Annotated in this window: 45 protein-coding genes and 1 riboswitch (2 of these 46 only partly in view); of the genes, 22 read left to right on the top strand and 23 right to left on the bottom strand. The window is 67.7% G+C overall.

Translation table 11 applies throughout. The features are described 5' to 3' along the window. Together C2U58_RS06775 and C2U58_RS06770 are read left to right on the top strand one after the other, a co-directional pair. Nucleotides 1–692 carry the 3' portion of a 6-phosphofructokinase gene (locus C2U58_RS06775; protein WP_102945142.1) on the top strand. 565 nt of this gene lie to the left of the window's left edge, so the window shows 692 of its 1,257 coding nt (coding positions 566–1,257); the start codon falls outside the window, past its left edge; the stop codon is at nucleotides 690–692. A gap of 274 nt (nucleotides 693–966) precedes the next feature. Further along, nucleotides 967–1,767 carry a hypothetical protein gene (locus C2U58_RS06770; RefSeq protein ID WP_102945141.1) on the top strand — a complete coding sequence of 267 codons (801 nt, stop codon included), beginning with the start codon at nucleotides 967–969 and terminating at the stop codon, nucleotides 1,765–1,767. A 68-nt stretch (nucleotides 1,768–1,835) separates the two neighbouring features. Here the strand turns inward: C2U58_RS06770 and C2U58_RS06765 are convergent, their stop codons facing one another. Next, the gene (locus C2U58_RS06765) at nucleotides 1,836–2,339 is read right to left on the bottom strand and encodes a hypothetical protein (RefSeq protein WP_102945140.1); all 504 of its coding nucleotides are present in this window, start codon (nucleotides 2,337–2,339) and stop codon (nucleotides 1,836–1,838) included. A 308-nt stretch (nucleotides 2,340–2,647) separates the two neighbouring features. Here C2U58_RS06765 and C2U58_RS06760 point away from each other — a divergent pair, with 308 nt between their 5' ends. Further along, nucleotides 2,648–4,675: a sodium-translocating pyrophosphatase gene (locus C2U58_RS06760; RefSeq protein ID WP_102945139.1), complete on the top strand. Its 2,028-nt coding sequence runs from the start codon at nucleotides 2,648–2,650 to the stop codon at nucleotides 4,673–4,675. Between the two features lie 45 nt (nucleotides 4,676–4,720). Here the strand turns inward: C2U58_RS06760 and C2U58_RS06755 are convergent, their stop codons facing one another. Further along, a complete protein-coding gene (locus tag C2U58_RS06755; protein WP_070207309.1) occupies nucleotides 4,721–5,083 on the bottom strand; it encodes a YbaN family protein in 363 nt (120 codons plus the stop codon). 28 nt (nucleotides 5,084–5,111) lie between these two features. Next, nucleotides 5,112–5,699 carry a biliverdin-producing heme oxygenase gene (locus C2U58_RS06750; RefSeq protein ID WP_102945138.1) on the bottom strand — a complete coding sequence of 196 codons (588 nt, stop codon included), beginning with the start codon at nucleotides 5,697–5,699 and terminating at the stop codon, nucleotides 5,112–5,114. A gap of 182 nt (nucleotides 5,700–5,881) precedes the next feature. Between C2U58_RS06750 and C2U58_RS06745 the strand changes: the two genes are divergently transcribed. Then, the gene (locus tag C2U58_RS06745) at nucleotides 5,882–6,127 is read left to right on the top strand and encodes a DUF2789 domain-containing protein (RefSeq protein WP_102945448.1); all 246 of its coding nucleotides are present in this window, start codon (nucleotides 5,882–5,884) and stop codon (nucleotides 6,125–6,127) included. A gap of 36 nt (nucleotides 6,128–6,163) precedes the next feature. Here C2U58_RS06745 and C2U58_RS06740 read toward each other — a convergent pair whose 3' ends face one another. The 7 genes from C2U58_RS06740 to C2U58_RS06710 all read right to left on the bottom strand — a co-directional run bounded on the left by C2U58_RS06740 (nucleotide 6,164) and on the right by C2U58_RS06710 (nucleotide 13,769). Beyond that, nucleotides 6,164–9,091 carry a TonB-dependent receptor gene (locus C2U58_RS06740; protein ID WP_102945137.1) on the bottom strand — a complete coding sequence of 976 codons (2,928 nt, stop codon included), beginning with the start codon at nucleotides 9,089–9,091 and terminating at the stop codon, nucleotides 6,164–6,166. Nucleotides 9,092–9,225: 134 nt separating this feature from the next. Next, entirely contained in the window at nucleotides 9,226–10,182 is a 957-nt protein-coding gene (locus C2U58_RS06735; protein ID WP_102945136.1) for a FecR domain-containing protein, read from the bottom strand. Nucleotides 10,183–10,259: 77 nt separating this feature from the next. Further along, nucleotides 10,260–10,760, bottom strand: coding sequence for an RNA polymerase sigma factor (locus tag C2U58_RS06730; RefSeq protein WP_102945135.1), 501 nt, complete (start codon nucleotides 10,758–10,760; stop codon nucleotides 10,260–10,262). A 39-nt stretch (nucleotides 10,761–10,799) separates the two neighbouring features. Continuing rightward, complete coding sequence (locus C2U58_RS06725) at nucleotides 10,800–11,435, bottom strand: glutamine cyclotransferase (protein ID WP_102945134.1); 636 nt, start codon at nucleotides 11,433–11,435, stop codon at nucleotides 10,800–10,802. A 44-nt stretch (nucleotides 11,436–11,479) separates the two neighbouring features. Next, nucleotides 11,480–12,700 carry a helix-turn-helix domain-containing protein gene (locus tag C2U58_RS06720; RefSeq protein ID WP_102945133.1) on the bottom strand — a complete coding sequence of 407 codons (1,221 nt, stop codon included), beginning with the start codon at nucleotides 12,698–12,700 and terminating at the stop codon, nucleotides 11,480–11,482. Nucleotides 12,701–12,709: 9 nt separating this feature from the next. Further along, on the bottom strand, nucleotides 12,710–13,219 hold the full coding sequence (locus tag C2U58_RS06715) for a hypothetical protein (RefSeq protein ID WP_102945132.1): 510 nt from the start codon (nucleotides 13,217–13,219) through the stop codon (nucleotides 12,710–12,712). Nucleotides 13,220–13,241: 22 nt separating this feature from the next. After that, complete coding sequence (locus tag C2U58_RS06710; protein ID WP_102945131.1) at nucleotides 13,242–13,769, bottom strand: hypothetical protein; 528 nt, start codon at nucleotides 13,767–13,769, stop codon at nucleotides 13,242–13,244. A gap of 185 nt (nucleotides 13,770–13,954) precedes the next feature. Between C2U58_RS06710 and ppa the strand changes: the two genes are divergently transcribed. Together ppa and C2U58_RS06700 are read left to right on the top strand one after the other, a co-directional pair. Further along, on the top strand, nucleotides 13,955–14,491 hold the full coding sequence (gene ppa, locus C2U58_RS06705; protein WP_070207300.1) for an inorganic diphosphatase: 537 nt from the start codon (nucleotides 13,955–13,957) through the stop codon (nucleotides 14,489–14,491). A gap of 153 nt (nucleotides 14,492–14,644) precedes the next feature. Then, the gene (locus C2U58_RS06700) at nucleotides 14,645–15,766 is read left to right on the top strand and encodes an HDOD domain-containing protein (protein WP_070207299.1); all 1,122 of its coding nucleotides are present in this window, start codon (nucleotides 14,645–14,647) and stop codon (nucleotides 15,764–15,766) included. Between the two features lie 149 nt (nucleotides 15,767–15,915). Here C2U58_RS06700 and C2U58_RS06695 read toward each other — a convergent pair whose 3' ends face one another. The 5 genes from C2U58_RS06695 to thiC form a co-directional block, all read right to left on the bottom strand. Then, complete coding sequence (locus C2U58_RS06695) at nucleotides 15,916–18,771, bottom strand: TonB-dependent receptor (RefSeq protein ID WP_102945130.1); 2,856 nt, start codon at nucleotides 18,769–18,771, stop codon at nucleotides 15,916–15,918. Between the two features lie 68 nt (nucleotides 18,772–18,839). Next, nucleotides 18,840–19,721, bottom strand: a complete 882-nt coding sequence (locus C2U58_RS06690; RefSeq protein ID WP_102945447.1) for a helix-turn-helix transcriptional regulator — start codon at nucleotides 19,719–19,721, stop codon at nucleotides 18,840–18,842. A gap of 123 nt (nucleotides 19,722–19,844) precedes the next feature. Continuing rightward, nucleotides 19,845–22,157, bottom strand: coding sequence for a winged helix-turn-helix domain-containing protein (locus tag C2U58_RS06685; protein ID WP_102945129.1), 2,313 nt, complete (start codon nucleotides 22,155–22,157; stop codon nucleotides 19,845–19,847). A gap of 249 nt (nucleotides 22,158–22,406) precedes the next feature. Next, nucleotides 22,407–23,084 (bottom strand): ion channel, encoded by a 678-nt coding sequence (locus C2U58_RS06680; RefSeq protein WP_102945128.1) that lies wholly within the window; start codon nucleotides 23,082–23,084, stop codon nucleotides 22,407–22,409. Nucleotides 23,085–23,124: 40 nt separating this feature from the next. Next, complete coding sequence (gene thiC, locus C2U58_RS06675) at nucleotides 23,125–25,002, bottom strand: phosphomethylpyrimidine synthase ThiC (protein WP_102945446.1); 1,878 nt, start codon at nucleotides 25,000–25,002, stop codon at nucleotides 23,125–23,127. Nucleotides 25,003–25,100: 98 nt separating this feature from the next. After that, nucleotides 25,101–25,202: riboswitch (TPP riboswitch) on the bottom strand. A 67-nt stretch (nucleotides 25,203–25,269) separates the two neighbouring features. Here thiC and C2U58_RS06670 point away from each other — a divergent pair. After that, entirely contained in the window at nucleotides 25,270–26,841 is a 1,572-nt protein-coding gene (locus C2U58_RS06670; RefSeq protein ID WP_102945127.1) for a BCCT family transporter, read from the top strand. 461 nt (nucleotides 26,842–27,302) lie between these two features. On the opposite strand, the gene ggt is transcribed toward C2U58_RS06670, so the two are convergent. Further along, on the bottom strand, nucleotides 27,303–29,021 hold the full coding sequence (gene ggt, locus C2U58_RS06665; RefSeq protein WP_102945126.1) for a gamma-glutamyltransferase: 1,719 nt from the start codon (nucleotides 29,019–29,021) through the stop codon (nucleotides 27,303–27,305). A 509-nt stretch (nucleotides 29,022–29,530) separates the two neighbouring features. Between ggt and ilvC the strand changes: the two genes are divergently transcribed. The 9 genes from ilvC (at nucleotide 29,531) to leuB (ending at nucleotide 39,152) form a co-directional block, all read left to right on the top strand. Beyond that, a complete protein-coding gene (gene ilvC / locus C2U58_RS06660; protein ID WP_102945125.1) occupies nucleotides 29,531–30,505 on the top strand; it encodes a ketol-acid reductoisomerase in 975 nt (324 codons plus the stop codon). 38 nt (nucleotides 30,506–30,543) lie between these two features. After that, the gene (gene ilvG / locus C2U58_RS06655; RefSeq protein ID WP_102945124.1) at nucleotides 30,544–32,280 is read left to right on the top strand and encodes an acetolactate synthase 2 catalytic subunit; all 1,737 of its coding nucleotides are present in this window, start codon (nucleotides 30,544–30,546) and stop codon (nucleotides 32,278–32,280) included. Beyond that, nucleotides 32,264–32,524, top strand: a complete 261-nt coding sequence (locus C2U58_RS06650; protein ID WP_070208854.1) for an ACT domain-containing protein — start codon at nucleotides 32,264–32,266, stop codon at nucleotides 32,522–32,524. The genes ilvG and C2U58_RS06650 overlap by 17 nt, the downstream gene beginning before the upstream one ends. A 93-nt stretch (nucleotides 32,525–32,617) precedes the next feature. After that, nucleotides 32,618–33,715, top strand: a complete 1,098-nt coding sequence (locus C2U58_RS06645) for a threonine dehydratase (RefSeq protein ID WP_102945445.1) — start codon at nucleotides 32,618–32,620, stop codon at nucleotides 33,713–33,715. Beyond that, complete coding sequence (locus tag C2U58_RS06640; protein WP_102945444.1) at nucleotides 33,709–35,265, top strand: 2-isopropylmalate synthase; 1,557 nt, start codon at nucleotides 33,709–33,711, stop codon at nucleotides 35,263–35,265. The genes C2U58_RS06645 and C2U58_RS06640 overlap by 7 nt, the downstream gene beginning before the upstream one ends. A 10-nt stretch (nucleotides 35,266–35,275) precedes the next feature. Then, nucleotides 35,276–36,058: a class I SAM-dependent methyltransferase gene (locus C2U58_RS06635; protein ID WP_102945123.1), complete on the top strand. Its 783-nt coding sequence runs from the start codon at nucleotides 35,276–35,278 to the stop codon at nucleotides 36,056–36,058. A 46-nt stretch (nucleotides 36,059–36,104) separates the two neighbouring features. Further along, on the top strand, nucleotides 36,105–37,526 hold the full coding sequence (leuC, locus tag C2U58_RS06630; protein WP_102945122.1) for a 3-isopropylmalate dehydratase large subunit: 1,422 nt from the start codon (nucleotides 36,105–36,107) through the stop codon (nucleotides 37,524–37,526). Beyond that, nucleotides 37,526–38,104, top strand: a complete 579-nt coding sequence (gene leuD, locus C2U58_RS06625) for a 3-isopropylmalate dehydratase small subunit (RefSeq protein WP_102945121.1) — start codon at nucleotides 37,526–37,528, stop codon at nucleotides 38,102–38,104. Before leuC ends, leuD begins: the two co-directional genes overlap by 1 nt. Then, complete coding sequence (gene leuB, locus C2U58_RS06620) at nucleotides 38,094–39,152, top strand: 3-isopropylmalate dehydrogenase (RefSeq protein ID WP_102945120.1); 1,059 nt, start codon at nucleotides 38,094–38,096, stop codon at nucleotides 39,150–39,152. Before leuD ends, leuB begins: the two co-directional genes overlap by 11 nt. Nucleotides 39,153–39,338: 186 nt before the next feature. Here the strand turns inward: leuB and C2U58_RS06615 are convergent, their stop codons facing one another. Together C2U58_RS06615 and C2U58_RS06610 are read right to left on the bottom strand one after the other, a co-directional pair. Further along, nucleotides 39,339–42,506, bottom strand: coding sequence for an efflux RND transporter permease subunit (locus tag C2U58_RS06615; RefSeq protein WP_102945119.1), 3,168 nt, complete (start codon nucleotides 42,504–42,506; stop codon nucleotides 39,339–39,341). A 3-nt stretch (nucleotides 42,507–42,509) separates the two neighbouring features. Further along, nucleotides 42,510–43,640, bottom strand: coding sequence for an efflux RND transporter periplasmic adaptor subunit (locus C2U58_RS06610; RefSeq protein ID WP_102945118.1), 1,131 nt, complete (start codon nucleotides 43,638–43,640; stop codon nucleotides 42,510–42,512). 125 nt (nucleotides 43,641–43,765) lie between these two features. Here C2U58_RS06610 and C2U58_RS06605 point away from each other — a divergent pair, with 125 nt between their 5' ends. The 3 genes from C2U58_RS06605 (at nucleotide 43,766) to C2U58_RS06595 (ending at nucleotide 46,601) form a co-directional block, all read left to right on the top strand. Next, nucleotides 43,766–44,437, top strand: a complete 672-nt coding sequence (locus C2U58_RS06605; RefSeq protein ID WP_102945117.1) for a TetR/AcrR family transcriptional regulator — start codon at nucleotides 43,766–43,768, stop codon at nucleotides 44,435–44,437. Between the two features lie 135 nt (nucleotides 44,438–44,572). Further along, a complete protein-coding gene (locus tag C2U58_RS06600; RefSeq protein WP_102945116.1) occupies nucleotides 44,573–45,220 on the top strand; it encodes a protein-L-isoaspartate O-methyltransferase in 648 nt (215 codons plus the stop codon). Nucleotides 45,221–45,236: 16 nt separating this feature from the next. Further along, the gene (locus C2U58_RS06595) at nucleotides 45,237–46,601 is read left to right on the top strand and encodes a TolC family outer membrane protein (protein WP_102945115.1); all 1,365 of its coding nucleotides are present in this window, start codon (nucleotides 45,237–45,239) and stop codon (nucleotides 46,599–46,601) included. Between the two features lie 126 nt (nucleotides 46,602–46,727). Here the strand turns inward: C2U58_RS06595 and waaA are convergent, their stop codons facing one another. After that, nucleotides 46,728–48,026 carry a lipid IV(A) 3-deoxy-D-manno-octulosonic acid transferase gene (gene waaA / locus C2U58_RS06590; RefSeq protein WP_102945114.1) on the bottom strand — a complete coding sequence of 433 codons (1,299 nt, stop codon included), beginning with the start codon at nucleotides 48,024–48,026 and terminating at the stop codon, nucleotides 46,728–46,730. Nucleotides 48,027–48,093: 67 nt separating this feature from the next. Here waaA and C2U58_RS06585 point away from each other — a divergent pair, with 67 nt between their 5' ends. Next, a complete protein-coding gene (locus C2U58_RS06585) occupies nucleotides 48,094–49,014 on the top strand; it encodes an LpxL/LpxP family Kdo(2)-lipid IV(A) lauroyl/palmitoleoyl acyltransferase (protein ID WP_102945113.1) in 921 nt (306 codons plus the stop codon). A gap of 204 nt (nucleotides 49,015–49,218) precedes the next feature. After that, nucleotides 49,219–49,650, top strand: coding sequence for a transposase (locus C2U58_RS06580; RefSeq protein ID WP_102945112.1), 432 nt, complete (start codon nucleotides 49,219–49,221; stop codon nucleotides 49,648–49,650). Between the two features lie 66 nt (nucleotides 49,651–49,716). On the opposite strand, the gene C2U58_RS06575 is transcribed toward C2U58_RS06580, so the two are convergent. The 3 genes from C2U58_RS06575 to C2U58_RS06565 all read right to left on the bottom strand — a co-directional run bounded on the left by C2U58_RS06575 (nucleotide 49,717) and on the right by C2U58_RS06565 (nucleotide 52,388). Beyond that, nucleotides 49,717–50,985 (bottom strand): O-antigen ligase family protein, encoded by a 1,269-nt coding sequence (locus tag C2U58_RS06575; RefSeq protein WP_102945443.1) that lies wholly within the window; start codon nucleotides 50,983–50,985, stop codon nucleotides 49,717–49,719. 76 nt (nucleotides 50,986–51,061) lie between these two features. Beyond that, nucleotides 51,062–52,174, bottom strand: a complete 1,113-nt coding sequence (locus C2U58_RS06570) for a glycosyltransferase (RefSeq protein ID WP_102945111.1) — start codon at nucleotides 52,172–52,174, stop codon at nucleotides 51,062–51,064. 16 nt (nucleotides 52,175–52,190) lie between these two features. Beyond that, a complete protein-coding gene (locus C2U58_RS06565) occupies nucleotides 52,191–52,388 on the bottom strand; it encodes a zinc-finger domain-containing protein (RefSeq protein WP_070209583.1) in 198 nt (65 codons plus the stop codon). Nucleotides 52,389–52,713: 325 nt separating this feature from the next. On the opposite strand from C2U58_RS06565, the gene C2U58_RS06560 reads away from it, so the two are divergent. Further along, the gene (locus C2U58_RS06560) at nucleotides 52,714–56,043 is read left to right on the top strand and encodes a GH92 family glycosyl hydrolase (RefSeq protein ID WP_102945110.1); all 3,330 of its coding nucleotides are present in this window, start codon (nucleotides 52,714–52,716) and stop codon (nucleotides 56,041–56,043) included. Between the two features lie 491 nt (nucleotides 56,044–56,534). On the opposite strand, the gene C2U58_RS06555 is transcribed toward C2U58_RS06560, so the two are convergent. Further along, nucleotides 56,535–57,671, bottom strand: partial view of an NADP-dependent malic enzyme gene (locus tag C2U58_RS06555; protein ID WP_102945109.1) — the 3' portion only. It continues 1,152 nt past the right edge of the window; the window shows 1,137 of its 2,289 coding nt (coding positions 1,153–2,289); its start codon lies beyond the right edge, outside the window; the stop codon is at nucleotides 56,535–56,537.

Genomic DNA, 57,671 nt, shown 5'->3' with positions numbered 1-57,671 from the left:
GGCACGCCGGCTGGCTGGCTGCGGCGGCCGGTCTGGCCGGCAACGGGCCCGATGAGGCGCCGCACATCATCCTGCTGCCCGAGCGCGCCTACGACGAGGCTGCGTTCCTGGCCAAGGTCAAGCAGGTGGTCGAGCGCGTGGGCCACTGCGTGGTGGTGGCGTCGGAAGGCATCCAGACCGCCGATGGCCGCTTCGTGGCCGACGCCGGTGGCGGCAAGGATTCGTTCGGGCACACCCAGCTGGGCGGCGTGGCCTCGCAGCTGGCCGCACGGGTCAAGGACGCGCTGGGCTACAAGGTGCACTGGACCCTCCCCGACTACCTGCAGCGCTCGGCGCGGCACATTGCCTCGAAGACCGACTGGGAGCAGGCGCAGGCGGTGGGCAAGGCCGCGGTGCAGTACGCGCTGAAGGGCCAGAATGCGGTGATGCCGGTGATCGTGCGCAGCAGCGACGCGCCCTACCGCTGGAAGATCGAGCCGGCACCGCTGCACAAGGTGGCCAACCACGAGAAGAAGATGCCGGCCGGCTTCATCCGCCGCGACGGCTTCGGGATCACCGACAAGGCCAGGGCCTACCTGTCGCCGCTGATCAAAGGTGAAGCCCCGTTGCCGTACGGCGCCGATGGTTTGCCGAAGTACGTAACGCTGAAGAACGTGGCAGTCAAAAAGAAATTGCCACCCTTCGAGGCGTGAAGAATCCTGCTGACGTGTCCGGATCTACGGCCGTTCGGGAGAATTCGTAGGTCCGGCCGTTGGCCGGACACCGCGCAGAGCGCGGCTCAAGCGTCCGGAGCCGTGTCTGTCATCGGTTGCGGCCATGCTTCCGCGTGTACACCCAACCGAAGCCGCCGTTTGCGACACCCTCCACCGCCCCCTACAATCCCCCAACGCCGGCAGGACACGTCGGCGTTCGCAACCGCGACCCACCCTCCGCGCCCTGCGGACGATGACAAGGACAGTACCCGACATGAAGTGCACACCCCTGTTTGCCGTGCTGCTGCTCGCTGCGGCCGCCCCGGCGTTTGCCGACTCCTGCGAAAGCTCCTTCCTCAAGAAGGGCAACCCGCTGAAAGGCACCAACTTCACCGCCTCGGTCAGCCACCCCGGCCTGACCGTGCCGAACGCCATTGGCCAGATGCGCGTGATCGCCAAGAACGCCAACATGGACGTGATCAGCGAAGACGCCGAGAACGGCGCAATGCTGATCGAAGAACCGCAGACCGGCATGCACAAGAACCTGCCGCTGATCGTCAGTGCGACCAGCGAGGGCGGCACCGGCACCGTGGGCCTGTTGTTGAAGGTCAACCCCGGCGCCTTCGCCAGCGCCGACGGCATCAAGAAAGCCATGTGCGACCTGCTGACCCAGGTCAAGCCGGGCAAGGCCGGCGAGCAGCTGGCTGCGGCTACCCCGAAGGCGTCGGTGGTGAACACCACCGCCCGTGAATTCGGTTCGCGCCTGCGCTCGCAGCACAAGGACAACCCCGGCGCGATGGAAGCACGTTACCAGGGCAAGGAATACGCGATCACCGGTCGCGTGATCACCGTGTTCAAGGACGGCAACGGCTACAACACCGGGTTCGATGTCGGCGGCAATCCCAGCGGCGGCATCGATTTCGACAGCGTCGCCATCTCCTGCCGCTTCGCGCCGAGCCAGACCGCATATGCCATGGCGCTGCGCCCGAAGGAAAACGTCACGCTCAAGGGTGTGATCGATCACTACGATCAGAACAACCGCGTGATGTGGTTGCGGGATTGCAAGGGCAACTGAGCCTGCGGTTCGCGCGATCGTGATACCAGAACCCGGACGGCCCCGCCGCCCGGGTTTTTTCATGCCGGTTACCGGCAGGCGTTTCCTTCCATCGTCATCTGCGCGGCGAACATCGGGATCTGCGCGATCTTGCCGGCCGCAGCCTGCTTCTTTGCTTCTTCCAGGTAGATCCGCGACTGGCCTTGGCCGTCAAGTTCGGTCTTCTGGTCTACCGGCAGACGCCAGACGCGCACCACCGCCTGCTGCGCCGGGCAGGCCGCGCTCGGTACGCGGATCACGTCATTGAGCTTCCAGCCCTTGGCTTCGCTGGGCTGTGCCTTGGCGTAGTCGACGAAGCGGGCGCGGGCCTGGCACTGCTCGCTGGTGCGGACCACGGCGAATTTGTACGGATTCGCCGCGTCGCCAGTGAAGGCGCCCTCCAGGCGGGCGCAGGCTTCGGGGATCTGGCGCAGGGTGTGGACGGCGTTCACCGCTTGCGCGGCGCCGGTGGGACGTTGGAGCTCGGGGGTTTCTGCGGCGGTGGCGGCGACGGTGGGCAGCAGGGCTAGCAGGAGGAGGTGGCGTGGGGACATGGGGCGGCGCCTGTGGGGAATGCCAGTCAAGATGGCGCGCAGCGGATGAATGTTGCGCCAAGGGCCGGGCCGGGCAGAGCCCGGCTCTACCGGTGACGTTTGGGGCGTGGCGCGTCGGTTGGCGCGTCGGCGTGGTCGCTTTGGGCGTTTTCCCTGCATAATCGGGGGGCACCAGGATTGCTGAACAAAGCCACACGCTTGATGACCGGGGACGGTCTGAACGGGTTGGTCCATCGTTGCAGCCCGTTGTGCCCCGCGTGGTGAGGTTCGTCCGTCGACTGGATGCCATCCATCACCCGGGAGGGGACATGCTGGAACGTTATGGGCTTTCACTTGCGCTGTTCTGCGCCATCCTTGCGATTCTCTACGGCATCGTGTCGGCACGCTGGATCCTCCGGCAACCGGCCGGCAATGCCCGCATGCAGGAAATCGCCGCCGCCATCCAGGAAGGCGCGCGCGCCTACCTCAACCGCCAATACCTGACCATCGGCATCGCCGGCATCGTGTTGTTCGTGCTGGTCGGGATCTTCCTCAGCTGGTACACCGCGATCGGTTTCGCGATCGGTGCGGTGCTGTCCGGCGCGGCCGGCTACATCGGCATGAACGTGTCCGTACGCGCCAACGTGCGCACCGCCGAAGCCGCGCGCAATGGACTGAGCGCGGCCATGGACGTGGCGTTCCGTGGCGGCGCGATCACCGGCATGCTGGTGGTCGGGCTGGGCCTGCTGGGCGTGGCCGGTTACTACGCACTGCTGCTGCGGCTGGGGCTGGACACCGGCGCGGCGCTGCATGCGCTGGTCGGGTTGGCGTTCGGTTCGTCGCTGATCTCGATCTTCGCGCGGCTCGGCGGCGGCATCTTCACCAAGGGCGCCGACGTCGGCGCGGACCTGGTCGGCAAGGTCGAAGCCGGCATTCCCGAAGACGACCCGCGCAACCCGGCGGTGATCGCCGACAACGTGGGCGACAACGTCGGCGACTGCGCCGGCATGGCCGCCGACCTGTTCGAGACCTATGCGGTCACGGTGATCGCCACCATGCTGCTGGGCAGCCTGATGATCGCCGAGGCCGGTCGCAACGCGATCCTGTATCCGCTGGTACTGGGCGGGGTGTCGATCATCGCTTCGATCATCGGCGCGCTGTTCGTCAAGGTGAAACCCGGCGGCTCGATCATGGGCGCGCTGTACAAGGGCGTGATCGTGTCCGGCGTGCTGGCGGCGATCGCGTTCTACCCGATCACCCGGCAGCTGATGCCCGACAACGCGCACGGGGCGATGAACCTGTATATCTGCGCGCTGATCGGCCTGATCCTCACCGGGTTGATCGTGTGGATCACCGAGTACTACACCGGCACCCAGTACAAGCCGGTGCAGCACGTGGCGCAGGCGTCGACCACCGGGCATGGCACCAACATCATCGCCGGGCTGGGCGTGTCGATGAAGTCTACCGCGCTGCCGGTGATCGCGGTGTGCCTGGCGATCTGGCTGGCGCACCTGCATGGTGGGCTGTACGGGATCGCGATCGCCGCCACTTCGATGCTGTCGATGGCGGGCATGATCGTGGCGCTGGATGCGTACGGGCCGATCACCGACAACGCCGGTGGCATCGCCGAAATGGCCGAGCTGCCGCCGGAGATCCGCGACATCACCGACCCGCTGGATGCGGTGGGCAACACCACCAAGGCGGTGACCAAGGGGTATGCGATCGGGTCGGCGGCGCTGGCCGCACTGGTGCTGTTTGCCGATTACACCCACAACCTGCAGGCCGCGCATCCGGGTGAAGTGTTTGCGTTCGACCTGTCCGACCACACGGTGATCATCGGGTTGCTGATCGGTGGGTTGATTCCCTACCTGTTCGGCGCGATGGCGATGGAAGCAGTCGGCCGCGCGGCCGGCGCGGTGGTGGAGGAAGTGCGCCGCCAGTTCCGCGAGATCGCAGGGATCATGGAAGGTACCGGCAAGCCGCAGTACGACCGCGCGGTGGACATGCTGACCCGCTCGGCGATCCGCGAAATGATCGTGCCCTCGCTGCTGCCGGTGGCGGTGCCGGTGGTGGTCGGCCTGCTGCTGGGGCCGCGTGCGCTGGGCGGGTTGCTGATCGGCACCATCGTGACCGGCCTGTTCGTGGCGATTTCGATGACCACCGGCGGCGGGGCCTGGGACAACGCGAAGAAGTACATCGAAGACGGGCACTTCGGCGGCAAGGGCAGTGAAGCGCACAAAGCCGCGGTGACCGGCGACACGGTGGGCGATCCGTACAAGGACACGGCGGGGCCGGCGATCAACCCGTTGATCAAGATCATCAACATCGTGGCGTTGTTGCTGGTGCCGTTGTTGTAATGGATTTGGGGCCGCGACGTCCCTAGGGGCGTCGCGGCAGTTCGTTCAGGGCACTGGTGACGGTCGAGAAAGCACGTAAACCGCGCTGGCCAGGAAAAACACCGCGACCCCCAGCAACAACGGCCACGATGGCCGCGCGCCCCACAGAAACATCACGAACCCGAAGGCCATGCCGCCGGCGGCGAACGCCTTGCCCTTGCGGCTGATCGCGCCCTGCTCGCGCCATGCGCGCAGCGATGGTCCATAGCGCGGGTGCTCCAGCAGCTTTCGTTCGAACTTCGGCGAGCTGCGCGCGAAACAACCCACTGCCAGGATCAGGAAGATCGTGGTCGGCATGACCGGCAGCAGCGCGCCGATCACGCCCAGCGCGACCATCACCCAGCCGAGGCAGAACCAGAGCCAACGCATCAGGGTGCCCGGGGCCTGCGGTCAGCACTCATGCGAATTCCAGCTCGACATGGTCATGCACGCTGCGGAACGCCGCATCGGCGGCGTCGATGACCTGCTGTTCCTGCTCGGCGGTGAGCACCACGGTGTCGAGCGCGGCGGTGAACGCGCGCCAATGACGTGCGGCGCCATCGGGATGGGCGGCCAGGTGGCGGGCGCCGAAGTCGGCGTCCAGGCCGAGCTGGCCGGCCATCTTGTACAGGATGGTGCCGCCCAGGTTGGAGCCTTCGGCCACGTACAACCAGCCCAGCGCGGCCGGCAACGGCAGGTCCGGGCCCAGCCGCATCGGCACCGGGCCAGGCAGGACCTGTTCCAGGTCATGCAGGTCGCGGGTGACCTGGGGCAACCGCCGGCGTTCGGCCAGGTCCGGCAGCAGCGCGTCCAGCGCGGCATTGGCGTACAGCGCGTCGATGTCGCGGTGGAAGCGGTACTGCACGCGCAGGAACCGGGCGAAGCGGTCGCGGTCGGCGAAGATCTCGCCGGCCATGATGCGCTTGTCCAGCGCGCCGTGGCTGTCGCGGGTAGCGGCCTTCAGGCGTTGGCTGCGGGTGGCTTCAAGGGTCTCGGTGGCGTTCATGGCGTTCTGGCAGGAAAAGGTGGCAGTGCCGCGCAGCGCGCGTCACACGGGTAAGACGCCTGCCACGCAGACTACCCCAAGCCGGATTGCCGCGGCAGGCCCGCTCCCCCATTCCGGCGATGCCATCCTCACCCCGGGGTGTTGATAATGGCGCATTCTTCCGCCCCACAAGGATTGCCATGATGGACACCACCGAATCGCGCATGACCAACCTGTTCGAGCAGTTGGGACTGGACTCCAGCAAGGAGGCCATTGCCCGATTCATCCTTGACCATCAGCTGGCAGCCGATGTGACCCTGGCCGAGGCGCCTTTCTGGAGTGACGCGCAGCGGCAGTTCCTGGGCGAAGAGCTGAAGGAAGATGCCGATTGGGCGATCGTGGTCGATGAGTTGAACGAAGCGTTGCACGCGGACGCGACCAAGGCCTGAACGAAAATGGGCGCGGCGAGTGCCGCGCCCATTCGATCAATACCGCCAGGTCACCGCCAGCCGCATGATCCGGCCCGGCGCCGGCATCACGCCCAGCGCCAGCGGATCCAGGTAATAGCGGTCGGTCAGGTTGTCCACGTTGAAGTCGAAGGCCAGCTGCCCGCTGGCCTGCCAGCTGGCGAACACGTCCACCACCGTAGCCGGCTGGTACAACTGCTGGATCGCCGACAAGCCCACGTTCCATTCCTTGTCGAGCTTGCTGATCGGGCCGCTGTTGTGGATCACGCGGGTGCCGAAGCTCAGCCGCTGGTCGAACAGGCGCGAACCCAGGGTCAGGTTGACCGTGTAACGCGGCGGGTTCTGGGTGTTGCTGTAGGAGCCCTCGAAGCCACCGTCCACGCAGTCCGGCGTCGCGGCCAGTTCCGGAATCTTCCGCTGCACGCCATAGGCGCGGCGTTCGGCGGCGATGTCCGGCGCGCAGGTCTTGGCCTCGAAGTAATAGTGCGCCGACAGATCGGCGAATACCTTGCCGGCGTCGTAGCTGGACTGGAACTCCAGGCCCGAGACCTTGAAGCGGTCGATGTTGCGGATGTAGCCGGCCGACAGCGTGCGGTAGTCGCGGGTGATCAGGTCGTCGATGCGGGTGTTGAAGTAGGCCAGCTTGAACGCGGCCTGGTCGCCGTCGGCGAACAGGTCGTGCTTCACCGTGCTGGCCCCCACTTCCCAGGTTGCGGCGCGTTCGGGCTTGAGCTCACCGTCGATCGGCTTGGCCGCCGTGAACAGGCCCAGCGTACTCTCGAACAGGCTCGGCAGCTTCACCCCTTCGGCGTACTTGATGTACAGCAGGGTGTCTTCGTCGGCATGCCAGGTGACGCTGCCGGTGGGCATGAACGCGTGGTCGGTACGGCGGATCGGCTGCGACCAGGTCCAACTGGTGGGTACCCCCAGGTCTTCGGTGGCAGTGACGTCGTGGAAATTCCAGCCGGTGATGTCGGCCACCGTGCCCTTCTTGTACGGCGAGGCCAGCAGCGAGGCTTCGGTGAACTGGCCGTTCGCGTCCGGGTACCAGTTGAGCATCGCGATGCGCTGCGCGCGCCACGCCGGCAGCGCCGGGTTGCCGTTGAGCAGCTGGGTGTAGCGGTACTGGCCGATCACCTCCTCGCCGTCCGGCGTGGCCAGGCGGTTGCGGTCATGGATGCTGACCCGGCTGAAGCGCCCACCGAGCAGCACGTCCCAGCGCTCGCCCGGCTGCCACTTCATCGACGCGACTGCGCTGTATTCCTTCCGCGCCGCGTTGCGCAGGAAGCGGTTGTTGATCAGGTCGTCATGCTTGATCGGCGCGTTCTCGCCCGGGCCCACGTCTTCGTCGCTGAAGGCCAGGCCGTAGTCGAAGGTGAACAGCCCCGCGCTGTCGGTCACCAGCACCGTGGTGTTGGACACGTCCAGGCCGAACCGCTTCTGGGTCATGTCGTTGCGGTAGGCGTCCTTGTAACCCGGATCGGTGTTGAAGGTCGGGCCGTCGTACCACTCGGTGCGGCGGTCGAAGTACCACGGGGTGATGCCGGTCAGGCCGTTGTACATCAGGCTGTCGGCCTCGGTGTACCAGAGGTTGGCCTTGAGGTCGACGATGTCGTTGCCGGGGTTGAAGCGGTAGCGCAGGTTGTAGGCATCCAGGTCGACGCTGCCCGGCTCCCACTGCGGCACGCGGTCGCGGTCCACGCGGATGATCTGCGAGGCCATGATCTCGCCCTGGCGACCGCTGTAATGGCGGTAACCGGCCTCCAGGGTCTGCACATCGTCGATCCGCCAGGTGCCCTTGAGCAGCACCGAGTTGGACTTGGACGAGGTGTTGAACACTTCGGTATTGGGCGGGTTCAACGGCGCCAGGGTGCGCCGGGTCTGCGGGAAGTCGTCGTAGCCGTGCTTGCCCGAGTAGTAGTTGCCGGTGTCGCGCCAGGCGTAGGCGGCGACCAGGTCGAACCGGTCCCAGTGCTTGCCGCCGGCGATGTTGAAGAACTGGCCGCCGAGGCTGTTGCGGTCGGTGCGCGGCACGGCGTTGTAGGCCGGCAGGCCGCGGGCGCTGCCGTTGGACACGCCGCTGCGCACGCGCAGGCCGGCGTCCTGGCCGTCGCGCAGCACGTCGCCGATGTTCAGCGTTTCCATCTCCACCACGCCCCCGATGCCGCCGGACGCGTTGGCGCCAAGGCTGGGGCCCTTGGTCACGGTCAGGCTGGAAATGAGATCCGGGTCCAGATAGGTGCGCTGCGACTGGCCGGCGTAGCCACGGTAGGTGTCCATGGTCGACTGGCCGCCGTCGATGATGACCGGAATGCGGCTCTGGCCCTGGATGCCGCGGATGTTGAGGTCCAGCGCATTGGCGGTGCGCGGATCGCCGGCGGTGACGCCAACCACGCCCTTGACGATGTCGGCGGTGGAGGTGCCGCGAAAGCGTTCGATGGTCGCACGCGGGACATACACGCTGGAGCCGCTGCTGCGGTACACCTCCAGTGCGCGTTCGTTGTCGCCGCCCTCTGCGCTGGACTGGTCGCCGGCCACGCGCAGGGTGTCGGTGACGATCACGCCATCGGCGCGTTGGCCGCGCGTGGCACGTTCAAGGCTGACCGCACCCGGGCCGAGCACGCGCGGGGCCAGCCCGCTGCCGTCCAGCAGCTGCGCCAGCGCGCGCTGCGCATCCAGCGTGCCGCGCACCGCCGTGGAGGTGGCACCTTCAGCCAGCGCCGCCGGATACGCCACTTGGACACCGGACTGGCGCATGTAGCTGCGCAGTGCATCGGCCAGCGGCTGCGCCGGAATGTCGAACGACTGCACGGCGGAGAGTGCGGCGCTGTCGGCGGACTGGGCCAGCGCCGGCGCTGCGGGTGCAGCGGCCAGGCCGCACGCCAGCAAGGCGATGCACAGGCGGGACGGGCGCGGCAACGCGCGCGGTCGGGAGTTGGAAAGCATGTTGAAACCTGTAGGTAGGGCGATGCCGTGCAGACGGCGTCCCCGCAGGGACTGCGGGCGCTGCGAAGTACGTGGCGGCGGCGGGTACGTTCGGGGGTAAGACGCGTGCGGGGCGTACATCCCCAAGATCGATTTCAGTGCGCCGCTTCGCGGCTCACTATCGCCACGCCCAGCGGCAGGCGGGTGACGCGCAGGCCGGCCGACATCGCGAGCGCGTCCAGCGCCTGCTCGGGCTGGTCGACGCGCAGCGCGGCGTTGACCGGCGACAACGCCGACAGGTCCCCGCGCACGAAGGTCGGCCCGGCGCGATACCGCGCGATCTGGTCGACCGCCGCGCCCACCGGCACCGCATCCAGCAGCAGCTCGCCCTCGCGCCATGCTGCGATCCGGTCCGGCGCGAGGTCGGCATGGCGCAGCACCTGCCCGCCACGCGCGAAGCCGGCGCGTTGCCCGGCCAGCAGATAGGTCCAGCCGCTTTCCGGCGTCGCCGCCACGCGGATCTGTCCCTGCGACACTTCGGCGTCCACGCCGTGTCCGGTATCGGCCACCGCGAAGGCCGTGGCGATGTCTTCCACTACCCCACCCTGCGCGCGGACCCGGAAAGGCTGCGCGTGCCCGGGCGCGACTTCGAACCAGGCGCGGCCGCGCAGCAGGCGGATGCCGCGCTCGCTGTCGTCGTAGTCCACGGCGATCGCCGAGTCGGCATCGAGCACCGCGCGGCTGCCGTCGGGCAATGCCAGTGTCACCACTTCGCTGCCGCTGCGGTGGTCGGCGCGCAGGCGCAGCCACGCGTCCGGCGACACCCACAGCAGGGCGAGCACCGCTGCTGCCGCCAGCGCGATGCGCGGCGCGCGCCTGCGGGGTGCACGGTGGGCGCGCACCGGGGGCTGCGCCACCGCCTGCCACAGCTGCCGTTCGTATTCGAACGCGCGGCGGTGGCCGGGTTGCTTCAACCACTTCTCGAAGGCCTGCATGCGCTCGGGTTCGACCGCGCCGGACGCCAGCCACGCGATCCACGCCTGCGCCTGTTCGGCAAGCAGGTCGGGCGAGTCGGGTTGGGTCCGGTGGTCGGGCAGGTTCTGCGGGCTCATTGGCTGGCAAGGGGTGCGGTGGCAGCGCCGTTACCATCAAGACGTGTGGGAACGGCACTTCCCCAAGCCCGTGCGCCTTACCGCCCGCTGCGCGCCCAGGCGAGCCGCTGCAACGCGGCCCGCACATGGTTTTCCACGGTGGTGACCGACACGCCACGGCGCCGGGCAATCTCCGCCTGGGTCAGCCCCTGCAACCGGTTGAGGCGGAAGATCGTGCGGGTCGGTTCGGGAAGATGGTCGGCGGCGGCCAGCACGCGCTGCAGCTCGTCCTGGGCCATGGCCTGTTCTTCCGTGGACAGCACTTCATCCGGCCCCCACAGGTAGTGGTCGGCCAACAGCCGCGCCTGGCGGCTGCGTTTCCGGCCCTGGTCGGTGGCCAGGTTGGTGGTCAGACGGTACAGATAGGCCCGCGGGTTGTCGATGGCCACGCTGCCATCGACGCCGCGGGCCTTGAACCAGATGGCCTGGATCACATCTTCAGCGCTGCTGTCGCTGCCCAGTATCCGGCGCACCAGGCGCAGCAGCGCCGGGCGTTCGCGGATCAGCAGCTCGGTGAGGGTCGAGGCATTGGACGACATGGGCGCGGCATCTTACCCTCCAAATGAGAATGAGTCACGTTAAGCCCGTGGACGCCGCACCACGCGAAGTTTGCCGCTGCGCCCGCCGCCGGCATAGAACAGGCCGGCACCGTCGGCTTCCAGGCCACTCACGTGCTGGCCTTCGGGCATCTCCAGCCGCTCCAGCACCTCGCCGCTGGCGGGGTCCACGCGGCGGATGTCGCTGCGCTCGCCGTCGTCGGTGCCATGCCAGAGCTCACCGTCGACCCAGGTCACGCCGGTGACGAAGCGATCCGATTCGATCGTGCGGATCACGCGCCCGTTGTCGGGGTCGATCTGATGGATGCGACGGTCGCGGTACTGCCCAACCCAGAGACTGCCGTCGGCCCAGGCCATGCCCGAGTCGTTGCCGCCGCCGGGAGCAGGAATGGAGCCCAGTACCTTGCCGGTCTGCGGGTCGATCCGGTCGATCCGGGCTTCGGCGATCTGGTACAGATGCGTGCCGTCGAAGGCAGTACCGGCGTCGCAGGGCACCGGCAGCGAACGCACGGTCTGGCCGGTGTCCGGATCGATCGCGAGCAGGGCCGCGCCGGTGGCGGCCCAGACGTGGCGGCCGTCGAAACTGACCCCATGCACGGCGTCGGCGCCGGCAAACGGGCCGAATTCGCGGGTGACTTCAGCAGTTGCAGTGTTCATTTCAGCATCTCCTGGCACGTCGGAAGGGGTGCCTGGCCATGACACTAGTCGCCTGGCAGCGAGGCAGGGAGTAACAAGATCGTCGTGAATCCGGCCAGCGGCGTGCCCAGCCAGCGCTGCGCGCGCCCGCGCCCATGGCTGCGCACCGCGCCTTCGGCTTCCAGCGCTGCCAGTTCGCGCTGCACGGTGCGCTGGCTTGCGCCCACCGCCAGCGCCAGTGCCGAGGTGGACCAGGCCGCGCCGTCGGCCAGCAGCGCTTCCAGTGCCGCCGGCTCGCCATCGCGCGGGGGCACCAGCACGGCCACGTCGATACCGGCCGGTGCGCGCAACCGGTATCCGGTGTCGGTTGCCTCGATCTCCAGCAGACCCTGCACCGCTGCGCGAACCCGCCCGATGTCCACGCGCAGGCGCGCGCGATGGGTGTGGTCACCGGCATGGGTCCGGAACACCTCTGCAATCAACAGATCGCGATCCACGTCGCCCGGCCAGGCCTGGCCGAGCGCACGCAGCAACCCGAACAGCAGCGGGCGGCGCGCCAGCGAGCGCCACTGCCCCGACTGCCAGACGCCCCGACGACAACCGTCGATCACGCACGCAGGCGACGCGAGCAGGCGTTGCACGGCGGCCAGGTCCAGCGGCGTTGCGGCGCCTTCTCCCAGCCTGCGTGCTGCGGGCTGCACCAGTTGTCCGCTCGCGTGCGCCACTTCGGCCTGCAGCGCCGCGATGCCGGATGCCTGGGCCGCATCGGCGGCCAGCAGCAACGCGGCCTCTGCCTGCGGCACCTGCAGCGCACAGGCCGCCAACGCGGCCTCGGTCAATGCGGCCATTGCCGCGAGCGCCGGTGCCTGCGCGCGTGCGCGCACCTGCGCCAGGGCAGTGACCGCTTCCTGCGGGCGTCCCAGCAGCAGTGCGCGGCGTGCCAGGATCAACCACGCCTGCTGTGCGTTGTGCGGGTCACCGCGCGTCTGCAGGGCAAGTGCGGCAGCCAGCAATGGCGTGCTGGACCCGGCGAGGTCGCGCAGCGCCAGCGCCACTTCGGCCTCGGCCACGACACAGCGGGCCCGTGCCAGCACTTCATCGCGACCAAAGCCACGCTGCGCCTGGCGCAGCAGTTCGCGGGCCCGCTCCAGTTCGCCCAGCTGCGCCATGGCCACGCCACGCAGGGCAAGCGCGGGTGGGTCGCCGCGCAGGGACACGTGCCCCAGCGCGGTGAGCACATCACCGGCGGCAAGGGCACGGGCGGCAGCGGTAAGCAGTGAATCCATGCGTGCAGGCTAGCGCAGGCACTCGGCCAGTGCGTCGAACAGCGTCTTTCCGGTGCCCGGCAGCGACTGGAACAGCGGCTGTGGCCCGTCGAGCGACGCCAGCAGCGCCCCCACCGAGGTCCGTGCACCGAGCGGGAAGCGGCACAGCCAGGTCGGCTGTCGGTGCAGCAGTGCGCCGCTGACGGGATCGACCTCCACCTCACTGGCGGCAAACGCCCAGCCACACGCATTCACCCTGCCGCTGGCCCGCTCGACCGAGCAGCGCAGCTTCATCGGCGCGTAGTCGGTGAACTCGCCTTCGCAGAACGTATCCGGGCAGACGTCGTCGAAGGCATCTTCCAGCCGGTGGCGCAGGTCACGGAACGCCGCCCAGTTCGCCTGCGGCGTGGGGTAGTCGACCAGGTCGACGTGCAACGGCGCGGCAAAGGGCGCGGGCGGCGCCGGCGCCTGCGCGGCCGGCAGCATGGCCAGCGCAGCGGCCAGCACGGGAATGTGGACCAACGGCAGAAAGGCGGTCATGGCAGTTCTCCTTGGCGGCGGATCAGGACAGGCAGCGGCGCAGCACGTCGAACAGCGACACCTGGCCGCCGGGCAGGCGGTTGAACAGGTAGCCGGAGCTGTTCGGTTGCAGCGTGGTCATGTGGGCAAGGAAGTCTTCGGCCGACAGCGCGTACGGAAGCGGCAGCGGGCAGTACCACTGGCTCAGCTCGGTACGCACCGCGCCGGTGCCCGGGTGCACCCAGGTCTGGCTGGCCACCACCGCATAGCGGCAGGTGTGGATGCGGTCCTGGCGGGTGTCGACCACGCAGTCCAGGCGCAGCGGACGGTAGTTGCCGATACGCCCGGCACAGAACGCGTCCGGGCAGGCGTCGGTGAACTCGTCGGCCAGCCAGCGGTCGAGCTCCCGGTAGGCGGTGTCGTCGGGCGTCTCGCCGGGCGCGAGACGCTCGGCCAGGTCGATGTAACGCGGCGGGCCGGCCAGCCCCTGGGCCGACACGGCCGACGACAGGGCCAGCAGGGCGAGGGACAGCGGCAGCAGATGGCGGAAACACGCGGTGCGCAGGGTCATGGTGGGGCTCCGTGGAAGGAGCTCCACGGTGCGCCGGCGCGGGCGCCGGGAGGATCAGGCGGGTTCGTGGGCGAGGGTCGGCCCATGCCGCAACGAAGGGTCGGCCACACCCCCACCTGCACGGCGGCCGGCAAAGGCATAAAATGGGAGGTCTTATCGCGCCATCCCCCCTCTCGGAGCACACCATGGGTCTGGAACTCGTCTCGCCCGGCAAGAACCCGCCGGAAGAAATCAACGTCATCATCGAGATCCCGAAGGACTCGGAACCGGTCAAGTACGAAGTGGACAAGGAAACCGGCGCGATCTTCGTCGACCGCATCCTCTCCACCCCGATGCGCTACCCGTGCAACTACGGCTACGTGCCGAGCACCCTGTGCGGCGACGGCGACCCGGCCGACGTGCTGGTGGTGCTGCCGCTGCCGCTGATCCCCGGTTCGGTGGTGCGCTGCCGTCCGGTCGGCGTGCTGAAGATGAGCGACGAAGCCGGCAGCGATGAAAAGATCCTGGCCGTGCCGGTGTCCAAGGTATTCAGCGGCTACGCGCACGTGGAAGACATCGAGCAGGTGTCCAGCCACTGGCTGGAGCGCATCGGCCACTTCTTCGAACACTACAAGGACCTGGAGAAGGGCAAGTGGGTCAAGCTGGATGGCTGGGGCGGCGCCGCCGAAGCCAAGCAGATCCTGGTCGAAGCGCACCAGCGCTATCTGTCCAGCGCCAGCTGAGACTGAATGAGCACCGCTCCGGCGCCTGCCGCCGGAGCGACGCCCATCACGTTTTTACGCTGTGGCACATCACAGTTTGTGCCGGATTGGGTACATTGCGACTTCTACACCGTCCACGGTGAGGTTCACCGTGGTCACCCAGGGGATTGTGTCGTGCGTATTCTGTTAGTTGGGGACGAAGCCAGCCTGTCGGCTGAGCTGTTGGATTTCATTGCCGATCTTGGGGAAGAATGGCAGCCGTTGACCGCCGCCGATGGCCAGACGGCCATGAGCATCGTGTCGGCCTCGCCGGTCGATGCGGTCATTGCCTGCCCCACCCTGCCCGATCTCACCGCGACCACGCTGCTGGGCCAGATCCGGACGCTGCGTCCGGAAACGATCCGCATCGCGCTGGTTGAAGCGCCGCAGGGCAACCGGCCGCCGCCGGCGCGCCTGATCGGCGTGGCCCATCGGTTCCTGCCGCTGCCGCTGGCGCCGGAAGTGCTGCTTGAAGCACTGACCAGCCTGGAAGAGCTGCGCGAGCTGCTCGACAGCGAACGCCTGCGCAGCGCCATCGGGCGCATCGAAAAACTGCCGTCGCCGCCGCACCTGTACCTGAGCCTGACCCAGGCGCTGGAGCACGACGACGACACCGATACCGCCGACGTGGCCAAGCTGGTTTCGGCCGACCCGGCGATTGCGGCCAAGGTGCTGCAGTTGTCCAACTCGGCGTTCTTCAACAGCGGGCGGACCATTTCCGACCTGCGCAGCGCGGTGACCCGACTGGGCCTGGCCACGCTGCGTGACCTGGTGCTGGCCAGTGAAGTGTTCTCGGCTTCGGCGCTGTCCGGTGCCGAGCGCAATGCGCTGCAGCAGCGCGCGCTGCTGGCCTCGCGGCTGGCGGCCAAGCTGCTGCCGGAATCCAGTGCCGAACTGGGCGCCACTGCAGCGCTGCTGGCCGACATCGGCCTGCTGCTGCCGGGCGTGCGCAACGAACGCACCGAGCCGGCCAGCGATGCCGACCCGCGCCCGGGCCACAGCGAAGCCGGTGCGTACCTGCTGGGCCTGTGGGGCCTGCCGATGCCGATCATCGAAGCGGTGGCGTTCCATCTGCAGCCGCAGCGGTCGAACACGCGCAGCTTCTGGGTGACCGGTGCGGTGCACGTGGCGCTGGCGCTGGTCAACGGCGAGCCGGTGGACGAGGAGTACCTGCAGCGTGCGGGCGTGCTGGGCAAGTTGCCGCAGTGGCGCGACCATGCCAACGGATTGATGGGGTTGGCGACCGCCGACGCTTGATGATGGAATGCGTGGAGCCGGGCAGAGCCCGGCTCTACCGGGAGGAACCGACCATTTGAGGTCGGTTTTTTTTTGCCCGGCGTTCGGGCAAAGAAAGAGGGCGGGCCTTGCGGCCCGCCCTCCTCTTATTGCACCAGTGGTTCGATGGATCAGAACTTCTGGGTGTACTTCATGTACAGGAAGCGACCGATGTCGAAGCCGCCGTAGTAGGCGAAGCTCGAGTTCGGCGCCGAGTACATCAGCGGACCCTTGTGGTCGAACACGTTGTTCGCGCCCAGGGCGATGGTGGCATCCCACGGCGCCTTCCAGCTGACCTGCAGGTCGTGGAAGGTGTTGGAGCCGGTCTTGCGCAGCGGATCCGCTTCGCCGTTGGCCATATGGTCCGGGGCATTGCACCAGAACTCGCCGGTGTCGATGCAGCCTTCCTTCATGCCCGAGTAGTAGCGCGCGGTGTAGTTCACACCGAAATCGCCGTACTGCCAGTTCACGCCCAGGTTCGAACGCACGCGGAACAGGCCGGCTTCACCGACGCGACCGATCATGATGTTGTCGCCGGCAGCGTTCTGGCCCTGCTCGTCGTACTTGGAGGTGTAGCTGGTCTGCCAGTCGATGTTGAACTGACCGATGGCCAGCTCCGGCAGGCGGTACTTGATGCCCAGGTCGTAACCTTCGGTTTCCATCATGCCGAGGTTGGCAGTGCCATAGGTGATGGCGCTGACGTGGCCGTCGTCGGCACGGACGATGCTGTCGCAACGGCCGCTGTTGCCGAGCACGTAGCAGTCACGCAGGATGCGGTCGACGCTGTCAGCAATGATCATGTTGCTGATTTCGTAGCGGTACCAGTCCAGCGAGACGTCCAGGCCCTGCACCCAACGCGGGCTCCAGACCAGACCCATGGTCTTGCTCTTGGAGGTTTCCGGCGACAGGTTCGGGTTGGCACCCGAGATGAACTGGTCACCCGACTGGCACGGCAGGGTCGAGCACGGACGGTTGCCCTGGCCCAGCTGCACGTAGTCGGCCGGCACGCCAGCGGCAGAGCAGGCGGCATTGCCGGCAACGCTGCCCGGCGCGGTGGTGCCGCACGGGTCGATGTACGACTCGAAGCTCGAGCTCAGGCCACCGTACAGGTCGCTGATGGTCGGAGCACGGAAGCCCTCGGCGTAGGTGCCGCGGACCAGCAGCTCGTCCATCGGACGCCAGGTCAGGCCGAACTTGCTGTTGGTGGTGCCACCGAAGTTGCTGTAGTCCGAGTAACGGCTGGCAACGTTCAGGGTCAGTTCCTTGGCGAACGCCATGTCGGCCAGGATCGGCACGTTCAGTTCGAGGTAGACCTCGTTCAGATCGTACTCACCCTGGGTCGGCTTCTGGCCCAGGCCGGTGGACATGCCCGACTGTGCGAAGGCGTCCGGCACGTAGCTGCCTTCTTCCTTGCGGTGCTCCACGCCCACGGCGAAGCCGAGGTCGCCGGCCGGCAGGGTCACGATGGAACCGGCCAGGTTGGCGGTGAAGCTGGTGGTCTTGGTTTCGCCACGGGTGGTGTAGGTCGGGAACAGGAAGCTCTGCAGTTCCGGATCAGCCAGCGAACCCTGGCCTGCAACGCCGTACGGCAGCAGCGGGTTCCACGGGCGGCAGTCACCCAGCGCGACCGGGTTGGCAGCGGTACCGCACTGCGCGATGCCCTGGCCGTTGATGAACGACGGGCCCAGCGCCTGCTCGGCGGCGATCAGGCTCATGTCGCCGTAGTTCGACTTGACCGACTCGTTGCGGTTCCACAGCGCGCCGACGTCCCAATCGAAGGTCTTGCCGGCCAGCTCGAAGTAGCCGCTGACGGTCGGGGCGAAGCGCAGGGTCTTCAGCTGGCTGTCGGTGGTGCGCGGCACTTCCCACAGGCGGCGACGGAAGTCGACGTTCTGGCCAACCGGGTTGAACGCGCTGGCGGCGGTCAGCGGGGTGCCGAACGAGGACGACTGGTACGGGTAACCGGCGATCTGCTGGAACGTCTTGCGCTCGTTGTAGAGCACGTCGGTGTTCAGGCTGATGGTGTCGGTGAAGTCGTAGGTGCCGTTGACGTACAGCGACTTGCGCTCAACGCCGGTCAGCAGGGTCATCTGCTGGTTGGAGTTGGCGTACTCGGCCGGGGTCAGCTCGTGGTAGTCGGCCGGGTTGTTCGGGTTGCCACCCTGGTTCAGGGTCTGCCACACGGCGGTCTTGGAGGTGCGCGAGCAGTCGTACACCAGCGGGTTGCACCAGCTGCCGTTCTGGCTGATCGGGCTCCAGTCTTCCGGGGTCGACAGCGGGCCCAGGCCGCCATCGCGGCTGTACCAGCGGTCCTTCGCCCAGACCGGATCCTGCTTGTTGTACTCAGCCGACAGGGTCAGGCTGCCGCGCTCGCCGGTAGCACCGAGGGTCATCGAGTACTGCTGGGTGTCGCCGTCGCCGTTGTCGTACTGGCCGACATAGACCTGGGCTTCGCCGCCGTCGAAGTTCTTGCGGGTGATCACGTTGACCACGCCGGCAATGGCGTCGGAACCGTAGATGGACGACGCGCCGTCCTTCAGGATTTCGATGCGCTCAACGGCCGACATCGGGATCTGGCTCAGATCCTGCAGGCCAGCGGTGGTGGCGCCGAGGCGCTTGCCGTTCATCAGCACCAGGGTGCGCTCGGCGCCCAGGTTGCGGATGTCGACGTAGTAACCGCCCACGTTCTCGCCGGAAGCCAGCGATTCCGAACGCGAGATGGCCGGCGAACCGGCCGAGGTCAGGTTGTTCAGCACGTCAGCGACGCTCGAGAAGCCCTGCTTTTCCAGGGATTCGCGGGTCATCGTCAGGATCGGCTGCTGGGTCTCCATGTTGGCGCCGCGAATGCGCGAGCCGGTGACCGAGATGCGATCGAGGTCAGTGGTGCCGGAGGCTGCTTCCTGTGCCGAAGCGAAGCTCGGCACGAGCGCCAGCGCAATGCCGGCCGGCAGAAGACCCAGCCGCACTGCGGGAGTACGAAAATTCATCAATCTCTCCAAGGTACGTTAGTAGCGTGTTAAACCGCCTCGGAAAGTTACGATTGCGTTACCGTTAATTATTTGCGCGATGCCACCGGACTGTTTGCCGACTTTGGCGGAAGCGATCCACCGGTCTGGCGGAAGCCCGACGCAGACTGGCCATAACGGGCGCGGAACGCACGCGCGAAGCTGCAGCAGTTGTCGAAACCACTGGCCGCTGCGACTTCACCGATCATCATGTCGGTGTCGCGCAGCAGGTCCGCCGCGCGTTCCAGGCGAAGACGCGCCGACAGCGACTGCGGGCTTTCTTCATACAGGCTCTGGAAGGTCTTGGACAGGTACCAGCTGGAGAAGTTGGTCAGTTCGGCCAGTTCGCCGATGCGCACCACGCGGTGGCTGTTGCCTTCCAGGTACAGGCGCGCGCGCTGCATGCGCCCGAACACCTGGCGCTTGCGGATGCGCGAACGACCGGGGCAACGCTGTACGCCGGTGGCCATGCCACGCTGCATCGCCGCCAGGTGCAGCAGTACCGGACGCAGGGCCTGCGCCGGTTGGCCAGTGGCCAGTACGTCGCGCCACAGGCGCAGGGCCACCCGCACTTCGCTGCGCGACATGCTGCCGCGCCCGGCGTACAGGCTGCAATCGGCCAGTTCGCCCAGTGCGCGCAGCGCGTCCGGGGTCAGGCTCAGGCCGATGCACAGGCCATCACGGCCTGCCTGGATCATCGGCTTGGACTCTTTCTCGAATGCAATCCATTCGCGCTGGCGCAGGCGGAAGCGGCCTTCCTTGGATTCGACCCAGGCGCTGCCCCGCAGCTGCATCCACACGGTGAACGTGGTGCCGGCCGTCTGCAGGCTGCCCAGCCGGGCAACACCGAGACAGGTCGGCAGCGGACCGTCGTCGACGATCTTGTCCAGGGAAAGCGATTGGCCGCGATCGGCCAGGGAAAGCTGACGCATGACGTACACCGGGGTTTGCCGTAACAGGGCTCCCGTTTTGCCAAATCAGGTCAACGCGGTCAGGAAGATTCGACGAGATTGATCCGAATTCGTCACGATGCCATCACGAAGAAAATACGACGACTACTTTCCTTTCCAGAACAACAGGTTGGGCGCAGCCGAGAACACCGGGCGCGGTGGTTCGGGCAGCGTCATCACGCCTATATCGGCGCCATCGGCAACCGCCAGGGCCAGGTACAGGGCACTGCCGTCGGGCTGCGCGCTGAAGCCGTTGCCGGCGCTGAGGCGATCTGCATCCAGGCACACTTCTTCGCCATTGGAAGGCGCATTGATGCGCGCGAACACGGTGGAGCAGTCGGCACGGCTGGACAGGTAATCCAGGCTGCCGTCGCGTGCGACCGCCCAGGTGCGGTAGCGCCAGCGCGACGGGCGGTCTTCGCTCACCTGCTGCACGCTGGCCGGATCCAGCTGCAGGTTGGCCGACCACAGGCCACCGGCGGACAAGCGGGTGAACAGCACGCGCTGATGGGCCGGATCCAGCCGCGCCTGGGACACGCCGTCCACGCTGCCGAGCAGCTTCCACGGTGTTGCGCGGCGGTCGAACAGCGACAACCGCATGCGTTCGTCGTGATCGCGTTCGACCACCAGGATGTGGTCGTTGTCGCCGGCGTACAGCGCCTGCAACGGTTGCGCCACCGGTACCGGCAACGCCACGATCTGCTCGTCGCGCGGTGAGACTTCGTAGATCACCGGCTGTGCCTGCGCGTCGCGGCCGGAGACCAGCAGGTGCCGGCTGTCGGGCGACCAGTCCGCCGACTGGCGGGTTTCCGGGCGCAGCCCTTCCACCGGACGCAGCGACTCCGGCCGGCCCAGGTCGGCCCACCACAGGCCGTAATTGCCGGAGCGATCGGAGGTGAACACCAACTGCTGGCCATCGGGCGCCAGCATCGGCTGGCCATCGCGGCCGTTGGACGGGAACAGGCGCTCGGGGGTGCCGGGGCGCCCGTCCCTGACCGGCACGCGGAACAGGCCGAACTGCGCCTTGCGGTGCACGAAGGCCAACATGTTGTTGTGTCGCGACAATGCCGGCGACTGCGCATCGTCCAGGCCGACATCGCGCAGCGTGCGCGTTTCGGTGTCCAGTTCGTACAGGCGCGCTTCGCTGTCGACACGGCGGCCGAACACGATGTGGCGGCTGTCGCCGCGCCAGGCCCAGCCGCGGATCTCGGCCGAATCGCTGGTGAGCTGTTCGGGTTCGCCGCCGGTGGCGGGCAGGCGCCACAGGTCGCCGATCTGCGGGTTGCGCACGAACACGATCCAGCGCCCATCGGGCGAGAACCGCGGCGCATAGTCGAAACTGTCCTCGGCAGCCGGGTAGTCGACCGGGGTCCAGGCGCCGCTGGCGATGTCCAGCACGCGGATGCCCCGGTGCGCATGGCGACCGGACAACGAACCGAACACCAGACCGCGCCCATCCGGGGTCCAGTCGAAGCTGAGCAGCTCGGTACCGTCGCAGCGCGTGACATGGCGGATCGCACCACCGGTCGCGCTGGCGATCAGCACTTCGCAGCTGGCCTCCGGCCCGAAGCGCGCAAAGGCAATGTCGCGGCCGTTCGGCGACCAGTTCGGGAACCGGTCGGAATGCCCGGCCGGGGTGTCGGTGAGCAGGCGTGCCGGTGCATTGCCCGAGGTCTGCACCTTGATCGCGCTGCCGCCGCCGCTGGCATCGTCGGCTTCGTAGGCGACCTGCGACCCATCCGGCGACACCGTGGGATAGGTTTCAAAGCCCGCCGTGGCGGTGATCAGCCGGTACGGGCGCTGCGGGCTGCCGACCACGCGGCTGCCGTCTTCCAGCACGCCGTTGGGCGTGGGTGCACCGGCCGGGCGTTGCAGCAGCAGCGCGGTCAGCACCAGCAGCGCCACCGCCATGGCCAGGCCGATCGCCAGGAACACGTAGCGGCGGGTACGCCGCCAGCGGCTGCGAGGGCGCGGCGCGGGCGCGGGCGTAGGGGCGGCAAACACCGCGGCCAGCGCGTCGCGCTCGTCTTCACCGGGCGCGCTGTCGACGTCGGGCAGCGGTTCGGCCAGCACCGACACCGGCTGCAGCAGCCTGTATCCGGTCTTGGCGATGGTTTCGATATAGGCGGTGCCGGCCTCGTCGTCGCGCGAGAAGGCTTTTCGCAACTGGGTGATGGCTTGGGTCAGCACATCGTTGGTGGGCAGCGTGTCCGGCCAGACCTCGGCGAACAGGTCGTCGCGGGTGACCACCGCCCCGGGCACGCGCATCAGCACCTTGAGCACACCCAGCGCTTTGGGCGTCAAGCGCCGCGGACGGCGCGCGCCGTCCACCACCACTTCACGCGACGACAGCGTGATGGTGCATTCGCCGATCCGGATGCGGTCGGCAGCGGGTGTCTCACTCTCTATGACGTTCATTCCGGTACTGCTGCGACAACTGAACAACTGGAACGCAGCGACCGAACCGCCAGATTCCGCACATGGCATCAGCGCAAAGCGCAAAAACACTGAGGCGCGCGAATACTAGCCTAAGCAGGTTAAACGGCGCCTGTGCGTCGGGAAGACATCAGGCCCTCTCTCGCCGACGAATCCATACAATTTGCTGCACTATTCGCGCCTTCGGGCGCGTTTTTTTTATCTGCGATTCAGCAAATTTTTATTGTTGATTCAGCTTCGTGCATTCCGAATCATGGTCAGGCCCACCAGACGCGATACCACCAGCGCGACGTACATCACGCCGGCGAACTGTTCGAGCATCACCAGCGCACGCGCCTGCGGGTGGATGGGCACCACATCGCTGAGGCCAACGCCGGACAGCAAGCTGAAGCTCAGATAAAGCAGTTCCATCCAGGTGCGAAGCTCGTTCTCGCTGGTCGCTACGAAGCTGCCCGGGTACCACTGCTGGCAGACCGCGAAGGCGAAGGCGAACGCCCACGCCAGCAGGGTGAAGGTGGCCCCCGCGGCGAACAGCTCGTCGCGGGTGACCTTGTGGTCCTGCAGCATGTAGGCAATCAGGCTGCCAGCCGTATAGAAGTACAGCAGGCATTCGAGCAGCTGCGCGGTGGTGACCAGCGCCGGGCGCCCGAGCAACGCGCCGGCGATGGAAAACACCACCGAGGGAATGGCCAGCACCAGTGCCAGCCACATCCCCAGCGGGCTGCGCCGCACCACCCAGATCGCCAAGCCCAGCACGGCGATGCCGAACGCACCGAACAGTGCGCGACCGGCCCCGGACTCGTCCATGGCGGGGTACATCAGCACGCCCAGCAACTGCACGCCCAGCAGCCAGGCCGACGGATGCCGGCGGGCAATGGCCAGCCACTTGGTGGTGCGTGCAATCGCCATCGTCCGTCCCCGGTCCCCAGTGTGGTGCCCGGAGCTTAGCTCACTCCTGCCGATAGACCTGTGCACCCTGTGCACGGAACTGGCTGGACTTCTCGGCCATGCCGGCGGCCAGCGCGTCCTGTTCGTCCAGCCCCTGCCCGGCTGCATAGTCGCGCACGTCCTGGGTGATCTTCATCGAACAGAAGTGCGGCCCGCACATCGAACAGAAATGGGCCAGCTTGTGCGCGTCCTTGGGCAGGGTCTCGTCATGGAATTCACGGGCCTTCTCCGGGTCCAGGCCGAGGTGGAACTGGTCTTCCCAGCGGAACTCGAAGCGCGCCTTGCTCAGCGCGTTGTCGCGCACCTGCGCGCCGGGGTGGCCCTTGGCCAGGTCGGCGGCATGCGCGGCAATGCGGTAGGCCATGATGCCGTCGCGTACGTCCTGGCGGTTGGGCAGCCCGAGGTGCTCCTTGGGGGTGACGTAGCAGAGCATCGCGGTGCCATACCAGCCGATCATCGCCGCACCGATCGCGCTGGTGATGTGGTCGTAACCCGGCGCGATGTCGGTGGTGAGTGGCCCCAGTGTGTAGAACGGTGCCTCCCCACACTCGTGCAGCTGCTTGTCCATGTTCTCCTTGATGAGCTGCATGGGCACGTGGCCGGGCCCTTCGATCATGGTCTGCACGTCGTGCTTCCAGGCGATCTTCGTGAGTTCGCCCAGCGCTTCGAGTTCACCGAACTGCGCCGCGTCGTTGGCGTCGGCAATGCAGCCCGGGCGCAGGCCATCGCCAAGCGAGAAGGTCACGTCGTAGGCCTTCATGATTTCGCAGATCTCTTCGAAATGCGTGTACAGGAAGTTCTCGCGGTGGTGCGCCAGGCACCACTTGGCCATGATCGAGCCCCCGCGCGAGACGATGCCGGTAACCCGCTTCGCGGTGAGCGGCACATGGCGCAGCAGCACGCCGGCGTGGATGGTGAAGTAGTCCACGCCCTGTTCGGCTTGTTCGACCAAGGTGTCGCGGAAGATCTCCCAGGTCAGTTCCTCGGCACGGCCGTCGACTTTCTCCAGCGCCTGGTAGATCGGCACGGTACCGATCGCCACCGGCGAGTTGCGCAGGATCCATTCGCGGGTTTCATGGATGTGCCTGCCGGTGGACAGGTCCATCACGGTGTCGCCGCCCCAGCGGATCGCCCAGACCAGCTTTTCCACTTCCTCGGCGATGCCCGAGGACACCGCGCTGTTGCCGATGTTGGCGTTGATCTTGGTGAGGAAGTTGCGGCCGATGATCATCGGTTCGCTTTCAGGGTGGTTGATGTTGTTGGGCAGCACCGCACGCCCGCGCGCGATTTCCGAGCGGACGAATTCGGGGGTAATCACGGCGGGAATGGCCGCGCCGAACGACTGCCCGGGGTGCTGGGCCAACAGCGCCTTGTCGCGCACCTGCTCCAGCCGCTGGCTCTCGCGGAGAGCGACGAATTCCATTTCCGGGGTAATGATGCCGCGCCGCGCGTAGTGCATCTGGGTGACGTTGGCGCCGGCCAGCGCGCGGCGTGGCTGCAGGCGCGAGGGGAAGCGCACGGCGTCCAGGCGGGCGTCGGTTTCGCGTGAGCGTCCGAAGGCAGAGCTCAGGTGCGGCAGCAGTTCGGTGTCGCCGCGTTCGGCCACCCAGCCGGCACGCAGGGCCGGCAGGCCGATGGAGAGATCGATGCGCGCCTCCGGGTCGGTGTACGGGCCGGAGGTGTCATAGACGGTCAGCGGGGCGTTTTCCTCGCCCCCGAACAGCGTGGGGGTACGGGTCAGCGCGATTTCGCGCATCGGCACCTGCAGGTCGCTGCGCGAGCCGGGTACGTGGATCTTGCGCGAGCCGGGGATCGGCCGGGTAACCGAAGCGGAGAGTTGCTGGGCCTGCTGCTGCAGGCTGGAAGTTTGTGCGTTCACGACATCGTCCTGGGTACTCGCCCGCACGGGGTGTGCGGAACGGGGACGAAGCGGCGGCGCACGGCAGTCGCAGGGCGCACGGGTCCCGCGCGGCATGCAGCTGCTGTAGCGAAGCTTCCCTACGCCGGTATCAACCGGATCAGGTTCGATGGGACTGTCTCAACCGTGGCCCCAGGGCCGCGGTACCCCCGCTTCGGGGCGGATTAGAGCACAGCCCGGCCCGAACGTGAACACGGGTGTCATCCGGGCTTGGCTAGACTCTCCGGCATGGTCTTCAGAATCTCCATCGCGCTGGTCCTGCTGCTGGTGCTGGCCGCCGGCGTTGCCCCGGACGCATTCAATGACATCGTCCGCGGCGGACTGGTCCACATCGTCCGCGGTGCGGGGTGGCTGTACCTGCTGGTGGTGTTCATCACCCTCTCCTTCCTGCTCTACCTCGCCTTTGGCCGGCTGGGCAGCCTGCGCATCGGCGGCGAAGACGCCGAGCCGGAGTTCTCCAACGCCAGCTGGATGGCGATGCTGTTCGCGGCGGGCATGGGCATCGGCCTGGTGTTCTGGGGCGCGGCCGAGCCGGTCTCGCACTTCATCACGCCGCCCGAAGGCCTGCCGCCGCAGAGCATGGAAGCGGCGCGCGCGGCGATGCGATACGTATTCTTCCACTGGGGCCTGCACCCGTGGGCCATCTACGCCCTGATCGGCCTGGCGATGGCGTGGTTCCAGTTCAACCGCAACGGGCGGGGCCAGATCAGCGACCTGCTGCAACCGCTGATCGGTGCACACCATCGCGGCTGGATGGGCACGGTGGTGGACGTGGCGGCGGTAGTGGCCACTGCGATCGGTGTCGCGACCACGCTGGGCTTCGGCACGATCCAGATTGCCGCCGGCCTGGAGCGGGTGTTCGGCATCCACTCGGACGTGCCCACGCAGTTGACCATCATCGCCGTCGCCTTCGTGTTGTACATGGCGTCCACCACCAGCGGCGTGCAGCGCGGGATCAAGTGGCTGTCCAACATCAACCTGGGACTGGCCGCACTGCTGCTGGCACTGGTGCTGGTGCTCGGGCCCACCGGTTTCATCTTCGACACCTTCACCACGACGCTGGGCGGTTACCTCAACCAGCTGGTCACGATGAGCCTGCGCATGTCGCCGTTCTCGGGCAGCACCTGGGTGGCGGACTGGACGATCTTCTACTGGGCGTGGTGGATCGCGTGGGCACCGTTCGTGGGCTCGTTCATTGCCCGTGTTTCGCGCGGCCGTACCATCCGCGAATTCGTGCTCGGCGTGGTGATCGCGCCCACCGTGCTCGGCTTCCTGTGGTTCTCGGTGTTTGGCGGCACCGCGTTGTGGTCGCAGATCTTTGGTCATGTCGACCTCGCCCAGGCGCTGGGCAACGGCTACGAGACCGTGCTGTTCACCATGTTCGACAGCCTGCCGATGCCGGGTGTGCTGTCGGTGATCGCGCTGTTGCTGCTGATGATCTTCTTCGTCACCTCGGCCGACTCGGCGGTGCTGGTGCTGGCGAGCATGTCCACCGACCAGGCCGGCGACCCGCCGCTGGCGCGGCGCATCACCTGGGGCGTGGCGATCGCGCTGATTGCCGCCGTACTGTTGCTGGCCGGCGGGCTGGATGCGTTGCAGGGCATGATCACCATTGCGGCCCTGCCCTTCGCGCTGTTGATGCTGGCGGTGATCGTATCGCTGTATCGCGTGCTGGATACCGAATACCAGTTGCAGCGCCGGCGCGCCCAGCGCGCGCGGCGCATGATGGATGCCTGGATAGAACGCGAAATTGCCGCGCAGGAAGAGACGCGCGATGAGGCGTCTCGCGCGGATACCTAATAACGCAGGAGCAGCGTTTCAGTTGCTACGTGCAGGGGCGGCCGCCGGGCAGCCCCGCTCCGGGATAACACGTGCCTGCGGCCCGCGTTATCCGCGCATTCCACCTTAACCCTGCGCCTTCGGCGCGCCCCCTTCAACAAGAAGGGGGCTTTTCTCCAGAGAGATCTGCCCCGCCTGCGAGAGAAGACACGCATGGCGTGTCCCTACGCGGGGGTCTGACGGCGCAGTGGGGTTTCCCTTGGCCACCTGCCAACTATCGGAGGGTCGGCGGGGGTGGGTTTGAGGGGGCACGAGCCGCATGGATGCGGCGATGAGCCTACATGGATGTATTTACGGCGTCCCCCACAAATCCGCACCCGACGGCCCTGACCAGGGAAACCTTGCGGACGTCGGCTGTTCGCCTGAATCCAACAGCGGCCGGGCAGAGCCCGGCTCTACGGATCTTCTGTGAGCCGACGTTCTCAGTACCCTGCAGCCTGCCCATCCTTGCGGCTTTCCGAAGCGCCGTAGTACACACCGGTTTCCGGGTCGCGCATGATCGCCTGGTAGCCGCCGTAGGGGCCGTCAGCGAAGGTGACGCGGTGCCCCTTGCGCATCAGCGCGCGCACGGTTTCATACGGGTAACCCGTTTCCAGGTTGACTTCGCCACCATCGCTCATCGCCGTCGCCTGACCGGTCGGTTCGGTCGAGCCCTCGTGCTGGATGCGCGGCGCATCGCCCGCCTCCTGCAGGTTCATTCCGAAGTCCACCATGTTCATCACGATCTGCGCATGGCCCTGCGGCTGCATCGCACCGCCCATCACCCCGAAACTCATGTACGGCTTCCCGTCCTTGGTCACGAAGCCCGGAATGATCGTCTGGAACGGACGCTTGCCCGGCGCATAGCCGTTCGGATGATCCTTGCGCAGCACGAACATCTCACCGCGATCCTGCAGGATGAAGCCCAGCCCCGGCGGCGCCATGCCGCTGCCCATGCCCCGGTAGTTGGACTGGATCAACGACACCATCATCCCGTCCGCGTCCGCCACCGTCATGTAGATCGTGTCGCCCTCCTCCAGCTGCTTCGGCGTGCCCGGCTGCACCTCGCGCAGCGCCTTGTCCATCGAAATCAGCTTTCGCCGCTCCGCCGCATACTCCTTCGACACCAGCTTCTGCACCGGCGCCGGCTGGAACGCCGGGTCCGTGTAGAAGCGCGCCCGGTCCGCAAACGCCAGCTTCTTCGCCTCCACGAACAGGTGCACATGCTCCGGCGACCCGAATGGAATCTTCGAGAAATCGTAGCCCTCCAGCACGTTCAGGATCTGCAGCGCCGCGATGCCCTGGCTGTTCGGCGGCAGCTCCCACACGTCATAACCCCGGTAATTGCTGCTCACCGGCTCCACCCACTCACCGTGGTGGCTCGCCATGTCCTCATAGCTCAGGTAGCCACCGTTCGCCTTGAAGTACGTACCGATCGTGCGCGCGATGTCGCCCTTGTAGAACGCATCGCGCCCGCCCGTTGCAATCTGCTCCAGCGTGTTTGCCAGGTTCGGGTTCTTCCACAGCTCGCCCTTGCGCGGCGCATGCCCGTTGATCGTGAACTGCTCCTTGAAGCCCGGGTACTGCGACAGCTTCGGCACCGAACGGTCCCAGTAGTACGCGATCACCTCCGCCACCGGATGGCCCTCGCGCGCATAGCGGATCGCCGGCGCCAGGTTGTCCGCCATCGGCTTGCGGCCGAACTTGTCATGCAGCGCGAACCAGCCATCCACCGCACCCGGCACCGATACCGGCAGCGGCCCCGTCGCCGGAATGTCCTTCAACCCGCGGCGCTGGAACTCCGCCAGCGTCAGCGACTTCGGCGACCGGCCCGAGCCGTTGTAGCCGTACAGCTTCTGCGTCTTCGGATCCCACACGATTGCGAACAGGTCTCCGCCCACCCCATTGCCGGTCGGCTCCATCAAGCCCAGCGCCGCATTGGCCGCGATCGCCGCGTCCACCGCCGAACCGCCGCCCTTCATCACCTCCAGCGCGATCTGCGTGGCCAGCGGCTGCGACGTGGCCGCCATCGCGTGCGGCGCGATCACCTCCGAACGGGTCGCGAAGTCCCGCCCGGTCACCCGGTCGGCAGCGGAAGAGAACAGCGGCAGCGCGCACAGCAGCGCAGTGGCCAGTACGGCACGGGCAAGGGGTCGGGACACGGCTGGGGATTCCAGGAAGTGAGATAACCCACCGATGGTCGCCGCAGCGGCCGCATTCGCACATCCGACAATGGTCATGCACGACACACGCTCAAGCCGATATTCCGCGCGGAAACCCCGCTTCAATACTTGAACCCGGGTTCACCGGAACGCTTTCACCCGCAACCATCCTTGTGCGACAGGGCTTTGCGCTGGATACAGGCGAAACTGTTGGAAATCGCCTTTCCACGGTTGACAGCGGCAAAACCTCTGTGGTTTTCTCGATCACATGTTGCAGCGCCACACGCCCATTGACGAATCCATCGAGCACGCCGGACCCGGCGCGGCCTCGATCCGTTCGCTTCTTGTCCTCGTACTTATTACCCAACCAACAGGTGCGGGACGGACCGGCGTGTAAGCAGAACTGCCAGGTATCCATCGAAACCCGCACCCACCCAGGTGCGGGTTTTTTCGTTTCAGAACCCTTCGATTCTTCTTCCTTCCGCTACATCTTCCAGAGGACCTCCCCCATGAGCACCAACGACCTGCCCCAGATCAAGATCGCTGTTGTCGGCTATGGCAGCCAGGGCCGCGCCCACGCCCTGAACCTGCGTGAATCCGGATTCGATGTCGTCATCGGCCTGCGTCCGGGCGGCCCGACCGAGGTCAAGGCGCAGGCGGACGGCTTCACCGTGAAGGCCCCGGCCGAGGCCGTCAAGGACGCCGACCTGGTCGCCGTACTGACCCCGGACATGGTGCAGAAGAAGCTCTACGAAGACGTACTGGCACCGAACATGAAACAGGGCGCGGTGCTGCTGTTCGCGCACGGCCTGAACGTGCACTTCAACATGATCGCCCCGCGCGACGACCTGGACGTGGTGCTGGTCGCGCCCAAGGGCCCGGGCGCGCTGGTCCGCCGCGAATACGAAATCGGCCGTGGCGTGCCGTGCATCTGGGCGGTCTACCAGGACCGCAGCGGCAAGGCCGCCGAGTACGCGCTGGCCTATGCCGCTGGCCTGGGCGGCGCGCGCGCCAACCTGATCCAGACCACCTTCAAGGAAGAAACCGAAACCGACCTTTTCGGTGAGCAGGCGGTGCTGTGCGGCGGCGCCTCGGCGCTGGTCCAGGCCGGTTTCGAAACGCTGGTGGAAGCCGGTTACCAGCCGGAAATCGCCTACTACGAAGTGCTGCACGAACTGAAGCTGATCGTGGACCTGTTCTACGAAGGCGGCATCACCCGCATGCTGGAGTTCATCTCCGAAACCGCGCAGTACGGCGACTACGTGAGCGGCCCGCGGGTGATCGACGCCGGCACCAAGGAGCGCATGAAGGCCGTGCTGACCGACATCCAGGACGGCACCTTCACCAAGAACTGGGTGGCCGAATACGAAGCGGGCCTGCCGAACTACAACAAGTTCAAGCAGGCCGACCTGGAACATCCGATCGAGAAGGTAGGCAAGGAACTGCGCGCCAAGATGGTCTGGTTGCAAAGTCAAGCCGCGTAACCGCGCGGCTCCCCCACCGCTTTCGCAAAGGTCACCGCATGAACACCTCCGCACACAGCACCGCGCACCGCAACGGCGCACGCTGGTTGACGCAGGCCCTGGAAGCCGAGGGCGTCGACACGCTGTTCGGCTATCCGGGCGGCACCATCATGCCCTTCTACGACGCCCTGGTGGACTCGGGGCTCAAGCACATCCTGGTCCGCCACGAACAGGGCGCGGCCCTGGCCGCCAACGGCTATGCCCGCGCCAGCGGCCGGGTCGGGGTGTGCGTGGCCACCTCCGGCCCGGGCGCCTCCAACCTGGTCACCGGCATCGCCGATGCGATGCTGGATTCGGTGCCGATGGTCTGCATCACCGGCCAGGTCGCCACCCCGCTGCTGGGCACCGACGCGTTCCAGGAACTGGACGTGTTCGGCCTGACCCTGCCGATCGTCAAGCACAGCTGGCTGGTGCGTTCGGTCGACGAGCTGCCGCGCATCGTCCGCGAAGCCTTCCGCATTGCCCGCGAAGGCCGCCCCGGCCCGGTGCTGATCGACCTGCCCAAGGACGTGCAGATCGCCGACGCCAGCCACCTGCCGGCGCATGTCCCCGAAACGGTGAACCCGCCCGCCGCCCCGCAGGACGAGGCCGTGGCCGCCGCCATCGCCGCGATCCAGGCAGCAGAGAAGCCGGTGATCTATGCCGGCGGCGGCGTCGCCCTGGGCGATGCGGTCGAGGACTTCCGCGCGTTCGTCAATGCCACCGCCATTCCCACCGTGCTGACCCTGCGCGGCCTGGGCGGCCTGCCGGCGCAGCACCCGCACTACCTGGGCATGCTGGGCATGCACGGCACCCGCGCGGCCAACATGGCGGTGCAGGAAAGCGACCTGCTGGTGGTGGTCGGCGCACGTTTCGACGACCGCGCCACCGGCAAGTTGAACGAGTTCGCACCGTTCGCGCGGGTCATCCACATCGACGCCGACGCGTACGAGATCTCCAAGCTGCGTACTGCCGATGTGGCGGTACCGGGCAACGTCGGCACCGCACTGCGAGCGCTGACTGCCGCACTGCCCAGCCCCGCACCGGCACAGGACGCGTGGCGCAAGCGCTGCGCGACCCACCGCGAGCGCTTCGCCGCGCGCTACGACGCCCCCGGCGCGCACATCTATGCCCCGGCCCTGCTGAAGCGCCTGAGCGAAGTCGCCCCGGCCGACGCGATCATTGCCTGCGATGTCGGCCAGCACCAGATGTGGGTGGCCCAGCACTGCCGCTTCAACCATCCGCGCAACCACCTGACCAGCGGCGCGCTGGGCACCATGGGCTTCGGCCTGCCGGCGGCGATGGGCGCGCAGTTCGCCTGTCCCGAGCGCACCGTGGTGCTGGTTTCCGGCGATGGCAGCTTCATGATGAACGTGCAGGAGCTGGCCACCATCGCACGCTGCCGCCTGCCGGTGAAGATCGTGCTGCTGGACAACAGTTCGCTGGGCATGGTCCGGCAGTGGCAGGAGCTGTTCTTCGCCGAGCGCTACAGCGAGATCGACCTGTCCGACAACCCGGACTTCGCCGCACTGGCCAAGGTGTTCGGCATTCCGGCCACCCGCATCGAGGCGCGCGACGACGTCGAAGGCGGCCTGGCCGCGCTGCTGGCCGAACCCGGCCCGGCGCTGCTGCACGTGGCCATCGACGCCCGCGCCAACGTGTGGCCACTGGTGCCGCCCAACAATGCCAACAGCACCATGCTGGAAAGCAACCCCGCCCACCAGCCGCAGGAGTTCCCCCATGCAATACCGGCTTGACCTGGTGCTGGTTCCGGCCGAAGGCGCGCTGCTGCGCGTGATCGGCATGGCCGAACGCCGCGGCTTCGCCCCGCGCGCGATCGTCGGCGCGCCCAATGCCGCCGACGATGGCCGCTGGCACCTGCAGCTGGTGGTGGACAGCACCCGACCGCCGGAAACCCTGTGCCGCCAGATCGAGAAGATCTACGACTGCGTGTCGGTGCGGATCAGCGCGCTGGAGCCCGGCGCTGGAGTATCGGCATGAACGCCCGCACCGTGGTTACGGTGCCGGTACGGAGGGGTCTTCTCGCAGGCCCGTCGACGTCGCGCGACCGGGTCGTGCCTGCGTGTCATGGCCATGCCTGCTAGCCGCGCGCCCCAGGAACCGGAAGTAGGCGACGTAAGCGTCGCCGACGTGCTGGCCGCGCAGGCGCGGCTGCGCCGGTTCCTGCCGCCGACCCCGCTGCATTACGCAGAACGGTTCGGCACCTGGCTGAAGCTGGAGAACCTGCAGCGCACCGGGTCGTACAAGGTACGCGGTGCGTTGAATGCGCTGCTGGCCGGGCGCGAGCGCGGCGACGACCGCCCGGTGATCTGCGCCTCGGCCGGCAACCACGCCCAAGGCGTGGCGTGGTCGGCCTACCGGCTGGACATCCCGGCGATCACGGTGATGCCGCATGGCGCCCCGGCGACCAAGATCGCCGGCGTGGCGCACTGGGGCGCCACCGTGCGCCAGCATGGCAACAGCTATGACGAGGCCTACGCGTTCGCGCGGGCATTGGCTGAACAGCACGGCTACCGCTTCCTGTCCGCGTTCGACGATCCGGACGTGATCGCCGGCCAGGGCACGCTGGGCATCGAACTGGCCGCGCACGCGCCGGACGTGGTGATCGTGCCGATCGGCGGTGGCGGCCTGGCCTCGGGCGTGGCGCTGGCACTGAAATCCCAGGGCGTGCGCATCGTCGGCGCGCAGGTCGAAGGGGTCGATTCGATGGCCCGCGCGATCCGGGGCGACAGCCGTGAGATCGCGCCGGTGCCGACCCTGGCCGACGGCGTCAAGGTAAAGATTCCCGGCCAGCTGACCCGCCGCCTGTGCAGCGCGCTGCTGGACGACGTAGTGATCGTGCGCGAAGCCGAGCTGCGCGAAACGCTGGTACGGCTGGCACTGGAAGAACACATCATCGCCGAAGGCGCCGGTGCGCTGGCGCTGGCGGCCGGCCGCCGCGTCGCCGGCCGGCGCAAGTGCGCGGTGGTCTCCGGCGGCAACATCGACGCGATGGTGCTGGCCCAGCTGCTCTCCGACATCCGCCCACGCGCACCGCGCAAACCGCGCCGCCGCGCCAGCGAGCGAACACGGCCGCCCCTACCGACCGTGCTCGCGCCACCCCCGACTTCCCCCGTTCTTCCTTCCCCTGCCTTGCCATCCGACCTTGCCGTCGAGGAGACCTCCTGGTGACCACGCCCAACTCCCCCCGAATTCGAATTTTCGACACCACCCTGCGCGACGGCGAACAGTCGCCCGGCTGCAGCATGAGCCCGCAGCAGAAGCTGGTGATGGCCCGCGCGCTCGACGAGCTGGGCGTGGACATCATCGAGACCGGCTTCCCGGCCAGCTCGCAGTCCGACCGCGACGCGATGGCGATGATCGGCCGCGAGGTACGCCGCCCCACGCTGGCGGTGCTGTCGCGCTGCCTGGCCACCGACATCGAGACCTCGGCCCGCGCCCTGGACGCGGCCGCCAACGCGCGCCTGCACGTGTTCCTGTCGACCAGCCCGCTGCACCGCGAGCACAAGCTGCGCATGAGCCGCGAGCAGGTGCTGGAGTCGGTGCACAAGCACGTCAGCCTGGCCCGCAGCTATATCGACGACGTGGAATTCTCCGCCGAAGATGCGACCCGCACCGAAGAAGACTTCCTGGTGGAAGTCGCACGCGTGGCGGTAGCCGCCGGCGCCACCACCATCAACCTGCCCGACACCGTGGGCTTCACCACGCCCGAAGAGATCCGCGGCATGTTCCAGCGTGTCATCGCCGGGGTGCCCGACAGCGACCGCATCATCTTCAGTGCGCATTGCCACAACGACCTGGGCTTGGCCGTGGCCAACTCGCTGGCCGCCATCGAAGGCGGCGCGCGCCAGGTGGAATGCACCATCAACGGCATCGGCGAACGCGCCGGCAACTGCTCGCTGGAAGAGCTGGTGATGGTGCTGAAGGTGCGCAACGCCTTCTACGAGGAAGACACCCGGATCAACACCCCGCGCATCGTCTCCACCTCGCAGCTGCTGCAGCGCCTGGTCGGCATGCCGGTCCAGCGCAACAAGGCGATCGTGGGCGCCAACGCCTTCGCGCACGAGTCCGGCATCCACCAGCACGGCATGCTGCGCCACCGCGGCACCTACGAAATCATGCGCCCGGAAGACGTGGGCTGGGAAAACTCGCAGATGGTGCTGGGCCGGCACAGCGGCCGTGCCGCAGTGGAAGCGCGCCTGCGCGCGCTGGGCTTCTGGCTGGAAGAGGAAGAGCTGAAGCTGGTGTTCGAACAGTTCAAGTCGCTGTGCGAGCAGCAGCGCGTGGTCACCGATGCCGACCTGCAGGTACTGATGCAGGGCAGCTCCACCCAGAACGGCTACCGCCTCGCCTCGATGACCATCAGCGACGTCGGCAGCCGCGCCAATGCGCTGGTCGAACTGTCCGACCCGGACGGCAACCGCGTCGCCGAGACCGCCCAGGGCGACGGCCCGGTGGATGCATTGTTCGGCGCACTGGCCGCCGCCACCGGCGTGCAGCTGATGCTGGACAGCTACCACGTGCACAGCGTCGGCATCGGCGCCGACGCGCGCGGCGAAGCCAACCTGAGCGTACGCCACGACGGCGTGGAGTACGAAGGGACCGGCACCAGCCGCGACATCATCGAGGCCTCCGCGCTGGCCTGGCTGGACGTGGCCAACCGCCTGCTGCGCCAGCGCCAGGCCAGTACCGAACACACCGCCGCAACCGCGGCCGCCTGAGGGATTCCGCATGAGCGCCTTCGACTCGCCGTTCGTCCCCGACAGCACCCAGCAATGGAACGCGCACGACTACGCCATCGACGCCGGCTTCGTGCCGGTGCTCGGCGGCGCGGTGGCCCGCCTGCTCGACGCGCAGCGCGGCGAGCGCATCCTGGACCTGGGCTGCGGCGACGGCGTGCTCACGTTCGACCTGGCGCTCAGCGGTGCAACGGTCGTGGGCGTGGACAGCTCGCCGGAGCTGATCGGTGGCGCCCGCGCGCGCGGCTTGGATGCCCGCCTGATGGACGCGCATGCGATGACCTTCGAGCGCTGCTTCGATGCGGTGTTCAGCAATGCCGCGCTGCACTGGATGCGCGAACCGGACCGGGTGATCGACGGCGTGCGTCGTGCCCTGCGCAGCGGCGGCCGCTTCGTCGCCGAGATGGGCGGCCAGGGCAACGTGGCCACCGTCACCAGCGCATTGCAGGCCGCGCTGTGCAGCAATGGCCATGCGGTACCGGCGTTTCCGTGGTACTTCCCCAGCGCCGACGAGTACGCCGACCGCCTGCGCGCGCATGGCTTCCAGGTCCGCCACATCGAATCCCTGCCGCGCCCGACGGTGCTGCCCACCGGCATGGCCGGCTGGCTGCGCACGTTCGCGTCGCCGTTCCTGGGCGGGCTGGACAGCACCCAGCACCAGCGCGTGATCGACGACACCGTGGCGCTGCTCGCGCCCAGCCAGCGCAACGCGCACGGTCAGTGGACCGCCGACTACGTGCGACTGCGCTTCGACGCGCGCCTGCGCGCTTCCTGATTCGACCTTTCCGCACTATCGTCACATGAACCCGCAAGGCCATCCCATGACCCCAGCTCCCCGCACCCTGTACGACAAACTGTGGGACGCCCACGTGGTCGTACCCGAATCGGACAGCGCGCCCGCCGTGCTGTACATCGACCTGCACCTGATCCATGAAGTGACCTCGCCACAGGCGTTCACCGAACTGCGCGAGCGCGGCCTGTCCCCGCGCCGCCCGGACCGGACCAAGGCGACCATGGACCACTCCACCCCGACCCTGCCGGCGGCGGCCGATGGCACCCTGCCCTACGCCAGCGCCGCCTCCGAAGCGCAGGTGGCGATGCTGGCGCGCAACTGCGCCGAGCACGGCATCGAACTGTTCGACATGCAGTCGGCCAACCGCGGCATCGTGCACGTCATCGCGCCAGAGCAGGGCTTCACCCAGCCCGGCATGACCATCGTCTGCGGCGACAGCCACACCTCCACGCACGGTGCGTTCGGCGCGCTGGCGTTCGGCATCGGCACCAGTGAAGTGGGCCACGTGCTGGCCACCCAGTGCCTGCTGCAGCGCAAGGCCAAAACCATGGCGATCACCGTCGATGGCACGCTGGCGCCCGGCGTGGGCGCCAAGGACGTGGTGCTGCACATCATCGGCGTGATCGGCGTCAACGGCGGCACCGGGCACGTGCTGGAATTCCGCGGTAGCGCAATCACCGCGATGGACATGGAGCAGCGCATGACCCTGTGCAATATGTCGATCGAAGCCGGCGCCCGCGCCGGCATGGTCGCGCCCGACCAGGTCACCTTCGACTGGGTCGCCAACACCCCGCGCGGCCCGAAGGGCATCGAATTCGACCTGGCCGTGGCGCAGTGGAAGCAGCTGCGCAGCGACGAGGGCGCACGCTTCGACGCCGAAGTACGCATCGACGCCGCCGACATCCGCCCGACCCTGACCTGGGGCACCCATCCGGGCACCGCCATCGCGGTGGACGCGCCGATTCCGGCTGCCAACGATGCCGCCGACCAGAAGGGCCTGGACTACATGCACTTCCACGCCGGGCAGACCCTGGCCGGCACCCCCGTCGACGTGGTGTTCGTCGGCTCCTGCACCAATGGCCGGCTGAGCGACATGCGCGAAGTGGCGCAGGTGCTGCAGGGCCGCCACGTGGCCTCCGGCGTGCGCATGCTGGTGGTACCGGGCTCGGAAATCGTCAAGCGCCAGGCCGAAGCCGAAGGCATCCACGCCATCGTGCGCGCGGCCGGTGCCGAATGGCGCGAACCGGGCTGCTCGATGTGCATCGCCATGAACGGCGACCTGGTCGCCCCCGGCCAGCTGGCGGTGAGCACCAGCAACCGCAATTTCGAAGGTCGCCAGGGCCCCGGCTCGCGCACCCTGCTGGCCTCGCCGATGACCGCCGCCTGGGCCGCGGTGAACGGCCGGGTGGCCGACCCCCGTGACCTGTATGCCGCGCAGGAGGTGGCCTGATGAGCGGTTTCCGCACCCTGACCTCGACCAGCGTGGTGCTGCGCGAGACCAACATCGACACCGACCAGATCATTCCGGCGCGGTTCCTGTCCACCACCGAACGCGCCGGGCTCGGCAAGCATGCGTTCAACGACTGGCGCTGGCAGGCCGACGGTGCCCCGAACCCCGCGTTTGCCTTCAACCAGCCGCACAACGCCGGCCGCAGCATCCTGCTGGCCGGACGCAACTTCGGCTGCGGCTCCTCCCGCGAGCACGCGCCGTGGGCGCTGGTCGACCTGGGCCTGCGCGCCATCGTCAGCAGCGAAATCGCCGACATCTTCCGTGGCAACGCCCTGAAGAACGGCCTGCTGCCGATCGTGCTGGACGAAGCCGACGTACAGACCCTGATGCAGCGCCCCGACGATGCCTTGACCGTGGACGTCGCCGCGCGCGAACTGCGCACGCCCGACGGCCGCGTGTACACCTTCCCGCTGGACGGCTTCTCGCAGACCTGCCTGCTGGAAGGCGTGGACCAGCTGGGGTATCTGCTGGGCCGCACCCCTGACATTGAACGTTACGAGAGTGAACATGCACGCTGAGATCGTCGCTTTACCCGGTGATGGCATCGGTCCCGAAGTCGCCGCTGCCGCCGTCGCGGTGCTGGGCGCCGTCGCCGAACGCTTTGGCCACACCTTCACCTTCAGCGAGCACGACATCGGTGGCATCGCCATCGACCGCCACGGCGAACCGCTCCCCGCCGCCACCCTCGACGCCTGCCGCCAGGCCAACGCCATCCTGCTCGGCGCGGTGGGCGGCCCGAAATGGTCCGACCCCAATGCAAAGGTCCGGCCCGAACAGGGCCTGCTGGCCATCCGCAAAGCGCTCGGCCTGTACGCCAACCTGCGCCCCGTGCGCACCCACCCCGCCGCCCTCGGCGCCTCGCCGATCAAGGCCGAACTGCTCGAAGGCGTCGACTTCGTCGTCGTACGCGAACTCACAGGCGGCATCTACTTCGGCGAAAAGACCCGCACCGCCGACACCGCCAGCGACCTGTGCAGCTACAGCGTCGGCGAGATCGAACGCGTCATGCGCAGCGCCTTCCGCCTGGCCCAGCAGCGCCGCGGCAAGGTCACCTCGGTCGACAAGGCCAACGTACTGGAAACCTCGCGCCTGTGGCGCGACGTCGCCGCACGCATCGGCCGCGAAGAGTTCCCCGAGATCGCCCTCGAACACCAGCTGGTCGACTCCATGGCCATGCACCTGCTGGCCAAGCCGCGCGAGTACGACGTGATCGTGACCGAGAACATGTTCGGCGACATCCTGACCGATGAGGCCTCGATGCTGGCCGGCTCCCTGGGCCTGCTGCCGTCGGCATCGCTGGGTGAACCCGGCGCCGTGGGCATCTACGAACCCATCCACGGTTCGGCCCCGGACATCGCCGGCAAGGGCATCGCAAACCCGTACGCCACCATCTTCAGCGCCGCAATGCTGCTGCGCCATTCGTTGGGATTGGAAGCAGAAGCGGCAGCAGTAGAAGCCGCCGTGCATGCCGCGTTGGACGACGGCGTATTCACCGCCGACCTCGCAGCAAAGGGCCAGGCCGTATCGACCACGCAGGCCACCGACGCCGTGTTGGCGCGGTTGTAGCCCTTCCCAACCGCCCACGACCAACCATCGGGGGCGGCCGCCGGGTAGCCCCCGGAGGGACGCTAGAAAACATGGATGTTTTCTAGCAGCGTACAAGGACGTACTTGCGGCGTGTCCCGGAGCGGGGCTGCCCGGCGGCCGCCCCAGCACGGAAAAATCAAAGCGCCGCTCTTCGCGCCGCAATGATCACGCCTGCTCCCCAGCCTCATCCGGCTTCACCCGGAACCACGCCGCATACAACGCCGGCAGGAACACCAGCGTCAACACCGTGCCCACGATCAGCCCGCCCATGATCGAAATCGCCATCGACCCGTAGAACGCGCTGCGCGACAGCGGAATCATCGCCAGCACCGCCGCCAGCGCCGTCAGCACGATCGGCCGGAACCGGCGCACCGTCGCATCGATGATCGCGTGCCAACGGTCATGCCCCGCATCGATGTCCTGCTGGATCTGATCGATCAGGATCACCGAATTGCGCATGATCATGCCCGCCAGCGCGATCGTCCCCAGCAACGCCACGAACCCGAACGGCGCCCGGAACAACAGCAGGAACAGCGTCGCCCCGATGATCCCCAGCGGCGCCGTCACCAGCACCATCGCCGCCCGCGAGAAACTGCGCAGCTGCAGCATCAGCAACGTCGCCACCACGATCAGGAACAACGGCATGCCCGCCTTGATCGAATTCTGGCCACGCGCCGAATCCTCCACCGTACCGCCTGTCTCCAGCAGATACCCCGACGGCAGCTCCGCCCGGATCCCTTCCAGCGTCGGCAACAACTGCTGCACCACATCCAGCGGCTGCTTCCCATCGCCGATGTCCGCACGCACCGTCACCGTCGGCAACCGGTTGCGGTGCCAGATGATCCCGTCCTCGAACACATACTCCAGCCGCGCCACCTGCGACAACGTCACCGACGTCCCGCCGCTGGTCGGAATCGCCAGGCTGCCCAGCATGTCCAGCCGCACCCGCTCATTGTCCGGACCCCGCAGCAGCATCTCGATCAGGCGATTGCCCTCCCGGTACGTGCTCACGCTCATCCCCGACAACGACGTGCCCAACAGCTGGCTCACCTGCGCACTGCTCACGCCCAGCGCCCGCGCACGGTCCTGGTCGATCACCAGCCGCACCACCTTGCTCGGCTCGCTCCAGTCCAGGTTCACGTTCATCACATGCGGGTTCTCCCGCACCTTCGCCTCCACCTTGCGCGCAATTGCCTGCACCTGCTCGATATGCTCACCGGAAATACGCATCTGCACCGGGTAGCCCACCGGCGGCCCGTTCTCCAGCCGCGTCACCCGCATCTGCACGTCCGGGAACTGCGGAATCACCTCTTTCAGCAACCAGCTCCGCGTCGCCTCGCGCGCCTCCGCGTTCTCCGTCAACACCACGAACTGCGAGAAATTGGTCGCCGGCAGCTGCTGGTCCAGCGGCAGGTAGAAACGCGGCGACCCCGTGCCCACGTAGGCCACGTAGTTGCTGATGCCGTCCCGCCCCTTCAACAGCGTCTCCAGCTTGTGCGCCTGCGCCTGCGTCGCCTGCAGCGACGCACCTTCGGCCAGCTCGATGTCCACCATCAGTTCCGGCCGGGTCGAATCCGGGAAGAACTGCTGCGGCACGAAGCGGAACATCAGCAGCGAGAACACGAACAACGCCGCTGTCGCCGCGATCACCCACCAGCGATGGCGCAGGCAGCTATCCAGGAATCGCCGGAAGCGCGTATAGAACGGCCGCTGGTACGGATCATGGTCGTGCGCATGCTGCTTCGGCACGATGAAGCGCCCCAGCGCCGGGAACCGATCGCCCCACGCCTGCCGCCGCGCATGCCAGCGCGCCGCGAAACTGCCCGGCTTCGGCGGCTGCGGATTGAACAGGTCCGGCAGCATCTTGTCGCCCAGGTACGGAATGAACAGCACCGCCGCGATCCACGACACCACCAGCGCAATGGTCACCACCTGGAACAGCGACCGCGTGTACTCGCCCGTGCTCGACGCCGCCGTCGCGATCGGCAGGAAGCCGGCCGCCGTGATCAACGTACCGGTCAACATCGGGAACGCCGTCGACTCCCACGCAAAACTCGCCGCGCGCAGGCGGTCGTAGCCCTGCTCCATCTTGGTGGCCATCATCTCCACCGCGATGATCGCATCGTCCACCAGCAGGCCCAGCGCCAGCACCAGCGCACCCAGCGAAATCTTGTGCAGGCCGATGTCGAAGTAATGCATGACGAAGAACGTCATCGCCAGCACCAGCGGAATGGTCACACCCACCACCAAGCCGGTGCGCAGGCCCAGCGAGAAGAAGCTGACCAGCAGCACGATCACCACCGCCTCGGTCAGCACCTGCACGAACTCGCCCACCGACTCTTCCACCGCATGCGGCTGGTCGGAGACCTTGCGCAGCTGCATCCCCGCCGGCAGCGTCTTCTGCAGGCGTTCGAACTCCGCATCCAGGGTCGAACCCAGCTTGAGGATGTCGCCACCGTCCTTCATCGCCACCGCAATGCCGATCGCGTCCTCGCCCATGAAGCGCATCTTCGGCGAGGCCGGGTCGGCGAAGCCGCGCTTGATCTCGGCGATGTCGCCCAGGTGCAGCGTGCGGTCGCCGGCCTGGATCGGGAAGCGGCGGATGTCGTCCACGCTCTGGAACTGGCCGGTCACGCGCAGCTGCACGCGGTCGGTCGGCGTTTCGAAGAAGCTGGTCGCGGTGATCGCGTTCTGGTCGGCCAGCGCCTGCTGCACCTGCTGCAGCGACACGCCCAGCGTGGCCAGCTTGGTGTTGGACAGCTCGATCCAGATCTTCTCGTCCTGCAGGCCTTCCAACTCGATCTTGCCCACGTCCGGTACCCGCTGCAGCTCCAGCTGGATGCGGTCGGCGTAGTCGCGCATCACCGCGTAGTCGAAGCCCTGCCCGGTCAACGCATAGATGTTGCCGAAGGTGTCGCCGAACTCATCGTTGAAGAACGGCCCCACGATCTCGCGCGGCAGGGTCGGCTTGATGTCGCCCACGCGCTTGCGCACCTGGTACCACAGGTCCGGAATCGCCTTGGAACGCAGGCTGTCGCGCGCCACGAAGATCACCTGCGACTCGCCCGGACGCGAATACGAGCGGATGAACTCGTACTGCCCGGTGTTCAACAGCGCCTTTTCGATCGGCTCGGTCACCTGCCGGGAGACCTGCTCGGCGGTGGCACCCGGCCACAGCGTGCGGACCACCATCACCTTGAAGGTGAACGGCGGATCCTCGGACTGGCCCAGGTGCTTGTACGACCACGCGCCGATGATGGCGAAGGCGAGCATGGCGAACAGCACCAGCGCGCGGTTGCCCAGCGCCCATTCGGAAAGATTGAAGCGGCGCACGGGTCAGTGCGCCTTGGCCGCGGCAGCCGGCGCGGCGGCCGGCTTCAGCACCGGCCGGTTCTGCCGGTCGACAGGCGTCACCACCTGGCCTTCGCGCAGCAGGTGCCCGCCGGCGGCGACCACCCAGTCCTGCGCGGCCACGCCGGACAGCACCGGCACCGATTCGGGACCGTAAGCGCCTACCGTGACCGGCGTGGATTTCAGCGCCCCGTTGGTCGGGTTCACCACCCACACGCTGGGCGCGCCGTTGGCGCCGCGCAGCACCGCACCCAGCGGCAGCTGCAGGGTGCCGCTGCGGCCGGCGGCGGCGAACACGCGCGCGCTCTGGCCCAGCTCCACTTCGGCCAGTGCTTCCGGCGCCAGGCTGACCCGGGTCGCATAGGTACGTGCCTGCGCGTCGGCGGCCGGCGCGATCTCGCGGATCGTGCCCGGCAGCATCTGGCCTGGACGGTTCCACAGCTCGACCTGCACCTCCTGGCCGACCTTGTAATCGCGGATGGTGCTTTCCGGCAGCGCGATCAGCACCTCACGACCGCCGTCGGCGGCCAGCGTGAATACCGTCTGCCCGGCGCCGACCACCTGCCCGGCTTCGGCCTGGCGGCTGGCGATCACGCCGTCGGCCGGCGCGCGCAGCTGCGCGTAACCGGTCTGGTTGCGGGCCACCGCCAGGTTGGCGCGGGCGGCATTGGCCTGGCCCTGCGCGGCCTTGAATGCGGCGGTCTGCGCGTCCAGCGTGGATCTGCTGACCAGCTGCTGCTCGGCCAGGGTGGCGTAGCGCTTCTGGTCATCGCGGGCGCGCACCAGGTCGGCCTCGGCGGCGGCCAGCTGCGCCTGCGACGCACTGGCCTGGGCGGCGAAGTCGGCCGCGTCCAGTTCGGCCAGCAGGTCGCCCTTGCGCACGCGCTGTCCGGCGTCGACATGGCGCTTGATCAGGTTGCCCCCGACCCGGAACGACAGCGGGCTTTCCTCGCGGGCATGCACCTCACCCGGATACGCGGCCACTTCCTGCCCGCTCACCGTACCCGGTTGCACCACCAGCACCGGGATCGGTGCGGCCGGTTCGGCGTCCTGCTTGCCACACGCTGCCAGCATCAACGCCAGCAGGCCACTGCCCATCCATTGCAACTTGTTCATGAGGTCTCGGACCTTGGAAGTACCCGGGGGAGCCGTGCGGAACGCGACACTCTATTCCACGACGGATAATAGTGAACCAGTCGGTATAGTATAAATATCGAACCGATTGGTCTAGTATTGTTTGCATGACCGATCCCACTGCTGCCGCCGCCTCGTCCAAGCCCGCCGCCAAGGCCGCCGGACCCGGCCGCCCGAAGGATCTGGGCAAGCGCGCCGCGATCCTGGACGCGGCCAAGGCATTGTTCGTCGAACAGGGGTACGGCGGTGTCAGCATGGACAGCATCGCGGCCCAGGCCGGGGTGTCCAAGCTCACCGTTTACAGCCATTTCGGCGATAAAGAGACGCTTTTCACCGAAGCTGTGAAGTCCACCTGCGTCGAAATGCTGCCCGACGCGCTGTTCGTCACCGACGCCGAAGGCGCCCTGCGCGAGCAGCTGCTGGGCATCGGCCGGGCGTTCTTCAACATGATCACCTCGCCGGCGGCCGTAGCCGTGCAACGGGTGATGATGGCCCCGGATACCGACGACCGGATCCGCGAGATGTTCTGGGAAGCCGGCCCGCAGCGCACCAGCGATGCCCTGGCCGAGTTCCTGCGCGCCCGCACCGAGCGCGGCGAACTGGAGATCACCGACTTCCACACCGCGGCCCAGCAGTTCTTCACCCTGATCAAAGGCGAGCTGCATACGCATATGATGTGCGGGCTGCGACCGGTCCCGGCCGAGTGCGACGCCACCACCCACGTGGAGGAAAGCGTCACCTTCTTCCTGAGGGCCTACGCCACCCGCCCCGCGCGGTGACACCAAGATGAATGGCTGGAGGTCGCGGTGACTTCCGGCACTGCGACCCCGGCGCGACGGCAGCGATGCTCCCAGTGCGCCGCCGGCTCCCGGCACCGGTAAAATGGCCGGCCCACTGCGCTGGATTAGAACCTCATGACGATCGATTACGCCCACGCCCGCGAACTGATGGTTGAACAGCAGATCCGTCCCTGGGACGTGCTGGACATCCGTGTGCTCGATGTACTGGCACAGTTGCCGCGCGAGGCGTTCGTCGCCGAAACGCACCGCAAGCTCGCCTACACCGACGTGGAGCTGCCGCTGGGCTTCGGCCAGAAGATGATGAAGCCGGTCATCGAAGGCCGCACCCTGCAGGCGCTGGACCTCCAGCCCGGCGACGAAGTGCTGGAAATCGGCACCGGCAGCGGCTACCTGAGTGCCTGCATGGGCGCGCTGGCCCGCGAAGTGCTGAGCCTGGAAATCCAGCCGGAGCTGGCCGCCACTGCGCGCGCCAACCTGGACGCCAAGGGCCTGGGCACCAACGTCCGCATTGAAACCGCCGACGCGCTGACCTGGGATACCGAGCGCCGCTTCGACGCGATCTGCGTGACCGGCGCGGTCGAAACCATCCCGGCCCGCTTCACCCAGTGGCTGCGCCCGAACGGTCGCCTGTACGTGATCCGCGGCCAGTCGCCGGTGATGGAAGCGGTCCTGGTCAAGGCCGACGGCAGCATCGATTCCCTGTTTGAAACCGATATCGACTACCTGCGCGGTGCCGCGCCGGCACCCCAGTTCCAACTCTGAGTCCAAGGAAGCCGCAATGATCCGCCGATCCCTCGCTATTGCGCTGGCCGCCGCACTGCTGCCCATGACCGCCTCTGCCGCCGACCTGCTGCAGGTCTACGAAATGGCGCGTAACGGCGATCCGCAGCTGTCTGCAGCAGAATCGACCCGTCTGTTCGACAAGGAAGGCGCCGTGCAGGCGCGTGCGGCACTGCTGCCGCAGATCAACGGCGAGGCGTCGCTGACGCAGAACCGCACCAACCCGAACCACGACATCAGCTCGACTTCGTACACCACCAAGAACCGCAACTACGGCGTCAACGCGTCGCAGACGCTGTTCAACTGGACCCAGATCTCCAACCTGCGTGCGCAGCGCGAGCTGAGCCAGGCCGCAGACTTCACCCTGGATTCGGCCAACGACGACCTGATCGTGCGCACCTCGGCGGCGTACTTCAACGTGCTGGTGGGCATCGAATCGCTGTCGGCCGCACAGACCAACGAAGCGGCCGCCAAGAAGCAGTTCGACTTCGCCGACAAGCGCCTGGAAGTGGGCCTGGCCCCGATCACCGACGTGCATGAAGCCCGCGCCCAGTACGACCAGGCCCGCGCCAACACCATCGTGGCGCAGAACACCCTGGCCGATTCCTACCAGGCGCTGACCGAACTGACCGGCCAGCCGGTCACCGACCTGCGCGCCCTGCCGACCGACTTCCGTCCGGAACTGCCGGCCAAGTACGCCACCGTCGACGAGCTGGTGAACCGTTCGGTCGAACAGAACCCGGCGCTGAAGGCGCAGGAGCTGAAGGTCAGCGCGGCTGAATCCAGCGTCCAGGCCGCACGCGGTGGCCACTACCCGACCCTGTCGCTGGGTGCCAGCGCCGGCCGCCAGGCCAGCTGGGGCGACGTGGTGGGCAGCGGTTCGAACTTCAGCCCGGATGCGCGCAGCAACAGCATCGGCCTGACCCTGAGCGTGCCGATCTTCTCCGGCGGCGCCACCCAGTCCGGCGTGCGCCAGGCCCTGGCCCAGCGCGACATCGCCCAGGACGGTTACGAGCAGCAGAAGCGCGCCCTGGACCGCAACACCCGCAACGCCTACCAGACCCTGAAGGCAGGCATCAGCGAAGTGGAAGCGCGCCGCCTGGCGGTGGTTTCGGCACAGAGCGCGTATGACGCCTCGCAGGTGGGCCTGGAAGTGGGTACCCGCACCGTGCTGGACGTGATCCAGAACCAGCGCATCCTGTTCGCGGCCCAGCTCGAGTACGCCAACGCCCGCTACACCTTCCTGCAGAACCGGCTGTTGCTGGGCCAGGCAGTGGGCGTGCTGGACATCGCCGAACTGCAGGACATCAACCGCCTGCTGACCCAGCAGGCGGCAACGCCGAGCACCACGGTCAACAACTGACCGCGGCGTAACGCAGGAACCAAAAAAAGCCACCCGAAAGGGTGGCTTTTTCGTAGCGACACGCCATGCGTGTCCCACGGATCGCCGGCACCGCGCGGACACGCATGGCGTGTCACTACGCCGAGGTCACCCCAACGGCGGCGGCAATTTGGGCGCTATCAATTCCACCGTGCGCTTCAACGCGCCACGCCCGTTGCTGACCAGCGCGCAGCCGGCACTGGCCATGTCTTCGCGGGCTTCGGGATCGCGCAACAGCGCCAGCAGAGCATCACCCACGCCAGCCACATCCTCTTCAATCAGCACCGCGCCGGCTTCGCGCATGCGCCGGGAAATCTCGGCGAAGTTGTGCAGGTGCGGGCCGGTCACCGTGGCGGTGCCCATCGCGGCCGGCTCAAGCAGGTTGTGCCCGCCGATCGGCTGCAGGCTGCCACCGACGAAGGCGACCTGCGCGCAGCCGTAGAACGCCATCAACTCGCCCAGCGTGTCGATCACGAACACATCGCTGTCGGCCTGCGGCCACTGCTGCTGGCGGCGCGTGCTGACCTTCCAGCCCTGTTCGCGCGCCAGCGCTTCGACCCGGGGGAACCGCTCGGGATGGCGCGGCGCCCACAGCAGCAGCAGGCCGGGAATTTCCGCGCGCAGGCGCCGGTGCAGGTCGATGGTGGCCTGCTCCTCGCCCTCATGGGTGCTGGCGGCGATCCACACCGGGCGTGTGCCCGGCACGGCCGCGTGGAAGTGGGCGGTGAACTCGCGCACGTTCGGGGTGGCGATGTCGAACTTCAGGTTGCCCAGCGGCTGCACCTGCTCGGGCAGCGCACCCAGTTGGATGAAGCGTTCGGCATCGTCGGCCGACTGCGCGGCCACGCAGGTCACGGTGCGCAGGGTGCGTCCGATCAGCGGTCGCAGCAGGCGGTAGCCGCGCAGCGAGCGGGCCGACAGCCGCGCGTTGAGGATGTACACCGGAATGCCACGGTCGCGGCAACCAAACAGCAGGTTCGGCCACAGCTCGGTTTCCAGGATCAGCGCCAGGCTGGGCTTGAAGTGGCCCAGGAAGCGGCCGACGCTGCCGGGCACGTCGTAGGGCAGGTACACGTGGTCGACCGCATCGCCCCACAGCGAACGCACCCGTTCAGAGCCGGTCGGGGTGATGGTGGTGATCACCCAACGGATGTCCGGGCGCAGCTGGCGCAGCGCGTTGACCAGCGGCGCGGCCGCGTTCACCTCGCCCACCGACACCGCGTGCAGCCAGACTCGGGGCTGGGCGCTGGAATGCGGGTAGGACGCGTAGCGCTCGTCCCAGCGCTGGAAGTACTCGCGCACCCGGAAACCCCGCCAGACCAGGTGGTACACGGTGATCGGCAACAGCAGGTACAGCACGACCGAGTACAGGCCGCGCAGGATCCATTCGACAGGGCTTTTACGCATGTACGGAGGATACGGGAGCGGCACCGGGAAAGACATGCGCGGCCGCCGCATGACTTAGAATCGGGGCATGTCCGATAACGCTTCCACCGCCACCCGGCCGTCCCTGCGCAATCCCCGGCACTGGCCGACCTTCGCCTTCATCCTGGCCGCCTTCGTGATCGCCCGGCTGCCCTGGGGCCTGCAGCGCGCGCTGGGCCGTGGCGTGGGCACCGTGGCCTACCACGTGGCCAGCAGCCGCCGTCGCGCGGCCGAGGTGAACCTCAAGCTGTGCTTCCCCGAAAAGGACGACGCCTGGCGCCAGCGCCTGCTACGCGACAGCTTCGACGCACTGGGCGTGGGCATCTTCGAATTCGCGCGGGCCTGGTGGGGCAGTATCGACAGCATCCGCCCCAAGGTCGAGGTGGAAGGACTGGAGCACCTCAAGCGCATGCAGGCCGAAGGCCGTGGCGTGCTGCTGGTCTCGGGCCACTTCATGACCCTGGAGATGTGCGGACGGCTGCTGTGCGACCACGTGGACCTGTCGGGCATGTACCGCAAGCACCGCAATCCGGTGTACGAGTGGGCGGTGAAGTTCGGCCGGCTGCGTTACGCCAAGGCGATGTATGCCAATGAAGACATCCGCGCCACGGTGCGGCATCTGAAGAAGGGCGGCTTCCTGTGGTACGCGCCGGACCAGGACATGCGCGGCAAGGACACGGTGTTCGTGCCGTTCTTCGGGCATACCGCCTCGACAATTACGGCGACGCACCAGTTGGCGCGGATGACCGGGTGTGCGGTGATTCCGTACTTCCATCGCCGCGAAGGTGGGAAGTATTTCCTGAAGATCGGTGCGCCGCTGGAGAACTTCCCCAGTGAGGACGTCGAAGCGGATACTGCGCGGGTCAACCAGGCGATCGAAGCGATGGTCCGCGAGGCCCCGGACCAGTATCTGTGGATCCACCGGCGGTTCAAGCGGCAGCCGGGTGGGCGGAGCGACTATTACAAGTAACGATTGGGCGTAGGCGTCGCGCGTTGCCGGGACCCGCGTTGACACGCATGGCGTGTCACTACCCGCATGCACCGCCCGTAGCGACACGCCATGCGTGTCCCACGCACCGCCAGCCACCCCGCGCAGACACGCGTGGCGTGTCCCTACGCGGAATTGCGTCCCTTGCCGATATGTTCGCTGCCGCCGCCGCGGCAACCTTTCCGCATGTCCAGTTCACGCCTCCAACGCGGGCGGTTCTCGGCCGTGGGGGCCATCTACATCCTCACCACCGTCACCCGCGGTCGGCAACCTCTGTTCGAGGTTCCCGGCAACGCCCATGCCGTGATCGATGCCCTGCGCCACATCGAACGCAGCGGCCGCAGCCGCACACACGCCTGGGTGGTGATGCCCGACCACGTCCACTGGTTGATGGAGCTGAAATCGGGAACCCTCGCCACCTGCATGAACATCTTCAAATCGCGCAGCAGTCGGCTGATCGGTGGCGATCGGGTGTGGCAAAAGGGGTATCACGACCATGCGCTGCGGCGTGAAGAGTCGTTGATCGAGGCCGCACGTTACATCGTGGCCAATCCCCTGCGCGCGGGGCTGGCAGAACAGGCAGGCGAATACCCCTACGCCTGGTGCAGAGGCCTGTAGGGACACGCCATGCGTGTCCGCGCGGTGCCGACCGTCCATGGGACACGCATGGCGTGTCGCTACGCGTCAGTGCGCACCGCGGGGTACCGTTTGCGCGGGATCACCCTGCGTTGGGGCTTCGCTGGCAAGAAGGCTGCCTGCGTACAGGGCGGCCAGCAACAATGTCAGACCACCCCAGAAGGTGGAATAGAACGCCAGGTGGGTGTTGAGCGGGAACACGGTGACCGCCAATGCGAGCATCGCCGGGCGCGCGCGTTCCCGCGCGGCCTTCGGTGCGAAACGCCAGGCGCGCCATGCCTGTGCCGCTGCGGCCAGCCACAGCAGCAGGCCCAGCACGCCGGTTTCAGCCAGGATTTCCAGCAGGATCTGGTGCGCGTGCAGTGCCGGACCGTCCCCCCATACTTCCTGCGCTTCCGGGCGCGGATTGCACTCCGGGTACGCGTCGCGGAAACCGCGGGCGCCTACGCCGTTGATGGGATGCTGTTCGATCATGCAGCCCGCCGCCGCCCAGATCTGTGCGCGTCCGGACAACGCCTGGTTGACGCCGTCGCTCTCGCCTTCCCACGCCATCGCGGTGCGCTCCAGGCGCTCTCGGACCTGCGAGGAACCCACGCCCAGCCCGATCGCCACCACCAGCCCCACCGCCACGCAGGCCAGCAGCGTGCGTGCGCCAAGCAGGCGCCAGCCAGAGAACACCAGCACCAGTGCATAGGTGAGCCACGCCGCGCGCGAACCCGCCAGTACCAGCACCACGCCCAGCGCCGCAGCGGACACCATCCAGCCCCAGCGCCCGAACCGCGCGGCAGCGGCAAACAACAGGAACGGCGACAGGCTCGCCAGCACCTGGCCGAACTTCAGGTTGCACGGGCCCAGCACGCCACTCAATCGATCCGCCGCCGCCATTTCCGCCGGCGGGCACAGGCCGTGGCCACTGATCGCCCATTTCACCTGGTCCATCGACCAGAACAGCGGGCTGGTGCCGAACGCCGCCTGCGCCAGGCCGTCCAGCGTCCAGATGCCGGTGATGACCGCAATGCCCTTCAAGGTCAGCGCGCGCCGGTCCGGCGTGCCCACCGCAATCGCCACCAGCCACATGAAAGGCAGGTAGCGCAGCCCGGCCGCCGTCTTGCGCCACGCCGTGCCGGGGTCGATCGCGTCGAAGGCGGAAAATGCCTGCGGCAGCCAGTAGCCCAGGAACAGGATGCTGGTCAGCGCCCACGCCGGGCTGCTGAGCATGCGCTGCTTGCCCTGCAGGCGCAGCTGCACCATGCGCGCTGCGGCATAGATCGCCCCCAGCCCCAGCACGGTTTCGGCAATGCCGGGCAGCGGCAGCATCGCCACGAAGGCGATCACCCACCACGGCGCCCAGCGGCCCGCGCGGAAGCCCGGCGAACCCGGCGCCTTCAGCGGCTCAGCCAGCGAGGGAGGTATAGAGCTGGAGCGTGTCACGTTGCATCGCCTGCAGGGTGAACGGAATACGCGAAGGCAGCGCCGGCGGCTGCGCCAGCAACTGCAGCGCGCGCGCCAGCAGAGCGTCGGCGTCGCCCAAGGGTACCGCGCCCGACGGCTGGAGATGTTGCAGGAGCTCGCCCACGCCGCCGTGGTTCCAGCCCAGTACAGGTCGGCCCACCGACAGCGATTCGACCACGGTGCGGCCGAAGGCCTCCGGTTTGTCGGACAGCTGCAGCACCAGGTCGCTGGCTGCATACGCTTCTGCGATGCGCGAGGTGGGTGGCGTCATCAGCACCGCGTCTGCGACGCCCAGGCTGCGCGCCTGCGCCTCAAGCTCGTCCACGTAGCGTTCGCGTCCCGGCTCACGGGTACCCGGCATCCACAGCTTCGCCGGCACCCCGGCGGCATGCAGCCCGGCCAGCAGCGTCAGCCCGTGGCCATGCCCCTTGAGCCGGGTGCCACGTCCGGGCAGCAACAGCAGCGGCGCATCACCGGCCAGGGCCGGATGCTGCGCGTCCACCGCCAGCCGTGGGCGCCGGTCCTGCCGGCCCACGCGCGGGAACTGGGCCACGTCCACGCCACGCGGAATCACCTGCAGGCGCTCGGCCGGCACGCTCGGGTAATGGGTGCGCACGAACTCGCGCACGGTGTTGGAGACGCAGATCACCCGTTCGCCACTGGTCATCACCGCGCTGTAGCGGCTGGGCGAATTCAGCCCGTGCACGGTGGTGACCCAGTGCGGGCGCGTGGCGGCGGGCAGGTTGCGCACCGCATACAGCCCCAGCCAGGCCGGCAGCCGCGAGCGGGCATGCACGATGTCCGCACCCGTTTCAGCCAGCAGATTGCGCAGCGTGCGCACGTGGCGCAGCGTCCACATCGACTTGCGGCCGATGTCCAGAGTGAGGTGTTCGGCGCCGCTGGCCAGCAGCGGTTCCACCAGCCGGCCACCGGCCGACACCACGATCGCACGGTGCCCGGCCGCGACCAGCGCGGCGGCAATTTCCAGCGTTGAGCGCTCGACCCCGCCGGAGTGCAGCGCCGGCAGCAGCTGCACCACGGTCAATCGGCGCATGTCCAGTGGTGCCTGCTCAGTCGGCCAGCACGAACACCGAACCGCAGTACGGGCACGCGGCTTCGCCGTTGGCCTCGTCTTCGATCGGCAGGTACACGCGCGGGTGCGAGTTCCACAGCGCCATCTCCGGCGTCGGGCAGCTCAGCGGCAGGTCGCTGCGGTGCACGGTGTAACGCTTTTCAGCATTGGCGGGCGCGGTGGCGGTATGGCTCATGGCGTGGACACGAAAGGGATTGCGAGGGCCACGATTCTAGCACCCGGGGGCCACCGCGCGATGCCGCCGGTCCGGCGCCGCGCAGCCGCCCGGAAACCCGGACATGCGATTTTTCGGGGTTTAGATCGAACTAATTTCACTTGCGGAGCCGCTCCGGGTGTTGCAGGATCGGACGCGTTCCGATCAAACACCCGATCGCATGGCCCGTCCCCCGCCGGACCTGCATCGCTTCGACTGCCCTTCCCGGGCGGCCGGCGCGCTGCTGTCTGCCGAGGTCGCCGATGCGGGCTTGCCCTGCCGCCTGTCCCACCCGGGAGATCCCTGCATGACCCTGCCGCACCCCCGCCCTGCCCGCCGCGCCCTGCTTCCGCTCGCGCTTGCCCTGGCCTGCTCGCCCGCCTTCGCGCAGGGCCTGCAGACCTCGTTCGAGCCGGGTGAACCGGCCCCGCAGGCCAGCACCAACGGCGTGCAGGTGAAAATCGGCGCGGGCCCGAAGGCGCCGTACGCGGCCAAGCCGGGGGTGGGCTACAGCGGCCTGCATGCCCTGCACTACGCCAGCGCCGGCGGCACCGCCAGCACGAAGCTGTTCGCCACCGATGTGACCGTCGACGCCGACACCACCCTGTCCTGGCTGGTGCTCCCGGAGATCGTCGGCGACGACACCATGGCCTCCACCTACGTCTCGCTCGACCTGGTGCTGGACGACGGCAGCCGCGTGTCGGCCAGCGACGCGCGCGACCTGCACGGCATCGCGCTCGGCGCCAAGGCACAGGGCGACTCCAAGACGCTGTACCCGCAGCAGTGGGCGCACAAGTCGGTGCGCCTGGGCGACGTGCCCGCGCTGCGCGGCCGCCGCGTGGTCGGCGTGGAGTTGGCCCTGGCCAGCGCCGCGAACGCCCCGGTGTCGGGCTGGATCGACGACGTGCGCCTGGACAGCCAGCCGCGCACCGCGCCGGCCCGCCCCTCCGACTGGGTGCTCACCACCCGCGGTACCCAGGCCAACGGCACCTTCTCGCGCGGCAACAACTTCCCCGCCACGGCGGTGCCGCACGGCTTCAACTTCTGGACCCCGGTCACCGACGCCGGCGCGCTGAACTGGCTGTACCGCTGGAACGAGCAGAACAACGCCGACAACCGCCCGCAGCTGCAGGCGCTGGCCCTGAGCCACCAGCCCAGCCCGTGGATGGGCGACCGCCAGACCTTCCAGGTGATGCCCTCGGCCAGCCGTGGCGTGCCCGAAGCCGACCGCGCCAAGCGCGCCCTCGCCTTCGACCGCGACAACGAAAGCGCGCGCCCGTACCGCTATGCGGTGCGCTTCGACAACGGCATCGCCGCCGCCATCGCGCCGACCGACCATGCCGCGCTGTTCCAGTTCGACTTCCCGAAGGAGGGCGACGCCAACCTGCTGTTCGACAACGTGGACGCACGCGGCGGGCTGACCCTGGACGCGGCCACGCAGACCCTGTCCGGCTATACCGACGTGCGCAGCGGCCTCTCCAACGGCGCCACCCGCATGTACGTGGTGGCCAGCTTCGACAGGCCCTGGCGCAGCAGCGGCCGCATCGACACCGGCCGCCCGACGGGGTACATCAAGTTCGATGTCGGCAGCGACCGCCGCGTGAACATGCGCATCGCCACCTCGCTCATTTCGGTGGAACAGGCCCGCCACAACCTGGCCCTGGAGCTGTCCAGCGCCGACACTCTGGACAGCGTCGCCGCGCGTGCGCAGGACGCCTGGGACCAGCGCCTGGCCCGCTTCGACATCGGCCAGGCCAGCGACGACCAGAAGACCACGCTGTATTCCAGCCTGTACCGGCTGTACCTGTATCCCAACTCGGGCTTCGAGAACGCCGGCACGGCGGCGGCACCGGACTGGCGTTACGCCAGCCAGGCCAGCGCCGAGGACAACAACACCGACGGCAGCGCCGCGCGCAGCTTCGCGCCGATCCGCGACGGCAAGGTGTACGTCAACAACGGCTTCTGGGACACCTTCCGCACCACCTGGCCGGCCTATGCGCTGTTCACCCCGGACGATGCCGGTGCGCTGGTGCAGGGCTTCCTGGAGCAGTACCGCGCCGGTGGCTGGGTAGCACGCTGGTCCTCGCCGGGCTACGCCGACCTGATGGTGGGCACCAGCTCCGACGTGGCTTTCGCCGATGCCTACCTCAAGGGCATCACGGGGTTCGACCCGGACGAGGCCTACCAGGCGGCGCTGAAGAACGCGACGGTGGTGCCGCCGGACCGCCATGTCGGCCGCAAGGGGATGGACCGCTCCACCTTCCGCGGCTACGCCAGTGCCGACGTGCACGAAGGCATGTCGTGGACGATGGAAGGCGCGCTCAACGACTTCGGCATCGCCAACATGGCCGAGGCGCTGGCCAAGCGTGCCAACAGTGCGGCCGCGCGTGAGCGTTACGCCACCGAAGCCGCGTACTTCCGCGCGCGCGCCGGCGTGTACAGCACCGTGTTCGACCCCGCCGCTGGCTTCTTCCAGGGCCGCAACGACGACGGCAGCTGGCGCGTGGACGCGAAGAAGTACGACCCGCGCGTATGGGGCCACGACTACACCGAATCCAACGGCTGGACGTTTGCCTTCACCGCCGCGCACGACGGCGAAGGCCTGGCCGGCCTGTACGGTGGCCGCGCCAAGCTGGCCGAGAAGCTGGATACGTTCTTCAGCACGCCGGAAACCGCCGACCCGGCCTTCTCCGGTTCCTACGGCGGCACCATCCATGAAATGACCGAAGCGCGCGACGTGCGCATGGGCATGTACGCGCACAGCAACCAGCCCTCGCACCACATTCCGTGGATGTACCTGTACGCGGGGCAGCCGTGGAAGACCCAGCAGCATGTGCGCGAGATCCTGTCGCGCCTGTATGTGGGCAGCGAGATCGGCCAGGGGTATCCGGGCGATGAAGACAATGGCGAGACCTCGGCCTGGTACGTGCTGGCCTCGCTGGGCCTGTACCCGCTGCGCATGGGGTCGCCGGAGTATGCGATCGGCTCGCCGGCGTTCAAGCACGCCAAGGTGGAGCTGCAGGGCGGCGCGGTGCTGACCGTGAATGCGCCGAACAACTCCGACCGCAACATCTACGTGCAGTCGTTGAAGCTCAACGGCAAGCCGTGGACCAAGACCTGGGTGCCGCACGATGTGATCGCAAAGGGCGCGACGCTGGACTTTGAAATGGGGCCGGCGCCGTCCACTTGGGGCACCGGGCCGGATGACGCGCCGCGTTCGTTGACCGCGCGCGGTGAGCGCCCGGCGATCCTGCATGACCTGCTGGGCAAGGGCGCGCGGGCGACGGCGGAGAATGGCCGCGAGCTGGCGGCGCTGATTGATGATGACGCGGGTACGGTGGTGCCGTTTGGCGGCGCAGGGACCGTGGTGTTCACCGGCGTGGCCGAGGGTGCGCCGACGATGTACACGCTGACCAGTGGCAATTCGCCGATTCGTGGGGCGAAGTGGACGCTGGAGGCGCGCACGGCCGGTGGCGCATGGACCACCCTGGATCAGCGTACGGGTGAGACCTTCGAGTGGTCGCAGCAGACCCGGCCGTTCCGGATTTCCAAGCCGGGCCGGTACGCCGAGTACCGGTTGCGGGTGGAAGGGTCCGGGCGGGCGCAGTTGGCTGAGGTGGAGTTGTTGGCGCCTTGATCCGGTAACCGGAGGTCTTTCCAACGATGGATGGACCCCGGTAGAGCCACGCCCTGCGTGGCTTTGCCGTGGCCTGACCGGAATGCAGCCACGCAGGGCGTGGCTCTACCGTGCGGGGAGGAAACCCTTCGTTACCGCGCGCCTACCAACCCGGCGTACAACGCGAACAACTGCTTGAAGTACCGCTTTGCAGGACGAATGCGCATGGCGCCATTCCAGGGGGAGGAAGTGGTCGGGCCCGGGGTGGCAGGATCCTTGGGACCACTGCCAAGCCGGGCCGCGTGGGCATATTGGGCCAGTGCGAGGTTGCATCCGGGTTACGGTGCGGCTGCGGGGACATGGCAGCAGGTCAAATGCAAAAGGGACCGGTGCGTTGCACCGATCCCTTCTTCAAGGTCTACCGACCAGCGGTCGGTAGCTACCCGATCCGCGTTTCGCTGCGCGAAACAGGAACGTGCGTTGCACGTTCCATGCTGGAACCGAAAAAGGCCTCAGGCCTTTTCCGCTTCCAGCGTCTTGCGGATTTGCGCATCCACGGCCGCAATCGCGGTCATGTTCAACACGCGGCGCGAGGTCGCGCTGGTGGTGAGGATGTGCGCCGGCTTGGCTACGCCCATCAGGATCGGGCCGATCGCCACGCCGTCGGTGAACACGCGCACCAGGTTGTAGGCGATGTTGGCCGCTTCCAGGTTGGGCAGCACGAACAGGTTGGCGCGGCCCTTCAGCGTGCTGTCCGGCAGCAGCTTCTGGCGCAGCGCTTCGTCCCATGCGGTGTCGCCCTGCATTTCACCGTCCACGTTCAAACGCGGGTTGCGCTTGAGCAGCAGGGTGCGCACGGTACGCATCTTCAGCGCGTCCCTGGAATCGTGGCTGCCGAAGTTGGAGTGCGACAGCAGCGCCACCTTCGGCTCGATCCCGAACAGCTTCATGCGGTAGGCCGCCTGCAGCGTGGCTTCGCAGATCTGCTCGGCGGTCGGGTCTTCCTGCACGTGGGTGTCCACGAAGAAGAACACGCCCTGCTGGTTGATCACACCGGTCATCGCCGAGGTCGAGGTGACCTTCGATTCCAGCGGCAGCACGCTGCGCACATAGCCCAGCTTCTTGTGGAAGCGGCCGACCACGCCGGTCAGCATGGCGTCGGCTTCGCCGCGCGCCACCATCACCGCCGCGATCAGGGTCGGGCGCGAACGCATCAGGTTCTTCGCCGCCGCAACCGTCACGCCACGACGGCCGGTGAGGTTGTGGTAGTACTGCCAGTACTCGTTGAAGCGCGGATCGTCGTTGATGTTGGTCACATCGAAGTCGGTGCCTGCCTTCATGCGCAGGCCCATGCGCTCGATGCGCGACTCGATCACGTCCGGGCGGCCGATCAGGATCGGGAAGGCCAGGCCTTCGTCGACCACGTTCTGGACTGCGCGCAGCACCACTTCCTCTTCGCCTTCGGCATACACCACGCGCTGCTTGTCGGCGCGCGCGCGGTCGTAGACCGGCTTCATCATCAGGCTGGTGCGGTACACGAACTGCGCCAGCTTCTCGCGGTAGGCGCCCATGTCGGCCACCGGACGCGTCGCCACGCCCGAATCCATCGCGGCCTGGGCCACGGCGGCCGACAGCTCCACCAGCAGGCG

It is taken from the genome of Stenotrophomonas sp. VV52 (genome assembly GCF_002893095.1).
Classification (GTDB): Bacteria; Pseudomonadota; Gammaproteobacteria; order Xanthomonadales; family Xanthomonadaceae; genus Stenotrophomonas; species Stenotrophomonas aracearum.
This window is presented reverse-complemented; position numbering and strand designations above follow the sequence as displayed.

What these genes read in the sequence shown, in the direction of transcription:
- leuB (WP_102945120.1), top strand. Translation starts at nt 38,094, where the DNA reads ATGCACGCTGAGATCGTCGCTTTACCCGGTGATGGCATCGGTCCCGAA.
- C2U58_RS06560 (WP_102945110.1), top strand. Translation starts at nt 52,714, where the DNA reads ATGACCCTGCCGCACCCCCGCCCTGCCCGCCGCGCCCTGCTTCCGCTC.
- C2U58_RS06765 (WP_102945140.1), bottom strand. Translation starts at nt 2,339, where the DNA reads ATGTCCCCACGCCACCTCCTCCTGCTAGCCCTGCTGCCCACCGTCGCC.
- C2U58_RS06755 (WP_070207309.1), bottom strand. Translation starts at nt 5,083, where the DNA reads ATGCGTTGGCTCTGGTTCTGCCTCGGCTGGGTGATGGTCGCGCTGGGC.
- C2U58_RS06735 (WP_102945136.1), bottom strand. Translation starts at nt 10,182, where the DNA reads ATGAGCCCGCAGAACCTGCCCGACCACCGGACCCAACCCGACTCGCCC.
- C2U58_RS06690 (WP_102945447.1), bottom strand. Translation starts at nt 19,721, where the DNA reads ATGCGTCAGCTTTCCCTGGCCGATCGCGGCCAATCGCTTTCCCTGGAC.
- C2U58_RS06725 (WP_102945134.1), bottom strand. Translation starts at nt 11,435, where the DNA reads ATGAACACTGCAACTGCTGAAGTCACCCGCGAATTCGGCCCGTTTGCC.
- C2U58_RS06710 (WP_102945131.1), bottom strand. Translation starts at nt 13,769, where the DNA reads ATGACCCTGCGCACCGCGTGTTTCCGCCATCTGCTGCCGCTGTCCCTC.
- waaA (WP_102945114.1), bottom strand. Translation starts at nt 48,026, where the DNA reads ATGCGTAAAAGCCCTGTCGAATGGATCCTGCGCGGCCTGTACTCGGTC.
- C2U58_RS06730 (WP_102945135.1), bottom strand. Translation starts at nt 10,760, where the DNA reads ATGTCGTCCAATGCCTCGACCCTCACCGAGCTGCTGATCCGCGAACGC.
- C2U58_RS06605 (WP_102945117.1), top strand. Translation starts at nt 43,766, where the DNA reads ATGACCGATCCCACTGCTGCCGCCGCCTCGTCCAAGCCCGCCGCCAAG.
- leuD (WP_102945121.1), top strand. Translation starts at nt 37,526, where the DNA reads ATGAGCGGTTTCCGCACCCTGACCTCGACCAGCGTGGTGCTGCGCGAG.
- C2U58_RS06715 (WP_102945132.1), bottom strand. Translation starts at nt 13,219, where the DNA reads ATGACCGCCTTTCTGCCGTTGGTCCACATTCCCGTGCTGGCCGCTGCG.
- C2U58_RS06760 (WP_102945139.1), top strand. Translation starts at nt 2,648, where the DNA reads ATGCTGGAACGTTATGGGCTTTCACTTGCGCTGTTCTGCGCCATCCTT.
- ilvC (WP_102945125.1), top strand. Translation starts at nt 29,531, where the DNA reads ATGAGCACCAACGACCTGCCCCAGATCAAGATCGCTGTTGTCGGCTAT.
- C2U58_RS06580 (WP_102945112.1), top strand. Translation starts at nt 49,219, where the DNA reads ATGTCCAGTTCACGCCTCCAACGCGGGCGGTTCTCGGCCGTGGGGGCC.
- C2U58_RS06575 (WP_102945443.1), bottom strand. Translation starts at nt 50,985, where the DNA reads ATGCTGCCGCTGCCCGGCATTGCCGAAACCGTGCTGGGGCTGGGGGCG.
- C2U58_RS06635 (WP_102945123.1), top strand. Translation starts at nt 35,276, where the DNA reads ATGAGCGCCTTCGACTCGCCGTTCGTCCCCGACAGCACCCAGCAATGG.
- C2U58_RS06745 (WP_102945448.1), top strand. Translation starts at nt 5,882, where the DNA reads ATGGACACCACCGAATCGCGCATGACCAACCTGTTCGAGCAGTTGGGA.
- C2U58_RS06650 (WP_070208854.1), top strand. Translation starts at nt 32,264, where the DNA reads ATGCAATACCGGCTTGACCTGGTGCTGGTTCCGGCCGAAGGCGCGCTG.
- C2U58_RS06750 (WP_102945138.1), bottom strand. Translation starts at nt 5,699, where the DNA reads ATGAACGCCACCGAGACCCTTGAAGCCACCCGCAGCCAACGCCTGAAG.
- leuC (WP_102945122.1), top strand. Translation starts at nt 36,105, where the DNA reads ATGACCCCAGCTCCCCGCACCCTGTACGACAAACTGTGGGACGCCCAC.
- C2U58_RS06720 (WP_102945133.1), bottom strand. Translation starts at nt 12,700, where the DNA reads ATGGATTCACTGCTTACCGCTGCCGCCCGTGCCCTTGCCGCCGGTGAT.
- C2U58_RS06610 (WP_102945118.1), bottom strand. Translation starts at nt 43,640, where the DNA reads ATGAACAAGTTGCAATGGATGGGCAGTGGCCTGCTGGCGTTGATGCTG.
- C2U58_RS06645 (WP_102945445.1), top strand. Translation starts at nt 32,618, where the DNA reads ATGCCTGCTAGCCGCGCGCCCCAGGAACCGGAAGTAGGCGACGTAAGC.
- C2U58_RS06670 (WP_102945127.1), top strand. Translation starts at nt 25,270, where the DNA reads ATGGTCTTCAGAATCTCCATCGCGCTGGTCCTGCTGCTGGTGCTGGCC.
- C2U58_RS06585 (WP_102945113.1), top strand. Translation starts at nt 48,094, where the DNA reads ATGTCCGATAACGCTTCCACCGCCACCCGGCCGTCCCTGCGCAATCCC.
- C2U58_RS06685 (WP_102945129.1), bottom strand. Translation starts at nt 22,157, where the DNA reads ATGAACGTCATAGAGAGTGAGACACCCGCTGCCGACCGCATCCGGATC.
- C2U58_RS06695 (WP_102945130.1), bottom strand. Translation starts at nt 18,771, where the DNA reads ATGAATTTTCGTACTCCCGCAGTGCGGCTGGGTCTTCTGCCGGCCGGC.
- C2U58_RS06570 (WP_102945111.1), bottom strand. Translation starts at nt 52,174, where the DNA reads ATGCGCCGATTGACCGTGGTGCAGCTGCTGCCGGCGCTGCACTCCGGC.
- C2U58_RS06680 (WP_102945128.1), bottom strand. Translation starts at nt 23,084, where the DNA reads ATGGCGATTGCACGCACCACCAAGTGGCTGGCCATTGCCCGCCGGCAT.
- C2U58_RS06740 (WP_102945137.1), bottom strand. Translation starts at nt 9,091, where the DNA reads ATGCTTTCCAACTCCCGACCGCGCGCGTTGCCGCGCCCGTCCCGCCTG.
- C2U58_RS06595 (WP_102945115.1), top strand. Translation starts at nt 45,237, where the DNA reads ATGATCCGCCGATCCCTCGCTATTGCGCTGGCCGCCGCACTGCTGCCC.
- C2U58_RS06600 (WP_102945116.1), top strand. Translation starts at nt 44,573, where the DNA reads ATGACGATCGATTACGCCCACGCCCGCGAACTGATGGTTGAACAGCAG.
- C2U58_RS06770 (WP_102945141.1), top strand. Translation starts at nt 967, where the DNA reads ATGAAGTGCACACCCCTGTTTGCCGTGCTGCTGCTCGCTGCGGCCGCC.
- ilvG (WP_102945124.1), top strand. Translation starts at nt 30,544, where the DNA reads ATGAACACCTCCGCACACAGCACCGCGCACCGCAACGGCGCACGCTGG.
- ppa (WP_070207300.1), top strand. Translation starts at nt 13,955, where the DNA reads ATGGGTCTGGAACTCGTCTCGCCCGGCAAGAACCCGCCGGAAGAAATC.
- C2U58_RS06565 (WP_070209583.1), bottom strand. Translation starts at nt 52,388, where the DNA reads ATGAGCCATACCGCCACCGCGCCCGCCAATGCTGAAAAGCGTTACACC.